At 37.5% G+C, this 57,671-nt stretch carries 54 protein-coding genes and 2 riboswitches (2 of these 56 only partly in view); of the genes, 13 read left to right on the top strand and 41 right to left on the bottom strand.

Going from position 1 to position 57,671, the window contains the following annotated elements; genetic code table 11:
* Positions 1–1,257: the 3' portion of a polyribonucleotide nucleotidyltransferase gene (locus tag F606_RS0106845; RefSeq protein ID WP_019553140.1), read on the top strand. It extends 813 nt beyond the left edge of the window; only the last 1,257 of its 2,070 coding nucleotides appear in the window; its start codon lies off the left edge, out of view; it ends in the stop codon at positions 1,255–1,257.
* 52 nt (positions 1,258–1,309) lie between these two features.
* Here F606_RS0106845 and F606_RS0106840 read toward each other — a convergent pair whose 3' ends face one another.
* Positions 1,310–1,822, bottom strand: a complete 513-nt coding sequence (locus F606_RS0106840; protein WP_019553139.1) for a hypothetical protein — start codon at positions 1,820–1,822, stop codon at positions 1,310–1,312.
* A 229-nt stretch (positions 1,823–2,051) separates the two neighbouring features.
* Between F606_RS0106840 and F606_RS0106835 the strand changes: the two genes are divergently transcribed.
* Positions 2,052–2,471, top strand: a complete 420-nt coding sequence (locus tag F606_RS0106835) for a hypothetical protein (RefSeq protein WP_019553138.1) — start codon at positions 2,052–2,054, stop codon at positions 2,469–2,471.
* A 416-nt stretch (positions 2,472–2,887) separates the two neighbouring features.
* On the opposite strand, the gene F606_RS0106830 is transcribed toward F606_RS0106835, so the two are convergent.
* Both F606_RS0106830 and F606_RS0106825 read right to left on the bottom strand, forming a co-directional pair.
* Positions 2,888–4,030 (bottom strand): tyrosine-type recombinase/integrase, encoded by a 1,143-nt coding sequence (locus F606_RS0106830; RefSeq protein ID WP_019553137.1) that lies wholly within the window; start codon positions 4,028–4,030, stop codon positions 2,888–2,890.
* 439 nt (positions 4,031–4,469) lie between these two features.
* Complete coding sequence (locus F606_RS0106825) at positions 4,470–5,144, bottom strand: hypothetical protein (RefSeq protein ID WP_019553136.1); 675 nt, start codon at positions 5,142–5,144, stop codon at positions 4,470–4,472.
* 235 nt (positions 5,145–5,379) lie between these two features.
* On the opposite strand from F606_RS0106825, the gene F606_RS0106820 reads away from it, so the two are divergent.
* Genes F606_RS0106820 through F606_RS0106810 form a run of 3 tightly spaced genes read left to right on the top strand, consistent with a single transcriptional unit; the run spans position 5,380 to position 9,493 of the window.
* The gene (locus tag F606_RS0106820) at positions 5,380–6,381 is read left to right on the top strand and encodes a nucleoid-associated protein (protein WP_019553135.1); all 1,002 of its coding nucleotides are present in this window, start codon (positions 5,380–5,382) and stop codon (positions 6,379–6,381) included.
* A 56-nt stretch (positions 6,382–6,437) separates the two neighbouring features.
* Entirely contained in the window at positions 6,438–8,249 is a 1,812-nt protein-coding gene (gene hflX / locus F606_RS0106815; protein ID WP_019553134.1) for a GTPase HflX, read from the top strand.
* A 2-nt stretch (positions 8,250–8,251) separates the two neighbouring features.
* Entirely contained in the window at positions 8,252–9,493 is a 1,242-nt protein-coding gene (locus F606_RS0106810) for a methionine gamma-lyase family protein (protein WP_019553133.1), read from the top strand.
* 74 nt (positions 9,494–9,567) lie between these two features.
* On the opposite strand, the gene lexA is transcribed toward F606_RS0106810, so the two are convergent.
* Entirely contained in the window at positions 9,568–10,185 is a 618-nt protein-coding gene (gene lexA / locus F606_RS0106805) for a transcriptional repressor LexA (RefSeq protein ID WP_019553132.1), read from the bottom strand.
* A gap of 197 nt (positions 10,186–10,382) precedes the next feature.
* On the opposite strand from lexA, the gene F606_RS0106800 reads away from it, so the two are divergent.
* The 4 genes from F606_RS0106800 to F606_RS0106780 all read left to right on the top strand — a co-directional run bounded on the left by F606_RS0106800 (position 10,383) and on the right by F606_RS0106780 (position 15,122).
* On the top strand, positions 10,383–11,825 hold the full coding sequence (locus tag F606_RS0106800) for a sodium:solute symporter family protein (RefSeq protein ID WP_019553131.1): 1,443 nt from the start codon (positions 10,383–10,385) through the stop codon (positions 11,823–11,825).
* Positions 11,826–11,995: 170 nt separating this feature from the next.
* Positions 11,996–13,186, top strand: coding sequence for an enoyl-ACP reductase FabV (fabV, locus tag F606_RS0106795; RefSeq protein ID WP_019553130.1), 1,191 nt, complete (start codon positions 11,996–11,998; stop codon positions 13,184–13,186).
* A 391-nt stretch (positions 13,187–13,577) separates the two neighbouring features.
* A complete protein-coding gene (locus F606_RS0106785; protein WP_019553128.1) occupies positions 13,578–14,558 on the top strand; it encodes a site-specific integrase in 981 nt (326 codons plus the stop codon).
* Between the two features lie 30 nt (positions 14,559–14,588).
* Positions 14,589–15,122, top strand: coding sequence for a nitroreductase family protein (locus F606_RS0106780; protein WP_019553127.1), 534 nt, complete (start codon positions 14,589–14,591; stop codon positions 15,120–15,122).
* A 3-nt stretch (positions 15,123–15,125) separates the two neighbouring features.
* On the opposite strand, the gene F606_RS0106775 is transcribed toward F606_RS0106780, so the two are convergent.
* Entirely contained in the window at positions 15,126–15,338 is a 213-nt protein-coding gene (locus F606_RS0106775) for a DUF1653 domain-containing protein (protein WP_019553126.1), read from the bottom strand.
* A 217-nt stretch (positions 15,339–15,555) separates the two neighbouring features.
* Here F606_RS0106775 and F606_RS0106770 point away from each other — a divergent pair, with 217 nt between their 5' ends.
* Positions 15,556–15,984, top strand: a complete 429-nt coding sequence (locus F606_RS0106770; protein WP_019553125.1) for a GNAT family N-acetyltransferase — start codon at positions 15,556–15,558, stop codon at positions 15,982–15,984.
* Positions 15,985–16,068: 84 nt separating this feature from the next.
* Here F606_RS0106770 and F606_RS0106765 read toward each other — a convergent pair whose 3' ends face one another.
* The 6 genes from F606_RS0106765 to F606_RS0106740 form a co-directional block, all read right to left on the bottom strand.
* Entirely contained in the window at positions 16,069–17,157 is a 1,089-nt protein-coding gene (locus F606_RS0106765) for a response regulator (protein WP_026329286.1), read from the bottom strand.
* Positions 17,144–20,506 carry a GAF domain-containing hybrid sensor histidine kinase/response regulator gene (locus tag F606_RS20705; RefSeq protein ID WP_019553123.1) on the bottom strand — a complete coding sequence of 1,121 codons (3,363 nt, stop codon included), beginning with the start codon at positions 20,504–20,506 and terminating at the stop codon, positions 17,144–17,146. The genes F606_RS0106765 and F606_RS20705 overlap by 14 nt, the downstream gene beginning before the upstream one ends.
* 123 nt (positions 20,507–20,629) lie before the next feature.
* Positions 20,630–21,736, bottom strand: coding sequence for a carboxylesterase family protein (locus F606_RS22225; protein ID WP_019553122.1), 1,107 nt, complete (start codon positions 21,734–21,736; stop codon positions 20,630–20,632).
* Positions 21,737–21,814: 78 nt separating this feature from the next.
* Positions 21,815–22,006 (bottom strand): YwbE family protein, encoded by a 192-nt coding sequence (locus tag F606_RS0106750; protein WP_019553121.1) that lies wholly within the window; start codon positions 22,004–22,006, stop codon positions 21,815–21,817.
* Between the two features lie 106 nt (positions 22,007–22,112).
* On the bottom strand, positions 22,113–23,396 hold the full coding sequence (locus F606_RS0106745) for a globin-coupled sensor protein (protein WP_019553120.1): 1,284 nt from the start codon (positions 23,394–23,396) through the stop codon (positions 22,113–22,115).
* A 128-nt stretch (positions 23,397–23,524) separates the two neighbouring features.
* Positions 23,525–25,246, bottom strand: coding sequence for a methyl-accepting chemotaxis protein (locus F606_RS0106740; protein WP_019553119.1), 1,722 nt, complete (start codon positions 25,244–25,246; stop codon positions 23,525–23,527).
* Between the two features lie 305 nt (positions 25,247–25,551).
* Between F606_RS0106740 and F606_RS0106735 the strand changes: the two genes are divergently transcribed.
* A complete protein-coding gene (locus F606_RS0106735) occupies positions 25,552–25,833 on the top strand; it encodes a hypothetical protein (protein ID WP_019553118.1) in 282 nt (93 codons plus the stop codon).
* A 52-nt stretch (positions 25,834–25,885) separates the two neighbouring features.
* On the opposite strand, the gene F606_RS0106730 is transcribed toward F606_RS0106735, so the two are convergent.
* The 4 genes from F606_RS0106730 to recG form a co-directional block, all read right to left on the bottom strand.
* Positions 25,886–27,550 (bottom strand): ribonuclease J, encoded by a 1,665-nt coding sequence (locus F606_RS0106730; RefSeq protein WP_019553117.1) that lies wholly within the window; start codon positions 27,548–27,550, stop codon positions 25,886–25,888.
* A gap of 311 nt (positions 27,551–27,861) precedes the next feature.
* Positions 27,862–28,893, bottom strand: coding sequence for an aspartate-semialdehyde dehydrogenase (locus F606_RS0106725; protein WP_019553116.1), 1,032 nt, complete (start codon positions 28,891–28,893; stop codon positions 27,862–27,864).
* A gap of 25 nt (positions 28,894–28,918) precedes the next feature.
* Positions 28,919–29,710, bottom strand: a complete 792-nt coding sequence (gene dapB, locus F606_RS0106720; RefSeq protein WP_019553115.1) for a 4-hydroxy-tetrahydrodipicolinate reductase — start codon at positions 29,708–29,710, stop codon at positions 28,919–28,921.
* Positions 29,711–29,812: 102 nt separating this feature from the next.
* Positions 29,813–29,981, bottom strand: a riboswitch (Lysine riboswitch).
* A gap of 127 nt (positions 29,982–30,108) precedes the next feature.
* Positions 30,109–32,172, bottom strand: a complete 2,064-nt coding sequence (gene recG / locus F606_RS0106715; RefSeq protein WP_019553114.1) for an ATP-dependent DNA helicase RecG — start codon at positions 32,170–32,172, stop codon at positions 30,109–30,111.
* A gap of 235 nt (positions 32,173–32,407) precedes the next feature.
* Here recG and F606_RS0106710 point away from each other — a divergent pair, with 235 nt between their 5' ends.
* Together F606_RS0106710 and rpmB are read left to right on the top strand one after the other, a co-directional pair.
* A complete protein-coding gene (locus F606_RS0106710; RefSeq protein ID WP_019553113.1) occupies positions 32,408–32,740 on the top strand; it encodes a RidA family protein in 333 nt (110 codons plus the stop codon).
* Between the two features lie 176 nt (positions 32,741–32,916).
* Positions 32,917–33,108 carry a 50S ribosomal protein L28 gene (gene rpmB / locus F606_RS0106705; RefSeq protein WP_019553112.1) on the top strand — a complete coding sequence of 64 codons (192 nt, stop codon included), beginning with the start codon at positions 32,917–32,919 and terminating at the stop codon, positions 33,106–33,108.
* Between the two features lie 98 nt (positions 33,109–33,206).
* Here the strand turns inward: rpmB and hslO are convergent, their stop codons facing one another.
* The 26 genes from hslO to F606_RS0106570 all read right to left on the bottom strand — a co-directional run.
* A complete protein-coding gene (gene hslO / locus F606_RS0106700; protein ID WP_019553111.1) occupies positions 33,207–34,076 on the bottom strand; it encodes an Hsp33 family molecular chaperone HslO in 870 nt (289 codons plus the stop codon).
* A gap of 126 nt (positions 34,077–34,202) precedes the next feature.
* Entirely contained in the window at positions 34,203–34,667 is a 465-nt protein-coding gene (gene ribH, locus F606_RS0106695) for a 6,7-dimethyl-8-ribityllumazine synthase (RefSeq protein ID WP_019553110.1), read from the bottom strand.
* A gap of 12 nt (positions 34,668–34,679) precedes the next feature.
* Positions 34,680–35,879 carry a bifunctional 3,4-dihydroxy-2-butanone-4-phosphate synthase/GTP cyclohydrolase II gene (locus tag F606_RS0106690; RefSeq protein WP_019553109.1) on the bottom strand — a complete coding sequence of 400 codons (1,200 nt, stop codon included), beginning with the start codon at positions 35,877–35,879 and terminating at the stop codon, positions 34,680–34,682.
* 16 nt (positions 35,880–35,895) lie between these two features.
* Positions 35,896–36,549 carry a riboflavin synthase gene (gene ribE / locus F606_RS0106685; protein ID WP_019553108.1) on the bottom strand — a complete coding sequence of 218 codons (654 nt, stop codon included), beginning with the start codon at positions 36,547–36,549 and terminating at the stop codon, positions 35,896–35,898.
* A 15-nt stretch (positions 36,550–36,564) separates the two neighbouring features.
* Entirely contained in the window at positions 36,565–37,653 is a 1,089-nt protein-coding gene (gene ribD / locus F606_RS0106680; protein WP_026329285.1) for a bifunctional diaminohydroxyphosphoribosylaminopyrimidine deaminase/5-amino-6-(5-phosphoribosylamino)uracil reductase RibD, read from the bottom strand.
* Positions 37,654–37,759: 106 nt separating this feature from the next.
* Positions 37,760–37,874: riboswitch (FMN riboswitch) on the bottom strand.
* 625 nt (positions 37,875–38,499) lie between these two features.
* Positions 38,500–39,321 carry an MBL fold metallo-hydrolase gene (locus F606_RS0106675; RefSeq protein WP_019553106.1) on the bottom strand — a complete coding sequence of 274 codons (822 nt, stop codon included), beginning with the start codon at positions 39,319–39,321 and terminating at the stop codon, positions 38,500–38,502.
* A gap of 339 nt (positions 39,322–39,660) precedes the next feature.
* Entirely contained in the window at positions 39,661–41,094 is a 1,434-nt protein-coding gene (locus tag F606_RS0106670) for a glycoside hydrolase family 32 protein (protein WP_019553105.1), read from the bottom strand.
* Positions 41,069–42,088, bottom strand: coding sequence for a LacI family DNA-binding transcriptional regulator (locus F606_RS0106665; protein ID WP_019553104.1), 1,020 nt, complete (start codon positions 42,086–42,088; stop codon positions 41,069–41,071). Before F606_RS0106665 ends, F606_RS0106670 begins: the two co-directional genes overlap by 26 nt.
* Positions 42,089–42,273: 185 nt before the next feature.
* The gene (locus tag F606_RS0106655) at positions 42,274–44,106 is read right to left on the bottom strand and encodes a sucrose-specific PTS transporter subunit IIBC (RefSeq protein WP_019553102.1); all 1,833 of its coding nucleotides are present in this window, start codon (positions 44,104–44,106) and stop codon (positions 42,274–42,276) included.
* Between the two features lie 442 nt (positions 44,107–44,548).
* Positions 44,549–45,634 carry a 3-dehydroquinate synthase gene (gene aroB, locus F606_RS0106650; protein ID WP_019553101.1) on the bottom strand — a complete coding sequence of 362 codons (1,086 nt, stop codon included), beginning with the start codon at positions 45,632–45,634 and terminating at the stop codon, positions 44,549–44,551.
* Positions 45,627–46,157 carry a shikimate kinase gene (locus tag F606_RS0106645; protein ID WP_019553100.1) on the bottom strand — a complete coding sequence of 177 codons (531 nt, stop codon included), beginning with the start codon at positions 46,155–46,157 and terminating at the stop codon, positions 45,627–45,629. Before F606_RS0106645 ends, aroB begins: the two co-directional genes overlap by 8 nt.
* Positions 46,158–46,168: 11 nt before the next feature.
* On the bottom strand, positions 46,169–47,308 hold the full coding sequence (gene aroC, locus F606_RS0106640; RefSeq protein ID WP_019553099.1) for a chorismate synthase: 1,140 nt from the start codon (positions 47,306–47,308) through the stop codon (positions 46,169–46,171).
* A gap of 161 nt (positions 47,309–47,469) precedes the next feature.
* Complete coding sequence (locus F606_RS0106635) at positions 47,470–47,994, bottom strand: type IV pilus inner membrane component PilO (protein ID WP_169558420.1); 525 nt, start codon at positions 47,992–47,994, stop codon at positions 47,470–47,472.
* A 13-nt stretch (positions 47,995–48,007) separates the two neighbouring features.
* The gene (locus tag F606_RS0106630) at positions 48,008–49,234 is read right to left on the bottom strand and encodes a PilN domain-containing protein (protein WP_019553097.1); all 1,227 of its coding nucleotides are present in this window, start codon (positions 49,232–49,234) and stop codon (positions 48,008–48,010) included.
* Positions 49,235–49,261: 27 nt separating this feature from the next.
* Positions 49,262–49,669, bottom strand: coding sequence for a hypothetical protein (locus tag F606_RS0106625; RefSeq protein ID WP_019553096.1), 408 nt, complete (start codon positions 49,667–49,669; stop codon positions 49,262–49,264).
* A gap of 26 nt (positions 49,670–49,695) precedes the next feature.
* The gene (locus F606_RS0106620) at positions 49,696–50,199 is read right to left on the bottom strand and encodes a PilW family protein (protein WP_019553095.1); all 504 of its coding nucleotides are present in this window, start codon (positions 50,197–50,199) and stop codon (positions 49,696–49,698) included.
* Complete coding sequence (locus F606_RS0106615) at positions 50,192–50,587, bottom strand: hypothetical protein (protein ID WP_019553094.1); 396 nt, start codon at positions 50,585–50,587, stop codon at positions 50,192–50,194. The genes F606_RS0106620 and F606_RS0106615 overlap by 8 nt, the downstream gene beginning before the upstream one ends.
* Before the next feature lie 10 nt (positions 50,588–50,597).
* Positions 50,598–51,068, bottom strand: coding sequence for a pilus assembly FimT family protein (locus tag F606_RS0106610; protein WP_019553093.1), 471 nt, complete (start codon positions 51,066–51,068; stop codon positions 50,598–50,600).
* Positions 51,061–51,807 (bottom strand): prepilin peptidase, encoded by a 747-nt coding sequence (locus F606_RS0106605; protein ID WP_019553092.1) that lies wholly within the window; start codon positions 51,805–51,807, stop codon positions 51,061–51,063. Before F606_RS0106605 ends, F606_RS0106610 begins: the two co-directional genes overlap by 8 nt.
* 52 nt (positions 51,808–51,859) lie before the next feature.
* The gene (locus F606_RS0106600) at positions 51,860–52,261 is read right to left on the bottom strand and encodes a type II secretion system protein (protein WP_019553091.1); all 402 of its coding nucleotides are present in this window, start codon (positions 52,259–52,261) and stop codon (positions 51,860–51,862) included.
* 24 nt (positions 52,262–52,285) lie between these two features.
* Entirely contained in the window at positions 52,286–53,494 is a 1,209-nt protein-coding gene (locus F606_RS0106595) for a type II secretion system F family protein (protein ID WP_019553090.1), read from the bottom strand.
* 12 nt (positions 53,495–53,506) lie between these two features.
* Positions 53,507–54,577, bottom strand: coding sequence for a type IV pilus twitching motility protein PilT (locus F606_RS0106590; RefSeq protein WP_019553089.1), 1,071 nt, complete (start codon positions 54,575–54,577; stop codon positions 53,507–53,509).
* The gene (locus F606_RS0106585; RefSeq protein WP_019553088.1) at positions 54,564–55,844 is read right to left on the bottom strand and encodes a GspE/PulE family protein; all 1,281 of its coding nucleotides are present in this window, start codon (positions 55,842–55,844) and stop codon (positions 54,564–54,566) included. Before F606_RS0106585 ends, F606_RS0106590 begins: the two co-directional genes overlap by 14 nt.
* A gap of 80 nt (positions 55,845–55,924) precedes the next feature.
* Positions 55,925–56,782 carry a shikimate dehydrogenase gene (locus F606_RS0106580; RefSeq protein WP_019553087.1) on the bottom strand — a complete coding sequence of 286 codons (858 nt, stop codon included), beginning with the start codon at positions 56,780–56,782 and terminating at the stop codon, positions 55,925–55,927.
* A 123-nt stretch (positions 56,783–56,905) separates the two neighbouring features.
* A complete protein-coding gene (locus tag F606_RS0106575; RefSeq protein ID WP_019553086.1) occupies positions 56,906–57,466 on the bottom strand; it encodes a UbiX family flavin prenyltransferase in 561 nt (186 codons plus the stop codon).
* Between the two features lie 24 nt (positions 57,467–57,490).
* On the bottom strand, positions 57,491–57,671 hold the end of the coding sequence (locus F606_RS0106570; protein WP_019553085.1) for a YraN family protein. 182 nt of this gene lie beyond the right edge of the window; 181 of the gene's 363 nt are visible here — the last part of the coding sequence; the start codon falls outside the window, past its right edge; it ends in the stop codon at positions 57,491–57,493.

Raw genomic sequence — 57,671 nt, 5'->3', positions numbered from 1 at the left:
ACCGATGCGCTGGAATATTTCCTTGAAACGTATCCTGAAAATGCAAAACAGATTCAATATGTACTTCATAAAATTGTTAAAGAAACCGTGCGTAAGATGATTACACATGAAAAAATTCGTCCGGATGGTCGTGAAGTAGATGAAGTTCGTCCTGTAAGCTGTGAAATCGGCATACTGCCACGTACCCATGGTTCTGGTCTTTTCACACGTGGGCAGACACAAATCCTGACAATCAGTACATTAGGATCACTTGGTGATGAACAAATCATTGATGGCATTGGCAGTGATGAATCGAAACACTATATTCATCACTACAACTTCCCAGGTTACAGTGTAGGGGAAGCAAAACCTTCACGTGGTCCTGGCCGTCGTGAAATTGGACATGGCGCCTTAGCTGAGAGAGCTCTCGTGCCTGTTTTACCAACACTTGAAGAATTTCCATATACATTGAGACTTGTATCTGAAGTATTAGAGTCGAATGGTTCCAGCTCAATGGGCAGTGTTTGCGGCAGTACTTTATCTTTGATGAATGCTGGTGTACCAATCAAACGTCCAGTATCTGGTATTGCAATGGGTCTTGTCAAGGATGCTGATCAATATACAATTTTAACCGATATACAAGGCATGGAAGACGCCTTAGGCGATATGGACTTTAAAGTAGCAGGTACAACGGAAGGCGTAACAGCAATTCAAATGGATATAAAAATTGCTGGTATTACTCGCGAAATTCTTGCTTCGGCCTTATCACAAGCAAAACGTGGTCGTGCATTTATCTTAGATAAAATGTTGGAAGTTATCGATAAACCAAGTGAAGAACTTTCACCATATGCACCACGCGTAACAACGATTAAAATTAATCCTGATAAAATCCGTGATGTCATCGGACCAGGCGGAAAAACGATCAAAAAAATTATTGATGAAACAGGCGTACAAATCGATATCCAGGATAGCGGTACAATCTTTATTTCGGCTGTTGATATTGAAAGCTCAAAAAAAGCAGTTGCTATTATTGAAGATATTGTACGTGAAGTTGAAGTTGGTGCCATCTATAAAGGTAAGGTTACTCGCTTGATGAACTTTGGTGCATTTATCGAAGTAATGCCAGGTAAAGAAGGCCTTTGCCATATTTCTCAGCTTGCGAAAGAACGCGTTGAAAAAGTAGAAGATGTCGTTAGTGTTGGCGATGAAATTGATGTAAAAGTTACCGAAATCGATCGACAAGGTCGTGTGAATTTATCACACAAAGCAACTTTATAACAGACAAAAAAGTCCTAGAACTTAAGTTCTTAGGACTTTTTTATTTAAAAATTTACATATTCTGCTGGAGTGAATCGGTATAATTTGATATATAACGTTGTATACCGTTAAAAATCATTTCACTTCTTGTATCAGGGATTATCGGCAGCCACTCAGCATCTGGTGTTTTTTTTATCGTATTTTCAACGGGTGTAGCGTCGGCATGGAATAACTGTGAAAATACGGTTCGAATTTGTCTCTTTTCTAAATCACACTCTACATAAGACATGCGATATGCAACGTTTTTTATATCAGCAAGAACATCTTCATCGAGATCACTATCTTGCAGAATTTTTGTAAGAGATTGCATACCACCTGCCGTAGTTTGCGATTTAACCCAAGTGTAAATCTTACTTTTATCTGAATGCAGGGGGTCATCCATTACAGATTTAATCGTATTCATATCAATGAAAAAATCTACTGAATCGTTTGAAGCAATCCACTGCCAGCGATCTGCCGCAAAAACAACATTAGTCATGACGATAAAGAAAATGCAGAAGAATGTAAGTGTTCTTAATTTATTCAAATAAATTTTCCTCCTTTTATATGTTATCCACATATGGTTTTAATATAGTTAGTCTTGTTTTGTAACTTTATATAACTTGAAATAGATTCATTGATACTATTGTACTACTATTTTACATAAAATAACATCTTTCCCTTTTAGCTTAGTATGAATAAAATATTATTAATTTTTAGCAGGTAATTCAGCAGACTTGTAGAAATTAATATATAGAAAGATGGAGGTGACAATTATGATTAAAAAATTAATTGGAATCGGAATTATCTTATTTTTTTTCTTGCCAACTCCGCAAGCTTCCTGTTCATCTAGTGATAGTATCGATCAACAACTGAATGCTTTTCAAGACAGCATAGATGCTTCATCCGAATCTTTAGCAGGACTTAGTGACAGTACCGAAGATTTGAGCTCACTCAGTCAAATCAAACTACTGGTAACACAATTGAAAACAACCACAACGCAGCTTAATTCACTGAAAAATCAAATGAAAAGTATCACCAAACAAACAAGTGCCTTAACCTCTTTAATGGAAAAAGTTACGCAAACCACAAAAGTATACGAAAAACAAAAAACGGATTTAAAAACTTTAGTAAAAGACAAACAAAGTTCATTTTTAGATTCCCTGTCGCTAGCACTTCTGAGTAAGTTATTATAATAATAAATTTAAATTACTCCAAATTAAAAGACGACACGCTGCATAAACAGCGTCGTCTTTTTTATTTATTAAAAATTAAATATACTGTATAAAAGATTGACTGCCTCAACCACTTTTTAAATAGGCTAAAATAGAGAGATATAATTTTTTCATTACTACCGAGAAAAAAACAGCCTTTCAAAACTCGTTTTAAGACCTATATTTTATGGTACGAATATAAATCTATGCATTTCAATTAAACATATCTTAAAACGAATTACATGCGATTTTTTAACGGTGTTTTTTCAAAGTGGATAGAGTGAAATGGATTACCGATAATTAACTATTATCGAATTTTTATCTAAAAATCCCTTTAAATAGGTCATAAAAGGAATTGTAATGGTAATTTTGCCTACGCTTTGCCAACTGAATTTTAATTATTGATTCACAATCTGCTCTAAAATAGAGACGGTTCGATCCTGCATCTTTTTACGTACATGCGCATAAATATCGGTAGTAGTTGCCAAGTTCTTATGTCCGAGTCGTTTTGATATATCAAGCATATCGGCGCCATTTTCCAGCAACATCGTCGCGTGAGTATGACGCAGCATGTGGAAATTAAAAACTATTCCCAGCTCTTTTTTACACAAAACCGATAAATAACGTATATCGTTATGCGAGAGGGGTTCACCGTTCTCCTTTACACACACTTGGCCGGATTTTATATAAAATTTCCCATATTTAAGTTTACTTTTCACTTGTTTCATTTTTTCTTCTTTTAAAATGGACCGTAACGTGGGCCCGAACGGGATATCACGCACACTTGCCTTGCTTTTTGGTGGTCCGGTACGGCGACTTTCACCACTTTTTGTATCTAGTAAAGTTTCTCTGATTTTTAAAACATTTGCCTCGAAGTCGATTCGGGTCCATTCTAATGCCAAACACTCACCCACACGTACACCAGATAGATAAGCAATCATTATTGGTATGTAGAAAATGCTATTTTTGAAATTATTTTGGATAACAGCGAGTTCTCTGTCTGTCAAAGTTTTCATTTTTCGCTGTATATCTTCTTTTATTTCTATATCGAATTTTGGAATTTTTATATATCTTGTTGGGTCTTCTTTTATATACTGAAGAGGCTGAACTGCGTAAGCGAGCGCGATAGAAAGAACTGCAAAAATCTGTGAAACTGTGCTTTTTTTATAACCATTTATTTTTTTTGAGTTGATGAAATCTTGTAGCACTTCTGGCTGTAAATATTTCAATTTATAAGCTCCTAATGATGGTTTTAAATGATTTTCAATGATTTTTATATAGGTTTTTTGCGTATTATAAGCAAGATTGATTCTATATTGCTTAATCCAGCGATCTAAGAAATCCGCAAATGATATTTCACTTGATGTCCGAAATACACCATTTAAATCCATCTCGTATAATGCTTTGTGCAAGGCTTTTTCTGCATCTTTTTTTGTCATGCCTGCAACACGCTCAACCCGTTTTCTTTTGCCGTCAACCGTTGATAATTCAAATGAATAATACCACTTTTTCCCACGTTTTCTAATATGCCCAAAAGACATTTTAATCAACCCTTTACATCGTAATCATTCTGCAAGAACATCTTTTGTATTCATTTAAATAAATATATTTCATAGCTAATCATTACAAATTATGAATAAACAATATACACGAAAATGAAATAAAGTATATATTATAAAGTTATTTTTGATTGATTATAATTAAAATAAGTATATCTAAAAATTTATATTTTATATGATAAATATAAGTATTGAAAATCATTGAATTTTTACATTTTTCCATACATAAAATAAATATTTTCAAAAAACTTGCACGCTTTATTATTTTCGATTCGAATCGCTGTTTTTCCTCTTCGTTAAAAACCTTTTTTAAAAGACCAAGCTTCAATTTTAAAAGTGGTTGAGGCTGTCGACTAATTATGAAAGCAAAAATTTCCTCAATGAAAAAGAGATATCAATGTTAAAATGATATCTCTTTTCATTATTTTGCATTTGCATTCATAATTGAAAATACAAAACCCGTTTTTTCTATATATTTAAAATGATATTTTTTATCGCCGCGAATCGCATCATTGTCAGCCTGACGAATATCCGCACCTTCGCCAAAACCAAGTTCATTTAAAATTTCGCTGCGTTTATTACGGGGAACATCCGGACTCATGATATCAATTACCACTCCCATGGAAGTCACAAATTTTATTAGATCGTCCTGTGATGATGGCTGCGACATAATCTGCACATGAATTAATTTCCGTGTTGTCTTATCTATTGCGCCGCTTATCATTAAATTTGGATTCAGTGCATATTGGAAAACATCCCCTTTATCATTGACATCACCCAAAGAAAGAGCAAACTTTTTTGTATATTCACTATCGTTGAATTGTTCTTTAAATTTTTTAAACGTCAAGCCTAAATTCGGCGTTGCATTTGCCGCTTGTTTGGCTAATGTTTCATTCGTTTGTTTCTGGGTCATCAAATTGCCACCAAAGGTCGTAAAGACAAAAATAAGTGCAATAATAATAATACCCAACCCAATATACATCGTTCGTTTTTTATGACTTTTTGCAGCCTGCTCCAGATCACCTAAATAACGGCCACAATGGTGGCAAAGGGTCTCTTTTGGGGCAAGATCTGTTCCGCAATACTTACATTTCATAGATCCATCATCCTCGATTACAATTTATTTACATCAAACTGCTTTTTATTATACTAAAAATTACACCATAACGCATCTAGTATTTTGAAAAATAAACAGCTATTATTTTCTCTATCCACGTCATTACAAAAAAGTAATCAAAAAATCGAATTATATATGATATAATTAAGAGTACGTCTGCTTTAAATTGTACAAAAGCATCAGTTCATACTAAAATAAAGAGAGGGGATTTGCGTTGATTATTATCCATAGGGCAATTTTGCATATTTTAGATTTTAATTCTGGTCTTACAGTTTTTTCAGACCAAGAATTATTAATCGAAAATAGCGTTGAAACCTTCTTATTGAAACATATTGAGAAATCGTATGCCGATCAAAATGCCAAGAAAGGAACTTTTTACGAGGATAGTACGTTTAAAGAACAACTTCACTTGTATTTAAAAGAAGAAAGTACGTTTGTTGATTTTTCCAAGTATATTGTCAAAACGGTCTATACCGCAATATCACATTCTGAACAGCTTGATTCCGCCGACATTCTGGTATGTGATATTACAATTGATGATGAGCGCAAAATTGTAGTTTTTAAATGCAATAACCATATGGGCTTTATACACCAGGTGATCCAGACAGATGAAGGTGTGAAAAATGATATTATCAATCATTATGCCATCATGCCTAATTTAGCACAAAAAATTGATGAATTTTCTTTTATTAATACAGCGGATGATGAAATAATTTTTGTTGATAAAAAATACGTAATGGATGGTAATAAAGTCAGTATTTTTCCAGAAGTCCTTCTGGAATGCAGTCAAAGTGTTTCGCCAAAGGAAACAATCAGTCTTGTTAGTAAAATCGTTAAAAAAGTTGCCGATGAATATGGTCAGGATGATATAGCGGCTGCAACAGCTGTAAAATCATTTATTACCGAAACCATACAAGACTCACCGAATGTTGAACCAAAAGAAATAGGGCGCGAAATATTTAAAGCCAATCCATCGATGCAGGCGTCTTATATGGAACAAATCCAAGAGGCTGGGCTACCAGAGCGAGTCGAAGTGGAACAAGAATCTACATTAAAGCGACTGCGAAACCATAAACTAAAAACAGATACAGGTATAGAACTTACGATTCCACTTGATTATTTTAATAATACCGATTTTGTTGAATTCAATAATAATCCGGATGGAACTTTGTCCATTACCTTAAAACGTATTTTAAATGTAACGAATAAATCGTAATACCTTAATCGATGCAAAACATTTACAGAAATAAAATTTAATGAGGAGGTGTTTTTTTGGAAGTACATGGCGATACAAAAGGTATTAAAAAATATATTTTAGATCAATTAAACGCTATTTATGATTTACAGATACCGCTTGGTCAAATATCTACCAATGAAATCAACGAAAAAATGCTTGAAATAACACAAATGATTAATCGTGAAGTGGCAGTTTATATAAACCGCCAGGGAAAAGTCATGCAAGTCGCGATTGGTGATACATCGACCATCAGTCTGCCGGAAATAAAAGAACGGACCTCAACACTACGGCTTTCTGGCATTCGCTGCATTCACACTCATCCAAGCGGTGATACAAGGCTCAGTCAACCTGATTTATCCTCATTGCGGCGTATGCGTTTTGACGCAATGGTAGCCATTGGACAACAGGGGTCTGATATGCTGGCCAGTATTGCTTTTTTCACCGGCGAGTATGACGAAGATGATGTGCCGCAGCTGCAAGGATTAGGTCCAACCAGCCTGACGGAAATACACCAAATTAATCTAACCTATTTGACGATGCTCATTGATAAACAACTTGCTAAACATAATGCTCTAATGACAATAGATGATGAAGAGCGGACTATCTTGGCAGGAATTGATCTTGCAAACTCCAAAAGTACCTGGACAATTGAAGATTCATTAAAAGAACTTGAACAATTAGCTGAAACAGCTGGAGCAAAAATCGTTGCTACCGTTACCCAAAAAAAAGATCGTCCTGATATGGCTTTATTTTTTGGGAAAGGCAAGATTCAGGAAATATCCATGCTGATTCAAGAAACCAATGCGAATATGATTGTATTCGATGATGAATTATCACCATCACAGCAACGAAATATCGAATTGATGCTTGGCATTAAAGTTCTCGACCGAACGGCTTTAATCCTTGACATTTTTGCTCAAAGAGCTAGATCACATGAAGGAAAACTTCAAGTTGAACTGGCCCAGTTACGCTATGCACTGCCACGAATCAGTGGACAGGGGCTTGTTTTATCAAGACTTGGCGGAGGTATCGGCACCAGAGGCCCTGGAGAAACGAAAATGGAAGTCGATCGGCGCCATATTCGTTCAAAGATTAATGATATTGAAAAACAAATTGAAGCGATTAAAAAGCAGCGTCAGCTGCATCGTGAAAATAGAGAGTCTTCCAATATATCCACCGTAGCACTTGTCGGTTATACCAATTCCGGCAAATCAACACTGCTCAATGCCTTGACTGGCTCCGATGTTTTTGCTGAAGATAAGCTTTTTGCGACATTGGACCCAACAACCAGACAGGTGACACTCAGTACAAATCAAAAAGTTCTCATTACAGATACGGTTGGTTTTATTCAGAAACTGCCGCATCATTTAGTTTCTGCGTTTAGAGCTACTTTAGAAGAAGTACAAAGTGCTGATTTATTACTGCATGTCATCGACAGCAGCCAAATCAATTATAAACAGCAAATGGATTCGGTTGTTACTGTACTACGAGAATTAAAAACAGCGGATAAACCAACTCTCAATGTATTTAATAAAATCGATAACCTAACAGATGAAGATACATTAAAAACCATGTTAACAACCCCTGACAGTATCGGCATATCAGCCAAACAAAATATGAATCTCGATTTATTAAAAACAAAAATCGAAGAATATTTTGCTGGAAAAAATGTCGATTTAGAATTGTTAATACCGTATGACGAAGGTAGTGCCATCACCTTATTACATGAAATCGCCATGGTACAATCTACCCAGTATAACGAAGCTGGAACATTGATAAAAGCATCGGTTCCTCGTGAGGAAATCAACAAATTTAAGAAATATATGTTAGAGGAGACTACTATTTAATTATGCCATTTACAAATAAAATCCTTCAAATGAAAGCAGCTGCGCTAAAGGAGTGCGCACCATATTTTAACAAGATAGAAGACATCGCCGAAAAAAACACCTTGAAAGTATTGGAAGCTATGCGTAAAACGAAAGTTTCCGACATTCATTTTAATACAACTTCCGGTTATGCCTATGACGATATCGGCCGAATGAAATTAGAAGAACTTTATGCGGAAATTTTTGGTGCAGAACGAGCTTTAGTGCGTACACAATTCGTCTCAGGAACACATGCACTGGCAACTGTTTTATTTGGTATTTTAAGGCCGGGCGATGAATTGCTTTCCATCACAGGCAAACCATATGATACCATGCAGACCGTAATCGGTTATGAACAACCCAGTTCCGGTTCACTTAAGGAATTCGGAATTCTTTACGATGAAGTACCAATGTTAAATGGAAAAGTTGATTTAGATCTAGTTTGCAGTAAGATTAAACCATCTACTAAGGTCGTTTTGATTCAACGATCCCGTGGCTATAGCATGCGGTCACCACTGACGATTCAGGAAATTAAAGAAATCTGTACTTATGTAAAACAAATAAAAAAAGATTGTATTTGTTTTATTGACAACTGTTATGGTGAATTTGTTGATACGTTGGAACCAACACAAGTCGGAGCAGATATCATGGCCGGATCGCTTATCAAAAATCCAGGTGGCGGCATTGCTCCAACTGGTGGTTATATTGTCGGCAAAGATAATCTGGTAAAACTTGCTTCCTATCGTTTAACGGCACCGGGAATGGGGGATGAGCTAGGTGCATCTTTAGCCAATAACCGTTTGCTGTTCCAAGGCTTGTTTTTAGCACCACATGTTGTGGCACAAGCCGTAAAAGGGGCGATTTTCGCTTCCGTACTCTTTACAAAACTTGGCTATATGACATTGCCACGCCCGCAAGATGATCGTGGCGATATCATTCAGGCCATTGAGCTTGGAACGAAAGAGCGTTTAATTGCTTTTTGTCAGGGCTTACAAAAATACTCCCCTGTAGATTCTTATGTAACGCCTGAGCCTTGGGATATGCCAGGATATGCTGACCAAGTCATCATGGCAGCTGGTACGTTTGTCCAGGGCGCTTCAATTGAGCTGAGTGCGGATGGACCAATGCGAGAACCCTATATCGTTTACCTGCAAGGCGCACTAACATTCGAACATGCTATAATTGGCATCATGGGAGCTGCACAGGCAATTGAAGATTTAAAATAAATGTATAAAAAGAAAAAAGAACGATTGCCTCAGATAGGATGAACTCCAAACTGGGGCAATCGCTCTTTTATAAATCAATTCATTTGCCGATAGACACCGATCACTTTTCCGAGAATAGAAACATTTTTTTCATAAAAAGGTTCCATTGTATCATTTTCCGGTTGAAGACGAATGCAATCTTTTTCCTTGAAAAATCGTTTTACCGTAGCATTCTCATTATCAACTAAGGCCACGACCACATCATTATCATTGGCGGTATCCTGCTCACGAACCATGATATAATCACCATCAAAAATCCCAGCATTAATCATGCTTTCACCTTTTACTCTTAGCATGAACGTTTTATCCTGAGTTCCCAATAATCCTTGTGGAAATGAAAAAACATCTTCAATATTTTCCTCAGCCAAAATAGGAATACCGGCTGTGACCTGACCGACTAATGGTACGGAAATAGTCTTTGACCATGGTTTTGCTTCTAAAATGTCAATTGCACGAGGTTTCGTTGGATCTCTTTTAATAATTCCCATAGCTTCCAATTTTGCCAAGTGACCATGCACCGTTGAACTAGATTTTAATCCTACGGCTTTCCCAATTTCACGCACAGCAGGTGGATACCCTTTTTCTACTAGAAAAGACTTTATAAATTGCAAAATTTTTTGCTGACGGTCGTTTAGCACAACGTCATGATTCATTATAATCACTCCCGATTCATCAAACATACAAGTTAGTATTATTATAGCACAGATCGCTTTGATTGCAAACGTTCGTTCTTAGTTTATGGAAATTTTTTTACAATCATTCATTTTCTATTTTCCTTTACATTTATGAAAAACAAGATTATCATATAGTGATGAAATTTTAATGATATAAAAGGGAGCGTGCAGCTTGAATGAATGGTTATATTATTGTAATTGCACTTTATTCACTCGTTTTAATTTTAATTGGAACAATTATGTCAAAAAAGGTAAAAACTACAGACGATTTTTTTGTCGGTGGCAGAAACTTCGGTTCACTGCTTTTGTTTATCACGCTCATTGCCCCCAATATTGGTGCAGGTTCAACCGTAGGGGTAGCTGGTCTTGGCTTTAAATCAGGAATTTCTGCAGCTTGGTGGATTATTGCATCGGCAATTGGCACGTTTTTTTTAGCATTTATCGTCGGTCCTGCTATTTGGCGTTTAGCTAAAAAGTATAATTTTTATACACTAGGTGATTTTTTAGAATATCGGTACAATCGAAATTTCCGCGGACTTATATCTTTATTTATGGCAATTGGAACCATTGCTATTTTCGCTGGTCAGCTTATGGGCATTGCCTGGATTTTATCCACGGTGGCGGATGTCAGCAAAAATAAAGGTGTTTTAATAGCCGCCATTGTTGTTGTTCTCTATTTTTGTGCAGGAGGATTGCTATCGGCTGCCTATGTAAACATAATCGAAGTGATTGTAAAACTCCTTGGTTTTTGTATTGCCATACCTTTTGTCTTTCAGTTTGTCGGTGGCTGGACTGGTCTGGAAAGCAAAATCGCGGCAAATTTAGGCAGCAGTTTGCAAGAAAATAACTATTTCAGTATGACAGGTTTAGGTTCTAGTACGATTATGGGATTTTTCTTGATGCTTACACCATCCTTTTTTATATCACCAGCACTGATTGGTAAAATTTATGGAGCAAAAAATGAAAAAACCGTTCGCCGCAGTACCTGCTTATGTGGTCTTGCAATGTTGTTGTTTGCTGTAATTCCGGTTATTTTAGGAATGGCCGCTTTCGCAATCAGCCCTGATTTAGCACAACCTGATTTAGCACTACCTTATGTTATGAAAGAATGTATGCCTTTTTGGGCTTCCGCATTTGCCTTGGCCGCTATTTTTTCAGCTGAAATAAGCGCAGCAGATGCCGTACTTTATATGATTACTACGTCTTTTACAAAAGATATTTATAAAAGCTTCATCAATCCCAGTATTTCGGATGAAAAACTTTTAAAGAGCACACGTGTTATTACAGTTATAACCGGTATCATTGGCGTAGGAATGGCTATGATTTTACCGAATGTTATTTCAGCATTGTCTATTTTTTATGCATTGATGTCTGTGTCTTTAACCGGTCCGTTATTGTTTGGGCTTTTCTCTAAAAGAGCGAGTACCACATCTGCTTTTATTGCAGCAATTGGCGGAATTATCGTTACTGTATTTTTACAATTTGGTAATGCTGGGCAGGGGATATGGATCTTAAATGCACAATCGACAGGAATTTTGTTCACGATCTTTATCATGTTTTGTCTATTATATACAGCACCAAAACGTAAAATTATTATATCCGACTCATCAACTAAATAACTTTTTACTATCAACAAGCTGACAGACTGATATATTAAATTTCTTTAATGCATTATATAGTCAAATGCTCTATATTTGTGGTATGATTTAAATATGTACCATAAATTAGCATAAAAAATTAGCATAAAATAAAAATGTAAATTTTTATTTATAGGAAAAGAGAGATATTTGTGATTATTAAACCAAAATTCAAAGGTTTTATCTGTACTACGGCTCATCCTGAAGGTTGTGCTGCCTCGGTAAAAGAACAAATTGATTATGTTAAAAAGCAATCGTCTGTAGACGGTCCCAAACGTGTACTTGTCATCGGCGCATCTACCGGTTATGGTTTAGCTTCAAGAATTGTTTCTACATTTAACTGTGGAGCAGCTACTATTGGTGTATTTTTTGAAAAACCGCCTGCTGGTAATAAAACAGCTACAGCAGGTTGGTATAACAGTGCCGCTTTTGAAGAAAACGCTATCAATGCTGGTTATTATGCAAAAAGCATTAATGGAGATGCTTTTTCAACTGACATTAAAAATCGCGTGATTGATTTAATCAAAAAAGACTGGGGCAGTGTTGATTTAGTAGTGTATAGTCTTGCATCACCTAGACGTACACATCCGATCAGTGGTGAAACCCTTGTTTCTTCTATTAAACCAATCGGAGCACCTTTTACTAGTAAAAATATTGATTTTCATAAAGAACTTGTCTCTGATATTACAGTCGCTCCTGCAACGGATGACGAAGTGCGGCAAGCCGTAGGCGTAATGGGGGGCGAAGATTGGGAAATGTGGGTACAAGCCCTCCAAGCTGGCAACGTTTTAGCGAAAGAAGCTACTGTCATCAGTTATTCCTATATCGGTCCTGAAGTTACGCATCCAATTTATCGTGATGGAACAATCGGTAAAGCCAAAGAAAGCTTAGAAAGTTCTGCTCAAAAAATCAATGGGCTCTTACATAAAGACGGTGGGCGAGCTTTTATTTCTGTCAATAAGGCAGTCGTTACGCAAGCCAGTACAGCAATTCCAGGCATGTCACTTTATATGTCCTTATTATTTAAAGTCATGAAAGAAAAAGGATTACATGAACATTGCATCGAACAAATCTATCGGTTGTTCCATACCCAATTATATGGAACAACACCAACACTCGACTCCAAAGATCGAATCCGACTCGATGACTGGGAAATGAAACCAGAGGTACAACAAACGGTAAAAGAATTGTGGGAACAAACCTCTACTGAAAATTTAAAAGCTATTTCGGCTGTTGATGAATACCGAAATGATTTTTTCCGTTTGTTTGGCTTCGGTTTTGCTGGTGTTGATTATGAAAAGGACATACCTTCATTAAAAAAAATCCCTAGCATCAATGAATAAAGTTACGTGATAAGTAGTAGATAAAAAAGAGGCTCCATGATGAAAAACCTATCCATCATGGAGCCTCACTTTACTGAAACAGTGAATGTTTGTCTTCGATCAAAAAAGAATCTCTACGGCTCAATCGTAGAGATAAAAAAGACAATATTCAATGAATCAATATCTTATATTATAGCACTTTTATGAACAAAATGGGCAAGAAGAAAATAAGCATTTAATTATGATAAATAGCATGGTGTTTACAAGTACGATGAAAATGAATATAATCAGATTATAATTAATTTAATAAATGCTTATTTATAACTAACGATAATTTATAGTTATCACTAGTTAATGCCGAGATTATAAAATTAAGACAAATTTGATTACGAATTTAAGGAGCCCATTTTGCATGAATAAGGATGATAAAAAATTTCTTTTACGTAAAAATAATTTGATTGAAAATAATAGTAAACTTTCGCTAAAGAGTAAAAAACGTTTACAAAAATCGAAAGCGGATAATACGTTACGTGCTTATGAATCGGACTGGCTTGACTTCTATGACTGGTGTGCCCATGCCAAATTACAGGCTTTGCCAGCAGAGCCTGAAACCATCGTCAATTACATTAACGATTTAGCCGATAATGCCAAAGCAAATACTGTATCCCGTCGTTTAAGTGCTATTTCTGAAAATCATAAAGCCGCCAGTTATCTTGATAATAATCCTTGTCGCAGCGGACTTGTCCGCAATGCTCTTGATGCTATAAAGCGAGAAAAAGGAACTATGCAGCGTGGTAAATCACCAGTTCTAATGGAAGATCTAGAAAATATGGTTGCTTTTTTTGATACAACCGATATCGCTGGTATTCGCGATAAAGCTCTTTTATTGACTGGCTTTATGGGAGCCTTTCGTCGTTCAGAACTTGTCGGTATCGATATTGAAGATTTAACCTTCACCAATGAAGGAGTCATCATTTTACTTGCAAAATCTAAAGGAGATCAGGAAGGGCAAGGGCAGTATGTTGCAATCCCCTATAGCACCTCCCCTACGCTCTGTGCCGTAGCTTCTTTAAAATACTGGCTTGAATTTTCTCAATTAAAATCAGGTCCGCTCTTTCGTCCTTTAACTAAGAATAAACAACTACGCAATCAGCGTTTAACGAATCAGTCTGTCGCACTCATCGTAAAAAAATATATTGGCCTGGCCGGTTTAAATGCTGCTGACTTTTCCGGACACAGCTTACGACGTGGTTTTGCAACCAGCGCAGCTCAGCATGATGTTGATGAACGTTCCATCATGCAGCAGACACGCCATAAATCCGAAAAAATGGTACGCCGCTACATTGAGCAAGGCAATATGTTTAAAAATAATGCCCTAAATAAAATGTTTTAATATCATCCGATTTAAAGGGAGGTAATGAATATGAGTCCAATAATGGCTGCTATATTGAATCGAAGAAGTATTCGCTCGTATACTTTGGAAAAAGTGAAGTTGAGTGATGTTGCAAAAATACTGACAGCTGCAAGCTGGGCCCCTTCCGGCAAAAACTTGCAGCCTTGGAGGTTTTCCGTAATAGCGAATAATACAGAGCTGATCCATAAACTAGCAGCATTAACCAGTTGTGACCTTTGGCTTAAACATGCACCCTGCTTGATTGCTGTTTTTTTCGACAGCACTGTCTTGAAAAATCCTGAAAACAGTACCGATAAGGCTTATAGTAAACATATGCAGGCAATCGGTGCAGCTGTACAAAACATGATGCTTGCAGCTCATGAAATTGGTCTTGGAACTTGCTGGGTCAGTGAAATCATAACGCAGGAAGTGAAAGTAAAAGAATTTCTGCATATTGCTGCCGAATTTGATTTACTTGCCCTTATCGCTGTTGGACATCCGAAAAAACAAGAATTGAAATCCCAAAGAAGAGAATTATCAAAAAATATTATAAATTGGTTATAATATTTATGCTTTTATATACTGAAAGCGTGGCATAAGCTGCCCGCCAACATTCACTGATTCCATAAACATTTTTTTGGGTCGTACCCAATACCCACACTCCCCATATAATGCCTGATACACAACCATTTCCTCTACTGTTTCACTATGTTTGGCTATAAATAGAACCCTATATTCCTTACCTTTGTAATGCCTGTAAATTCCTGATTGAATATCCATACAAATACCCTTCTTTTTCTTATTATGCAGTCTGTAAAAATTATTTTTATATAATTCACGTTTTTCTTGTTTTTCTTGCTTATATACTCTATTATATAAGCAACGAATAATTTTATAAGGTATTCATTGTATCACTGTACAAAGTTTTTATCCAGCCTAAACTATGAAACTTTAAATTTTGCTTGGCTAAACTATACTTTATAAAGAAGGTTTGACGATGATCATTGAAAAATTAAATAACCAAGACATTCCTCAATTATTAGAATTATATAAAGAATTGACGCCTTTCGAAAATTCACTTGATAAAGCATCTGAAGTTTATAAGAAAATGGATGAAAATCCCAGCTATTTACTTTTAATAGCTAAAGAAAATAATGAAATAATTGGTTCTGTTTGTGGATTCATTATGGATTCACTTGCTCGCAGCGGCAATCCTATTTTATTTATTGACTCCATTGTCGTAAAAAAAAATTCACAAAGAATGGGTATTGGTAGTAATTTATTTCTTAAATTGGATGAATTTGCTAAAAAAAATCATGCTGCTTGTGCCATTTTGGTATCTGCAGCCTTTCGAATGGCAGCCCATGAATTTTACAAAAGTGTAGGCTTTATCAATGATGTACGCGGTTTCCGCAAAGAATATTAATTCTATAAAAAAACAGCTTCTCATGTTTTATGTATGCATGAAAAGCTGTTTTTTAGTGTGCCTTCATTTATTATAGCATAGTGCTTAATCGGCATATTGATCACTAATTTCTAAAAACCGTTTTTCTATCCGCAAAAAAGATTCTACGACTGTAGGATCAAAATGCGTGCCCATATCTTTGTAAATTAGCTCCACAGCGGCAGCATGAGGCATTGCCTCCTTATAGACCCGCTTACTAATCAAAGCATCATACACATCTGCCACCGCCATCAGACGGCCTGATATCGGTATTGCTTCGCCGGCTAGCCCTTGTGGATAACCACTGCCATTCCATTTTTCATGATGGGAATAGGCAATTTCTTTAGCAAAGCGTAAAAATGTATCAGGCTGTTCTTGCATTTCTTCCGCGCGAATAATTGCATTTCGTCCCAACGTAGTATGTGTTTTCATGATTTCAAATTCTTCAACGGTCAATTTACCAGGTTTAAGTAATATATAATCTGGTATGCCAATTTTTCCAATATCATGCAGCGGCGCAGATTTTACGAGCAATTGGATGTTTTCCATTGAAAGCACGTCTTTTAACAGCTCATGTTGACGCATATCTAAAGCCAATTCATTAATATAATATTGCGTTCGCCTGATATGTCCACCGGTTTCATTATCACGAGTTTCCGCCAATGAGGCCATCGCTGCAATACTTACTTCCTGTATCATATTGATTTCAGTGACCCGTCTTGCGATTTCAGCTTGCAAATAAATATTTTTGTCAATAAGAAAATCTCTAGCTTGTTTCAACATTAAGTGTGTTTTAATTCGAGCTAATAAAATAGGGGGACTGATTGGCTTGAAAATGTAATCAACGGCTCCTAATGAAAAGCCTTTTTCTTCATCATTTACCGTATTTTTGGCTGTCAAAAAAATAATTGGTATATCTTTTAAGTTTTCATCCTTTTTTAAGCGCCGACATGTTTCATATCCATCCAAAACAGGCATCATTACATCTAATAAAATTAAATCAGGTGGATCGATCATTGCAACGGATAGAGCTCTTTCTCCATTAATTGCAACTTTTACTTTGTAGATGTTTCGCAGTAAATCACTAACAATTGCTAAATTTAAGGGTGTATCATCCACAACTAAAATAACTGGTTTTTCATCATTTTTCATCATCTTCACCTTTTGCCTCAAAAATTTTTAATAAATTGAGTGCCGCATCAAAATCAAACATATTCAGTGCTTTATCAAGTGATTTAACTAAATCACGATTATGCTCTTCCAAGAATATTCCTTTAACAGAAGCAAAAAAAGCAATCGCTTCACTATCGGCATCTAGCAAAAAAGTCCGTAACTTTTCATGGCATTCTTGAATAGATAGTACCATTGTCGCTGGTACTGCTTTAACTGTTAGTTGACTTTTCAAATAAGTGTCTATACTCTGTATGACTTCGTCTAAGTTTTTAGAAAATTGGTCTAAAAGATTTTGTATCGTTTCAATTTGCACATCAGGATGTATTAGGCCTTTTTCAATTAGACTTGCTGTGTTTTGCAGAGCCACCGCACCTATATTACCAGCAATCCCTTTTAATGTATGGGCAAGGCTGATAACCAGGTCAGTTTCCCCATTGCCCCAAGCATCGAAAAGCTGCTTGTCCACCGTACGATAACCATTCATAAATTGCCTAAGAATCCGTTGATACAAAGCCTCGTTATAGGATACACGCTGCAAACCGTCCGCTATGTCAATTCCTTGAAGGACAGCTTTTCCAAAATTTCGAATATGTTTTTTTTCTGGAATTTGTAAACTGAAATCTGTATTGATAGGAGGAATAGCATGATGATTTTTCCATATGTTTAATGTCGCAAACAATACCTGTGGGTCAATTGGTTTTGTAATATGTCCATTCATCCCCATAGCCAAACAGCGATCCCGCTGATCGGACATTGCATGTGCAGTGAATGCTAAAAGCGGTAGTTTTTGATCAACTTTACGAATTTCACATGCCGCCTCAAAACCATCCATAACTGGCATTTGTAAATCCAAAAGTACAACATCATATAACTTATGTTCATGCAAAACCTTATCAACGGCTTCTTTCCCATTTTCTGCTACATCGACAAGAACCCCCTGACTTTCCATTAATTCGATAGCAATTTGTTGATTAATCACATTATCTTCGGCTAGGAGAACCTTCATCCCCCATAAACCATAAGATTGTTCTTGTTGTTTGTGTCGACTGCTTCCATCTTTATTCGCTGAAAATAATTGTAGTAATGTATTCAGCAGCATAGAAGGACTAACTGGCTTAATTAAAACACCTGCCAGCCCTGCCTGAGCTGCTTTTTCACGCAATTCCTCTCGATCATATGCTGTAACCATTACAATCGGCGGCGGTATCCCTTTATTGACTTTTAGCTTGATAGATTGTGCCGTCTGAAGTCCATCAGCACCGGGCATCTGCCAATCCATAAAAATAACCCCATATGGTTTGACGTTTAAATTTTCTACGAGCTGAATAGCCTCTTCACCACTCGCAGCAGTATCTACACAAAATGCCATTGCTGTCAAATATTCAAATAAGATATCTCTTGCGGTGGGATTATCATCGACTACTAAAATACGTAAATGGTTAAGCTCTTTTGGCAAACGATTTTGTTGTTTTTGCTTAATCTCAGAAATGCCAAACCAAGCTGTAAAAATAAAGCTGCTCCCAACATCAGGTATACTCATTACTCGTATGTCGCCTTCCATGCGTTCTACGAGTTGTTTTACGATAGAAAGTCCAAGACCTGTTCCACCATATTTACGTGTAGTGGAACCATCCGCTTGGATAAACGGCTGAAATAACTTGTCTACTTCCTGCGATGACAACCCAATCCCTGTATCACGAACGGTAAATTGCAGTTGAATCCTAGTATCTGTTTCCTGCATTTGTTTGACACAGATTGCAACTTCACCTTTTGCCGTAAACTTCAAAGCATTGTTTACCAGATTTGTAATTACTTGTCCTAAGCGCAGTGGATCACCTATTAAGCTAACTGGTAAATCTGGCGGAATATAGTAAAGAAATTCCAGCCCTTTATCGTAAGCTTTTGCACTGGTAACATCCACGACACCTCGTATGACATCATCAAGAAAAAAATCAATTTTTTCTAAAGGCAAATTCTGTGCTTCCATCTTGGAAAAATCCAAAATATCGTTGATAATTTGTAATAGAGAATTACCGGCACGATGAATTTTATCAAGATAATCACGTTGTTTCACGGTAAGATCTGTCTTAAGCGCCAAATAAGCCAAACCAATAATAGCATTCATCGGTGTACGAATTTCATGGCTCATATTTGCCAAAAACATGGACTTGACTGCATTAGCTTTTTCTGCAGCTATTTTTGCTGATTCCAATTCCTGCGTCCGGATATCAATCATTTTTTCAAGATTTTGCCGATGATGTTCCAACTCCTGTGCCGTTTTTACTTTTGTGGTAATATCTTGCACAATAATTAGAACATCGACTGCCTGTCCCATCAAATTATATTCGACTTCGGCACGCTCCTCAACCCATTTGATTTGGCTATCAATTAAAAGTCTATAACGATTGGTATAAACAGCCTGTTCTTCTTGTCTTGCCCGCTGCCAAGTTTGTTCGACCTGTCTCCGGTCCGCTGGATGAACTTGTTCCAATAAGATTTCTGGGGTCAGCAATGCTGAATCTATTATGCCAAAAATCTGGTAAACTTCCGCAGATCCAATAATATTTTCTGTTTCAAATTTAAGATATAAATGCCCTGTCTTCGATACCGCCTGTGCCCGTAATAAAATTTCTTCATTTTTTTTCAAAGCCCGCAAGAGATTAAGCCGTTCTTGGTTGCCTATAGCTAAACCAATATGATCTGCAACCTGAAACGTAAAATTTATTTTTTCATCCGACCAGACATAAGGCTGATATTGACGAGCCAGACAAATAACACCTAACTTTCGTCCACCAGAAAGAATATTGCAAATAAAAATAGAGGTTATGCCACGAGGGACTAAATAAATTTCTTTATATTTTTCTATACGAGAATCCGTCAATACATCATCCACTGCAATATAGCGATTATTTTGCAGTAATTCACGTACAACAGCAAAAAAATCTTCTGAAAAGATTGCCAGCGGATCGTGTTTTCTCTGTTCTGTTTCAAAAAAATCAGCACATTCTAAACGTATACCACTATCTTGATATTGCCAAACTGAAACTCTTTCAATCCCTAAAGTTTCTCCAATCAATTGTGTAATTTCCCGAATCAGAGTGAATGTATCGCTATTATCAATCGATTCAAGCTGAATAATTTCACCTAAAAGACAAGAATAAAGACGAAATCGTTCGGCACGTGCACCTTGTATATTTTCTAACTGCTGTAATTCGGCAGTCCGGCTCTGTACCGCTTTATTGAGTGAACGTGTCCAAAGTAAAAGCAAGGAAATCGCTACTATTACCAAAGCAACTACTACATAAAAATCCGTAAAATCAAAGGGCATCATTTACAGTTCCTCCCTGCTAAGTTCATGGTAAAAACATCATTATATCTAGTATTCTTTATTCCCGTTTAATGTGAAAACTCCTGTTAGCTGAAAAAAAGCCGTATCATTGGATACAGCCTTTTCTTATTTTTTTATTTGTTGAAAGAGCCATTTTCTCATTTTATGATCTTGATAGGCTAATATCCATGAATAATGTGCAATTGGATATATATAGGTATTTTTCGGATATTCTGTATATAAAGGTACCCCACCAGCACCTCGTACAGCCTGAATCATTGCCCGCGAACCTTCTACAGAAACAATAGGATCTGCTTCAGCATGAAACGCCCAAATTGGTTTACCAACTATTTTGTCAGCCTGCGTTGGATCACCTTCACCACAGACTGGAACCATAGCCGCAAACAACGATGGATAAGCTTCATTTAGGCGCCAGACAGCAGATCCACCATCTGATACACCAGTCGCATATAAACGATTTTTATCAATATGATAACTTTCAACAACCCGTTGTAAAACTTTAATCGCCATATCAAGATCAGCTGCCTGATTAGCAGGCGTGAATGCAGGATCGTCGTTCCAAGTATATTGAGCTTGCGGGGCTAAAACAAAGCACGGATTTTTCGCTTGTTCTTCTGGTTTAGCCCAAATTGTTGCTCCTTGATTGGCGATCAATTGTGCTTCATTATCTGTGCCGCATTCACCACTTCCATGTAAGAACAAAACCAGCGGATAAGATTTCAACATACTATAATGATCTGGTTTAAATAAACGATATTCCATCGTGGTCCCAGTTTGCATATCCGTATAGGTATATTTCAAAAATTTATCCACGACCGGTTGTATATTTTCCCGAACAATATGTAGCGAATATTTTTTTTCTATACCCGCTGGATTTGTAACCATTATTTCGAATTCATTCTTCCCTGAATGGAGTTTTGCTGTATACAAGTCACTCGAAACTACCTTCATATGGTTGATTTTCAAATAATCCTCTGTTGATGCGGTAATTGCTCTAATCATAACCGTTGTAACATCACTTTGAACCAAAAGGCTGTATCTTCGGTGGGTACTAGAAAAAGAAGGTTTTAATTGGTTCTGACCCGTAACGAACACTTTCAGATCTGCTAATTGTGCCGTAGTGTCTTTTGCTGCCATAACCGGATATAATGGAAATAAAATTACAATCAAAAATGAAATGAAACTAAATAAAACGTGATATTTATTGCACATCCTAATCTCCCTTATCTATAAAATCTCTACTGTAAAAATAAAAACATCCAATTCGTAAAATTGAATGTTTATTTTTAGTTATTGTATTTTTTGTACTCTACCAACGATACCACCCTCAAGCATCACTTTGATGCCGCGCGGATGCACTTGAGAATTTGTAAGCAGTCGCTGCACCACACCTTCTGTTAATTTGCCCGAGCGCTGGTCTTGTTTTTGTACAACAAGAACCTTAGCACCAATTGCTATCTGTTTCCGTATTGTTCCATCCATATAAATAGTCTTCCCTTCAATTGTTCACTTTCTAGCTATATTGTTATATTACAGGATATTATTGACTCTGTCCAGCAAGAAAAACACCACCTCACCGAAAAGATCATTACGAATGCTGCGCAAACATATCCGCCAAATCCGTAGCTGATTTTGTAACATCTTCTGATGCTTTTTCAATTTCTTGCGCGGTTTGCGATAGATTTTCTAATGAATGATCAATATGATCAATATGTTGATAATTTTTATCCGTCGAAGTCGAAATTTCCATCATCTGCGCGGCACTGATCTTTACCGAGGCTCCAACTTTCCCCATCATGACAATTTGTTCCGTCATACTCGTGACAACCTCACTTGTCGAAGCACTATTTTTTTCAATCAAATCAGCAATTTGATGAGCGGAATTGGCACTTTGTTCTGCTAATTTTCGCACTTCATCCGCAACAACAGCAAACCCTCTACCAACATTACCAGCGCGTGCTGCTTCGATTGCAGCATTTAATGCTAATAAATTTGTTTGTGCTGCAATGGACGTAATAGTTTCAATAATATTAAACACTGACTGTGATGTAACGTTCAACACTTCAATCTTCTTTTGGACATCCGTGGTAGCTGAAGAGAGCAGCTCAAGTTCAGCTACCGTTTGATGAATGGATTTTTCTCCATCGATCGCTGTCAAACGGGTTTGATTGGATTCATTTTTAACTTCCGTAGCAGCTAATTTTATTTTTCCAACCGATTCCGCCATTTGTTCCGTGGAGGCAGTTGTTTCTTCTGCAGCTGCAGCCAGCGTGTGCGAAGAATCCTCGATATTAACTAAAATCGCTTTTTGCTGTTCTAATAATTTTTCTTCAACCTCAATTTTTTCCCTTAAAGCACTTGAATAACGCTGCACAAATTCCTCCATCACGACCGCTTCCATATAGTCAGTAATTTGGTTAAAGGCAATAATAACTTTGTACAAATGAGTTGTATCACTTTTATAAGCTTGAAAAACATAGGGAAGAATCGTTTGTTTTAAAGCCCCAACGCTGAGTATAAACCAACTAACGGGTAACTGTATTCTGTTGTGAACCTGTCCTATTTTATAAATTTTATCCATATGTTCAGGTGTAATATGTATCTCATACAGCAATGGCAAAAAATTACGAAATGTCATTTTTAATTTATCAATCGATGAATATTTATTGATAAATTTCTCGATTTCGCCTACTTTCAACAATTTCGTATAAAAATCGTCGGTAATTGAATCCAAATTTTGATCAATGATCGTTTTCAGTTCTCCTAAATATCCTAAAGATTCATTATCCATTTGCAGCATTTCTTTCGCAATTCGATCTTTTACCGTATAACTTCCTGATGAAACAGTTGTTTTATTTTTCGTAAAAAACATAAGGATCCCCCCATATTATTGTAAGTATAAACATTTTATACAAGTTAAATTAAAAATTATAAACAGGACTGAGACTATCGATTCTTGCGGCTAGCCTCAGCTAGGTCTGTTTATAAAACAAATACCATCTAGATCTTGAACTTTTGTATTTCATTTTGCAAATCCACGGCAAGTTTTGCTAAATGGGTACTGGCGGAAGCAATTTCTTCCATGGATGCTGATTGCTGCTCTGTAGCCGCCGAAATCGTTTCCGTTGCTTCGGCGGCTTTTTTTGTTTCGTTGCTGCTATTCTCCGTAGCAGTAACAACATCTTCAGTTCCACTCGTCAGTTCTTCAGTCGCTGCGGATATTTCATTAATTTCATCGGCCACAACCTTAATCATTGTCAATATTTCATTGAAATTTTTACCAGCTAAATCAACAAGTTCCGATCCCATTTTGACTTCACGTTTACTTTCATTCATAAAATCAACTGCTGTTTTTGTTTTGGCTTGTACATCAACAATGAGCTCCGTGATATCTTTTGTCGCATGAGCTGATTGTTCAGCCAGTTTCCTAACTTCTTCCGCAACGACTGAAAAACCTCTGCCAGCATCTCCGGCTCTAGCTGCTTCGATCGCCGCATTTAAAGCTAATAAATTCGTTTGCGCTGCAATATTTGAAATCAGTCCGACAATCGTATCGATTTGTTTTGATTTATCCTCTAGCTCACCGATTACATCCGCTGTATCATCGGTTCGTTTTTCAATCGTTCCCATCTGTAAAACGGTCTTTTCAATCGCTTTACCGCCTTCGATAGCAGCGTTTGATGTCTTATCGGTTGATCTAGCGACTTCACTGGTATTTTCCGTAACTTGGTGAATCCCTTTTGCCATCTCTTCGACAATATGATTTGTCGCAATAGCCATTTCCAATTGTTTTTCCGCGCCTTTGGCGACTTCGCCAATGGACTCGGCAACTTGATTTGATGCCTGCGCTGATTGTTCTGCACTGGCGGTTAATTCTTCCGATGCTGCCGCCACCTGTTCGGATGTATTTAAAAGCTGCTTAATTAAGGCCCGAATATTTCGATTCATTCGATCAACCGACTGTGACAGCGCTCCAAATTCGCTTTGATCTTTCATACTGTGCTCTGCCACATCCTGCGAAAAATCTCCTGATGCAATATCCCCTAAAAATTTTACAGAATCACTCAAGCGTTTCGTAATTTGTTTGATAATCAAAATGCCGACTACCACTCCCAGGAGTAAAGCAATCACGGTAATAGCAATCGCTGTCATACTAGAACGGGCAACATCTTCTCTTGCCGTTTGATTCAACTGCTCTGAACTTTTATTAGCTTCACTAGAAATCGCCCTGAATTTATCAAAAAGCTGCTCTGCTAATGGTGCTGCTTTTGCTTGAAATAATTTATAGGCTTCTTCATTTTTGTTTTGCAGCGCCAAAGCAAGAACTTCGGCGTTCGCCGCGCGATACTGCGCCACTATAGTCTTTACAACTTCAAGCTCAGCTTTCTGCTGCTGGGTCAGTGGCAACTGTTCATATTGCACAATATTATTATCAAAGCGCTCCCTTGACTGAACAATATCAGCTGATAATCTTTTGTTTTCAGTATCCTCTGTTGTAACCATTAAAGCAAATAAATCAGCCTGAATTCTTCGCTGTGCCAACCGACAATCATCCGTCAATTCAATTGCTTTAACATTGACCGCATACAAAATTTCCATACTTTGACTGCTTTTTTTCAAATTCACATGACCTAAAACCCCGATTCCAATGATTGCTATACTGAAAATTGCGATCAAAAAATATAATTTTTGTTTAACCTTTAAATTGTTAAACCAATTCATTTTACATCTCTCCTTGTATAATTTTTATGAAAAAACTTTCATACTATAAAAACAAAAGTTGTAGAAGCGTCTTTTATTCAACAACAGTCTTACAGTTACAATTACAACAAGATTCAATATAAGATGAAGCTTTAGGGGACATGTAAAAAGCCTACGAGCCTATCTTTGTTAATTAAGAAATCTTCTAGATTACTCTTCAAAAACCTTCTTTCTTTTACAATAATACAGAAAATAATTTATGAGTGCATATTGACTTTCAATTAAACCGTGCAGTATTATGATATCTATATAAGTGAGGTGATACCATGCCCATCAAAATAACTGGCTATTATAAACTCCCGAATTCACTTGAACCGCAGCTTGTCGATTTTAATGAAATATTTCATACTTCATTTATGCGTAAATTTACTCGCTATAAATCCTTTGAAAAGTTTTTAAATGGGGGAAAGTTTACAATTAAATGCCAGCAAGACTTTGAAGCTCTTCCTGAATCTGAAATGGATAAACACGTTCTCCAATCGACAAAATTTAAATCATGGCAGGAAATGCTTGATTATGCAACGGACAAATATATATTAAAACAATAAAAAAATGAAAAAAGCAGAAACTCTTTTGTCAAAAAGAAGTTTCTGCTTTTCTTTAGATTTCCATAATGATTGGTAAAATCATCGGTCTTCTACGAGTTTTTTCATATAAATATCTACCAAGAGCATCACGAATATTAGCTTTGATGGTCGCCCATTCGGTAATATTATTTTCTTCACATTTTTCAAGTGCTGTTTTAACTTTTTCCTTCGCTTCATCCATTAATGCTTCGGATTCACGCACATACACAAATCCTCGAGAAACAATATCTGGACCTGCGGCTACACAGCCTTGGTCTTTATCCATAGTAACAACAATAATCAAGATACCATCTTGGGATAGCTGGCGGCGGTCACGCAATACAATATTGCCAACATCACCAACACCCAGTCCATCAATAAGCACGTTACCAGCGGTAACCTTGCCAGCCACAGTGCCTTTATCTCTGGTAAATTCTAAAATCTGTCCATTATCACTAATAAAAATATTGTGTTTTGGCATGCCGAGATCCTGAACTAGTTTGGCATGTTTAATCAAATGACGATATTCTCCATGCACAGGCATAAAGAATCTTGGATGAATCAAATTATACATCAATTTCAATTCTTCCTGACTGGCATGCCCAGATACATGAATGCCTTTTGATTTCTCATAAATTACTTCGGCACCCTGCTTCAAAAGATTATCAATCGTTCGCGAAACGAGTTTTTCATTACCAGGAATCGGCGTAGCCGAAATAATAACGGTATCACCAGGAACAATGCCCACCTTGCGATGATCCGACATTGACATTCTAGTCAGTGCTGACAACGGTTCGCCTTGACTCCCCGTTGTCACAATAACAACCTGAGACATTGGATAATTGTTGATTTCATCAATATCAATTAAGACACCTTCAGGAATCGTCAAATAGCCCAACTCTAAAGATATATTCACAACATTAATCATGCTGCGACCTAAAACAGCAACTTTACGTTTATACTGACAAGCCGTATCAATTGCCTGTTGAATACGATGCACATTCGAAGAAAACGTAGCAATAATAATACGATTTTTTGCATTATGAAAAACTTTATCAAACGCAACCCCTACTGTTCTTTCACTAGGAGTATGTCCTGGTCTTTCTGCATTCGTACTATCCGACATTAATAGCAATACGCCACGATTACCTAATTCGGAAAATCTTCGAAAGTCCGTCATTTTTCCATCAACTGGCGTATAATCCATCTTAAAATCGCCTGTATGGACAATCGTTCCAACTGGTGTTTTAATAGACAAACCAACCGCATCAGGAATACTATGACTTACACGAATAAATCCGACACTAAAGCAGCCAAGATTAATAATGTCACCTGGTTTAACTGGAATCAAACCACTCGCATCGACATTTTTTTCTTTTAGTCTGCCTTCTAATATTCCCAGTGTCAATTTCGTTCCATATACTGGTACATTGAGTTGTTTCAACACATACGGTAAGGCACCAATATGATCTTCATGACCATGGGTAAGAACAATCGCCTTTATCATATCGCGATTTTCTAATAAATAAGATATATCAGGAATAACCAAATCGATTCCCAACATATCATCATCAGGAAACATTAATCCAGCATCAATAACCAGTATTTCATCATCTACACGAACTACTGTCATATTCTTGCCGATTTCCCCGAGTCCACCTAGTGGAATGATTTGAAGTTTTTGTGGTACTTTAGCCAAAAATTACACCTCCGACGTTAATTTTATCTACTTATTTTGAATCTATCTTTAACTCTTAGTAGTTAAGTCCTGAATGGTAAGTCCGAACTGTACAATTAAAAAAATATATAAATCGACCGTTCTTCTTATTTCTTCTATTATATATCTTACAGCCGCCTATTGTAAAGCTTAATACAATGTATTCACATTGGTTTCCTTGCCAAAAGACAACATCCGTAGCTTCGATGCTCTATTTTGACAATGAATGCAAACCTAAGAATGCCAAAATCCAGTTATTTACACTGAATTTTGGCATTTTATCAGTTAAACGCTTAAAACATTTTATGCTCAATCATATATTCAGCGATCTGCAATGCATTCAAGGCAGCACCCTTACGAATTTGATCACCAACAACCCATAAATTCAAACCATTCTTAATTGAATAATCTTTACGGATACGACCTACTGCTACATCATTTTTACCGGATGTATTAAGCGGCATTGGATAAATCATTTCAGCTGGATCATCTTCGACAATAACCCCAGGGAATTTTGCTAACGCATTTTTGGCCTCTTGAACGCTGAATTCGCCGTCCAATTCGATATTAACCGATTCGGCATGACTGCGATATACAGGTACGCGGATCGTCGTAGCTGTAATACCCATATCATAGTCATTCATAATCTTATGAGTTTCATCAATCATTTTCATTTCTTCTTTTGTATATAAATTATCTTTAAATACATCAATCTGCGGGATTAAATTAAAGGCAATCTGATAATGTTTCGGCAAACTTGCACCAGGTAAGATGTTCGCTACAACTTCCTGACCGTTCGCAATGGACTTCACTTGATTTTCAAGTTCCGCCATCGCTTCTTTTCCGCCACCAGATACAGCTTGATAAGTTGATACAACAACACGTTTGATCTTAACCTGATCATAAATTGGTTTGAGTGCCATAACCATGATAATCGTAGAACAGTTCGGATTGGCAATAATACCTTTGTGAGTTTTAATCATTTCGGGATTGACTTCAGGAACAATCAGTGGAACTTGTGGGTCCATCCGAAAAGTACTTGAATTATCAATAACAACGGCCCCTGCTTCAACAGCAGCTGGAGCGAATTCCTTACTCGCTGCACCACCGGCAAACAAAGCAATGTGGATATCTTTAAAAGAATCTTTTGTTGCTTCTTCAACCGTATAATCTTTACCCATAAAATGAATAATTTGTCCAGCTGAGCGTTTTGATGCTAATAGTTTTAATTGAGCAAAAGGAAACTTGCGTTCTTCAATTAAATCCAAAAACTCTTGCCCAACGGCTCCAGTTGCCCCCAATATTGCTACATTATATTTTTCCATAGTTATGAATCCCCCTCAGTTTTCATCAATCTAATAAATTTTCTAAACCTATAACCAGTCCCTGTAAACCTTTGACTTTTTTACACGCAAGAACAACTCCCGGCATAAAAGAATCACGATTAATCGAATCATGACGAATGGTCAACGTTTGACCAAGCCCGCCAAAAATCACTTCCTGATGCGCCACGTAGCCAGGCAAGCGAACACTATGGATATGAATTCCATCGACATTCGCCCCACGAGCCCCCGCAACTTTTTCGAATTCATCTGGGTTTCCCTGCTGCATACTTTTACGCACTTCACGAATCATCTCAACCGTACCAAGAGCCGTGCCGGATGGTGCATCTAATTTATTATCATGATGCAATTCGATGATTTCTACATGAGGCATATATTTCGCAGCTTCTTTCGCCATTTTCATCATTAAGATGGCTCCAATCGCAAAATTAGGAGCTATAAAAGCGGCAGTATCATTTTTCTCTGCTAAATTTTTGATTTCAGCTTTATGTTCATCCGACAAACCTGTCGTACCAATAACTGGAGAAACTCTATGTTTTAAGGCAATACAAGCATTGCTAAAAACAACACTTGGTTTTGTAAAATCAACTAATACATCTGGTTTTGCCGAGACAATTGCTTCTACTAAATCTGCCTGTACGGTAATTCCCGTCTTAGGTATACCAATCAAATCTCCAATATCGCTGCCTGCATTTAAATCAACAGCTCCAACCAGTTCTAATTGTGGATCTTGCTGTACTGCATTTAAAACAGATCGTCCCATTTTTCCGCAAGCCCCGCTTACCATTACTCTAACCAAAATATGCACCTCCAAAATTTATGCTAATAAAAAAGCCAATGAGAAAATCTCTCATCAGCTGTTTATAACACATCAGCCCTTAGGAAAAATAAAAATTTTTCCAGATGAGATAGCTCTCCATCAAAATGATGACAGACAAATACCTATTCGATATTCATCCAGTCCTGATATTGGGGCAATATCAAAACTTCGGCGAAAAACCCTTTCTCTTTAGTTCATTGCTGCCAGTCTCCCTAAAGATACTTTTGTTTTCCGCGCCTCTATTTCATCCTATACAGGATCTATATTTGATTTATGTATATTGTATATCAAGTCTATCCCAAAAATCAATATGTTTTTTTAGGATTTACAAAGTATTGGTCAGTTTTTCAAATAAGTGCACAATCTATTGCTATTTTTTAATTATCCGTAATCTTCATAAACTGATCTTTATACTGCACGGATAAAATCTCTAAAATATAACGTAAATCATCCACACTCGCCAGTGTCTTCAATGCGGCTTCTCTAGCTTTTAATAAAATGTCTAGATCATTCAAGACATCGGCTATTTTCAAATCTGCCAAACCATGCTGCATCGAGCCAAAAAACTGACCTGGCCCACGCAACTTTAAGTCTTCTTCGGCCAGCGCAAATCCACTATTCGTCTTTTCCATAATGCCAAGCCGTTCTTTTGCCACAGCAGATTTCCCTTGGGCAATTAAAATACAATAGGACTGATATTGACCACGCCCGATTCGTCCACGCAGCTGATGAAGCTGTGCCAGACCAAAACGATCGGCTCCTTCAATCACCATAATACTAGCATTTGGCACATTGACACCAACTTCTATCACCGTTGTTGCAATGAGTAGTTTTATGTTTCCCGCATGAAAGTCCAACATGATCTTCTCTTTTTCTTTGGAAGAAAGCTTCCCATGAACAAGTCCACAAGTTATATCCCGAAATATTCCACTTGTAAGTTCCTCATAAACCTCAGTCGCGGATTGTACATTTAGCGTCTCTGACATTTCAATCAAAGGACAAACGACATACGCTTGCCGACCTTTGGTAATTTCTGCTTTAACAAACTGATAAATGAGGTCTCGCTTATTGCTTGTTCGGACAAACGTCCGTATCGGTTTACGTCCCGGCGGCAGTTGTTTAATAACAGATACATCCAAATCACCATAAACAGTAAGTGTCATGGTTCGTGGAATCGGCGTTGCCGTCATTACTAAAACATCCGGCACAAGCTGACCTTTTTCTTCTAACAAGGCCCGCTGACGGATTCCAAATCGATGCTGCTCATCCGTCACAACCAGTCCAAGATTTTTAAATTGAACCGCTTCTTGAATGAGTGCATGTGTACCAATCACAAGATCTACTTCTCCAGCAGCAATTTTTCCCAGTGTTAATTCACGATTTTTTTTCGTAAGTTTACCGCTTAAAAAACCAATTCGAATGCCACAAGAATTGAGTAAATTTGTAAAGCTGGCAAGATGCTGTTCTGCCAAAATTTCAGTTGGCGCCATTAACGCTCCCTGGTAGCCATTTTCAATCGTTTTTACTAACGCCAGAACCGATACAATGGTCTTACCTGAACCAACGTCCCCCTGAACTAAGCGCCGCATTGGCAGGTTAGATTCCATATCATGATAAATTTCTTCCAGAACCAACTTTTGATCCGTTGTCAATTGAAACGGAATTTTATGCAGCACTTTGTTTAATAAAGTACTATTCATTAAATGTCGAATCCCTTTTTGTTTATCACGGCTTTGTTTTTTCAAAACCAAAAGACCACACTGAATCAAATAAAGTTCTTCGAATGCTAACCGATAACGAGCCTTTGTCATTTCCTCCATTGTCGTAGGAAAGTGAATTTTGTATATAGCTTCTTTTCGATCCATCAATTGATATTCGAGTTGCAAATGTTTTGGTAAATTTTCCGAAATCGTGATAGACTCCTCTAAAACCTGCTCGATAAGTTTACGTAAAAATTTTTGTGGCAAGGCATCTGTTGCCATATAAACTGGTAAGATCTTATGTCTATCTTCAGGCTGTTCATCGGCAATCTCATAGTCAATAATATGATTCATCTCAAATTGACCTTGTCCACCATAGGCGTAATTCATTTTTCCTGTGGCAAAGATTCGCCGACCAATTTTTAGATTTTTCTTAATAAAAGGCTGGTTGAACCAAGTCATTTGCAAAAAGCCTGAACCATCATTAACCACGGCTTTCAACATTTTCAATCCACGCCGGGGATTATGCTCCGTCACATTTACTAAAATACCGCTGATCGTCTCGGTCTCGCCGACCTTAGCTTCGGAAAGTTTAGTAATAACACTACGATCTTCATACCGTCGCGGATAATGCGTGAGCAAATCATATACAGTCGTAATGCCTAGATTTACTAAGGCTTTACTTTTTACCGGACCTACACCTTTTAAATATTGTACTTTTTTCTCAAGATCTGTATTCATTATTCTGCTCCAAATTATTTATCATAAAATAAGAACTTACATTCGTATTCTTCATTTTAACAAATATGGGCTCAATCTACAACTAAAGCTCTTTGTATTCGTGTATACTTTTTACAATCCGACAAAATCCGACAAAATACTATTTACTATACTCTGAAAAATAGTTACTATAGAATTATATTATTTGACAACGAAAGTCTACGGTATGTTGTCAACATGGAAATGAGGAGTTTTTATGCGCCTGAATCAAGATGAGCCGGTCGTCCATAGCGACGTAATCTATATATCCAATCAAATGAGTACCTTTAGTCCAAATCTAGGTGAACAAACGTATAAAACATTAAAACAAATGGAAATTAAACTCGACCGACATCACAGCAATAAATATAATATCATCAAAGTAAATATTTATGTGCCAAATCTCGACTATTGGTATTCCATGAAAGATTGTTATCAGAATTTTTTTGGCAGTGCTCAGCCTAATAATTCAATCATACCAACATATGATGAACAAGCGCCAATTTCATTTGAAATGGTCGCCAAAAAGATGACCTACGCGAACTGCTGATCATTGGCAAAAATTTAGTTTACCTTCCCGCTGAAATGTGTTACCATAGATTGGTATTCGTCTCCAATCTATGGTAGTATTTATAAAACTTCTTGCAATCAATGCCAATTTTGTGATAGAATACTTGTATTACGTATGAGGATAGCTCTGTCCTTTACTTAAAGGAGGTGGACTACATGGCAAATGTTTGTGAAATTTGCGCAAAAGGTGAAGTAGCTGGTATGAACGTCAGCCATTCTCACTTAAAAACAAAACGGACTTGGAAACCTAATATCCAACGTGTTCGTGCTGTAGTTAGTGGTGAAGTTAAACGAATTAATGTTTGTACTCGTTGCTTACGTTCTGGTAAAGTTGCACGTGCGATTTAATCCGTGCTATTAATATCGAATGATATATCATAAAAATAAGCGACCTAATTTTGATTAGGTCGCTTATTTTTATGTTTTTTTATCGAGTTGCTGCAATGTCACCCCATTTGGCTGACATTAAACAAAGCAGTAAGTTCTTCTTTGTTAAATTGATATTTCTCCCCGCAGAAATGGCAGCAAACTTCCGCTTTGCCATCATCAACCAAGGAAGCAAGATCGTTTTTGCCAAGACTCATTAAAACTTCTTCAATTCGGCGTTTTGAACATTGGCATTTAAAAGTTAAATCTGTCGTCTCAAAATACGTAATATCCATTCCCGCAAAAATAGCTCCAATAATTTGTTTTGCATCAAAGCCATCATGCACCATGGTTGAAACAGGTCGCAGCGTCTTTAAGTTTTCTTCAAGCTTATCAAGCATCGCTTCTTCGACATCTGGCAGAGCTTGAATGAAAAATCCACCGGCAGCAATAACTTTTAGATCAGGACTCACTAAAACGCCTAAACCAATACTACTAGGGGTTTGTTCTGACGTATAAAGATATTGGGTAAAGTCTTCGGCAATTTCACCAGTCAAAATCTCAGAACTTCCCGTCACGGCTTCTTTAAGACCGGTAAAACGCGTAACGGATACAATACCATGTCCTACTGCTTCCCCGACGGCCAGCTTACCATTATTGAGCGGTAAGTCCACATGCGGTTGATCCACATAACCACGCACAAATCCTTCTGAACTTGCATCAGCAACAACATTGCCCAGCGGACCATCCCCCGCAAATTTAACAGTCAGGCATTCCTTGTTTTTCAAATTTGCCGCGAGTAAAAGCCCCCCCGTCATTGTCCGTCCTAAAGCTGCGGCAGCAATCGGATAACAGTCATGACGAGTTGCAGCTTCTGCGACAAGCTCTGTAGTGACTGCTGCATAAGCTCTAATACCATTGGCTGTTGCTTTTATTAAATGATCTTTCATAAAATCCTCCTAAATAAAAGTAAGTTGATATGCAAATGACATATCAACTTACTTTTTTCTTATTTCAGTTTCAATGCGATAATCGTTTGATTTACCGTCATTTTGTCGCCCCTATATCTTGAAAAATTAAAGATTTCTGAACAAGTTGGCCATTTCAATTGCTGAAACAGCTGCATCTGTACCTTTATTACCAGCTTTTGTACCAGCACGTTCAATTGCCTGTTCAATATTTTCTGTTGTTACCACGCCGAAAATCGTCGGAACGCCCGTTGATAAACCAACGGTTGCAACACCTTTCGAAACTTCGCTGCAAACATAGTCATAATGAGACGTCGACCCACGAATGACTGCACCAAGGCAAATCACAGCATGATATTTTGTGCTTTCCGCCATTTTTTTTGCGGCAAGCGGAATTTCAAAGGCTCCGGGAACCCAAGCAACATCCACATCTATATCTTTAGCACCATGACGTTTTAACGCATCAAGAGCACCTGATAATAATTTACTCGTAATAAATTCATTGAATCTAGACACCACAATCCCAAATTTCAATCCCTCTGCAAGCAGTTTTCCTTCAATTACATTTGCCATACTAAAATCCTCCTACTCATCTTTTAAAATATGCCCCATTTTCACTTTTTTGATATTCAAATATTTCTTATTGAATTTATTGGATTTTATTTCTAATGGTACTCTTTCGACAATTTCCAGTCCATATCCTTCCAGTCCAGCTCTTTTTGCTGGATTATTTGTCAATAACCGAATACTGGTGAGTCCAAGATCCACTAAAATTTGTGCTCCGATCCCATAATCCCGCAAGTCTGGTGCAAAACCTAAAAGCAAATTCGCTTCCACTGTATCTTTGCCTTGATCTTGGAGTGCATAGGCACGAATTTTATTAGCCAAACCGATTCCGCGGCCTTCTTGACGCATATAAAGCACAACTCCCGTGCCTTCTGCTTCAATACGCTTTAAAGCCATTGCCAATTGATCACCACAATCGCAGCGCATGGAGCCGAGTGCATCTCCCGTCAAACATTCCGAATGAACACGGACTAAAACATTTTCTTTCCCTTTAATATCGCCCTTAACAATTGCAATATGGCATTTATTATCTAAATCATTTTCGTACGCAATCAATTTAAACTGACCATATTTACTCGGAAATTTTGTTTCTGCTACTTTATGAATGAAATTTTCCGTACTTTTGCGATATTTAATTAAATCTGTAATCGTAATTAATTTCAAATCATGTTTCTCAACAAATTTCATCAAATCCGGTATACGCGCCATATGTCCATCATCATTCATAATTTCGCAGATTACCCCGGCAGGAGAAAATCCTGCCAATGTTGCCATGTCGACAGCCGCTTCTGTATGACCGGTTCGTCTTAACACACCACCGTCAACAGAGCGTAACGGAAATACATGGCCTGGACGACGCAGCCCTGTCGGTTTTGTCGCTGGGTCTAAAACAGCTTTGACAGTCTGTGCCCTTTCATAAGCAGAAATTCCCGTTTCGGTATCATAGGCATCGACAGAAACAGTAAAGGCTGTTTCATGATTATCGGTATTATTGGCAACCATTGGACCAACATCCAGAGCATCTAAACGTTCCCCATCGATCGGCATACAAATCAAGCCACGCGCATAAGTTGCCATAAAGTTAATTGCTTCCGGTGTTACTTTATCCGCAGCAATAATGACATCCCCTTCATTTTCTCGATCTTCATCATCTACTACAACAATCATTTTCCCCTGTCTGATATCTTCAATTGCATCTTCTATTTTACTAAATCCCATAACTGAACTCTCCTCTTTAAAACCCGTATTTTTGTAAAAAATCCGTTGTTATTTTTGTTTCTGGCGACGATTTTGTATCTTCGTGATATGTTAAAAATCGTTCAATATATTTTCCAACCATATCTGTTTCAATATTTACAATATCACCGATTTTTTTCACACCAAATGCTGTAACTTCAGCAGTATGAGGTATTAACGATACCTTAAAGCAATGCGAAGTACAATCAACAACCGTGAGGCTTATGCCATCGATCGCCACTGACCCTTTTTTAACAATATATTTAGCAATATCTGCCTTAACATCAATCGTAAATACAATGGCATTCTCATCTTTTTCAATGCCGATAATAGTTCCCAACCCATCAACATGTCCACTCACCATATGCCCGCCCAAACGACTCGTCAGCATAAGTGCTGGTTCCAGATTCACGACACTGCCATTTTTAAGTTGAGAAAGCACGGTTGACTTTACTGTCTCTGGCATTACATCTGCCGTAAAGTTATGCTGCGTAAAACTCACAACCGTCAAGCAAGTTCCATTGACAGAAATACTGTCACCAATCTTTAACCCGACTAGTACTTTTTTTGCTTCGATTGTAATCTTAACAGACTTCGCAGCGAAATCCATTGCCTTTATTTTTCCAAGTTCTTCTGCTATTCCGGTAAACATAGAATTCCTCACTTTCTATTTAGCATAACCGCTAATTAAAATGTCACCATCTATCAGTTCCGTCTGCATCTTTTTAAGTAAAAATGCATCCTGTAAATTCTCAATTCCACTACCTTCAAAAGCTGTTACTGCATCTTTACCACCAACCAGTTTAGGAGCAATAAAGACATGGATTTTATCAACAAGATGTTCAGAAATCAATGAATAATTGATGGTTGCACCACCTTCAACGAAAATACTGCTGATAGCACGTTCACCCAATTTACGGAACAAAATCTTCAAATCAACCTGCGTGCCATCATTAACAACTAAAACTTCTACTCCTGACTGCCTGAGTGCTTCAACTCGAATTTGCGGTGCTTCTTGTGTCACAGCAATGATTGTTTGCGCCGCATGATCCGTCACCACCTGAGCTGTAAGCGGTGTGCGCGCTTTACTATCAACGATAATCCGAATTGGGTTTTCCCCTTTTATGCCTGGCAGTCTTGTCGTTAGACTTGGGTTATCTGCCAAAACCGTTCCAATGCCAACAAGAATACCATCATATAAATCTCGCATTTTATGTACACGCTCACGCGATTTTTCATTTGTAATCCACTGAGAATTTCCCGTGCAGGTTGCAATTTTGCCATCTAAAGTCATTGCTGTTTTCAAGATAATAAATGGCTGTTTTGTCATAATCCATTTCAAGAAGACCTCATTCAGCTCAATGGCTTCTTGTTTTAAAATTCCATCTATCACTTCTATCCCAGCATCACGAAGCATCTGTATGCCGCGTCCCGCCACCAGAGGATTTGGATCTTTCATGGCAATTACCACCCGCCCAATACCAGCTTCAATCAACGCTTTGCTACAGGGCGGTGTGCGCCCGTAATGGGAACATGGTTCCAGTGTTACATAAATCGTTGCGCCTTTGGCTGCTGCACCAGCTTGTGCCAAAGCATGGATCTCTGCATGCGGTGTACCTGCTTTTTTATGCCAGCCCTGGCCTACAATACGTCCTTCTTTTACAATCACGGCACCAACTAAAGGATTCGGACTCGTCCGCCCCTCAGCATAGCGAGCTAACATCAGTGCCTGTCTCATATAATCTTCATGCTGCATTTCATCGCCCCACTTTTCCACTAAAAAAGCTGCCAAAAAGATTTCTCTTTTTAACAGCCTCCAAAACGCATATACAAAAAAACTACATCACAAATGCATTCTAAATTTTTGTCTTTTCTCATCCAGACTATACTGTCGGCTCCGGAATCAAACCGGATCTTGCCTTTCGGCTTGCGGGCTATACCGCCGGTAGGGAATCACACCCCGCCTCAAAGACTGTTTTATATTAACTTTACGAATTCATATTAACACTTTACCAATTCATTGTCAAATTTCAGGGAAAATTCGTTATATAAGCGTTATCTTTTGCATGAAAGCAGACTAGAAAATGTATTATTTATTGATTCAATACTTTGATGCCACCCGAAATGGTAGCTGCCACCCGATTTGGTGGTTATATTCTTTTCCAACCGGATCTTGCCTTTCGGCTTACAGGCTATACCGCTGAATACTTTTTTGTATCTTCATCCATATTATGTTGTTATGTTTCAAGGTACTACATTATACGGTAGGCGGTCAATATTACCCCAAAATCGGGGTGATGCCCACAAGAAGAAATAAACGTAACTTTGTTACTCTTTTTTCTTCTTGTGGTACTAGTAAATTCATGCTTTAAATGAAAAAATTAATAATTTATCAACTATTATTTTATATTATTTGTATGTTATAATGGACTTGCATTTCTCATTTGTACCAAGCAAGTCGAAAGTGCAAAAGCCTGCCCTCAGTTCTGCGGCTAATGGGTAGGCTCTTTTTATGCAAAAAATCCAGTCTACAATGTAGGCACTACCGCTAAAAACAAATAAAAAAAGACCGTTTTATATGCTAACTTCGCAACTTAATATTTTATTCATAGTATAACTCTACACCTACGCCTGCCTCTTTTACTGATGTCACAGCTGAAAGTGCTATTTTAGCATTAAGGTCCGTACAATGTGCTGCATAAACTTCAACAGGTTGTAACGCTCTAAAATAATCACATGTTCTTTGCATGCGCTCAGGTGCTGTATGTAAAAGATGAAAACCTCCGATAACATTAATCACGCGTTCTTCCTGACAAACTTTTTTCGCCTGTTCAATGATATTGCATATTCCAGAATGCGAACAGCCCGCTATGATAACCAAACCATTTTTAGCTCGATACACTAGAGCACTATCATCCATAACATAATCAGGGATATTTTTAAGATCTTCTTGAAACGTCCCCACTGGATTTTTTGCTTCAAAATCATTTAACCGTTCAATTTCGCCTAAGAAAACCAGGCGATCCGTAAGCCAAAGTGGCTTGCGGCTTAAATTAAACGAAAAATATTTTTCTAATACACTTTTTTTAATTGGGCAGCCAATCTCGGCACCATTTTCAGACCTTGTCAAAAATACTTCTGGATGGGCAATTAAACTTGGCTTCGCTAACATGTTTTGAAACTTCTGTTTGACTAAATATGTTAAACCTCTAGTATGATCATTATGTCCATGTGATAAAATGACGCCTGAAAGATCATCAAGCGAAATATTCATGGCCTCTGCATTTTGTAAAAAGACATCAGAGTAACCTGCATCAAATAAATATTTATGCCCGGATTCTTCAATAAAATAAGATACCGCAGGTTCTCCTACATAATATGAATCTATAATCGTGTTATTATCCACTAACATTGTAATTTTCATAATAACCTCGCTTTACATATGGATTTTATTCCAGTATATCACTCCAAGGCAAAATAAAAAAGGCGACCATTTATGATCACCAATTTTATCTGTTATTTAATAAACTGATCCTACTTTTTGTATGATACATTCTTGAATATCAAGAGGAAGCTTTATATTGTGCAGTTAATTTAAAATTCATAAAATATTCATATTTTCTTCATAAAATCATCACAAATATGCTCTATTATAAATCTTGAGATTGATACTTCTCCATATATTAATCTCGATTTTCAAAGTATTGAAGTTGTAAGTTTAATTCCTTTTTTCATCGCACAGATTCTTTCTCTGTGCGATTTTTTATTTATATTCAATACATCCCATATGCCAAATCGATCCCTGAACGGATGTTATGATATCATCCGCCTGAATTACTAGCTGGCAACTGCAATCGTCTTCCGGAAAATACATTAAGGTAGCTGTTTTTTCTCCGTCTTGGCAAAATAGTTCAATTACTGTACGATCAATAAAGAAATGTAAGCGTAAATTAGCTTCTGCCGCCAATTTGAATTTCCGTATGCCTTTTCCCCCAAGCTTCATTTTATTACGATCAATACAGAATAGTTTTTTTTGCCGATCATACGAAAAAGTGATTTTTTCCAATGCAAAATAGAACTCTAGCTTAATCTGCTTAGCTTCACCAAGTACTAGATCCAATAAAATCTCTGAGCCGCGTGGCAACTCACCTTGATATTTGGTAAATTCCCGTCTGGAAATTTCTATTTTATCGCCTCGTAACTTTTCAATTTCATGGATAGGCTGTTGATAAAGCCGCCCATTTTTCATAGTAAGCTCCCGCATCATCGTTAAAGCAAACATCCAGCCTTTATTGCTTGTTGGATAGTCCTCACTACAATCTGGCATTCCAATCCAGCCAAGCATTAAATGGCGACCGTTCGCTTCAAAGACTTGAGGTGCATAAAAATCAAACCCCATATCAACCTCCTCAAAGTTTCCATGTTTAAACTCTATAGTCGACAAATTCAAATTCCCAGCTATATAGCCGGTCTGATAGAGATTCTGCCACTTGGTCTCCTTTGCTGGAAGTCCTTGCGGCGAAAAAAGCAGTACATCAACATCGGCAAAACGCAGCATATTCGGACATTCCCACATATACCCAAAATCACCTAAGCTTGTCTTGATTTCACCGAAAAATTCCCAACACCCTGCTTTTTTATGATATAAAACCACACGACCTTTCAGCGCTTCAGTTTGAATACCAAGAACCATGTATTGTTCGCCCGCACGATAAAATATATAAGGGTCACGAAAATGGGCTGTATATCCACTGGGCTGCTTTGCAATAAGGACACCCTCTTTTTTGATCGTACCATCTACTTGCAGGCTGCCCAGACATTGATAAGATTCACGCTCATTTTTATCATTTTTCACATTACCAGTATACACAAATTGTAATTTATCTTCATCCACAAACCCACAGCCCGTATAACAGCCATCCTTATCAAAAGATTCACCAGGTACTAAAGCCAGACCTGGAATCGTATAATGCACAAAATCAGTTGTCTTTATATAACCCCAACTTTTATGTTTATGTTCACAGCTATAAGGATTCCATTGATAAAAAATATGATATTCTCCCTGATAAAAACTCAAGCCATTTGGATCGTTGATCAAGCCAAATGGCATTTCTATATGAAATCGATTATGCCAAAAGTGTTTCATTGGCAAAGCAGCTATGATTTTTTCTTTATATTCTGTCTTTGTCCATACCATCTCTTTGCCTCCCGCAAACGCTTTCTCTCTCTATAAATGACAACGGTAAATTACTTTGTGATTCCATTTTTTTACCTGCGATAAGATCCAACAGCCCTTGAGCCGTTTTCATACCTACAAGTTCATAGTCAAAGGCTACCGTCGTAAGTGCCGGATAAGACACAACCCCTACTGCATAGCCCCCAAAACCAGCTACTGATATTTCCTGTGGTACTTTAATTTTTTGTTCATGCAAATATCGCAGAACACCCAACCCTATATTATCAGTAGCACAAATCACCGCCGTTGGTTTAAAGGCGAGAATTTCACTACCACTTGCATAGGCTGATTCAAAACTAAAACCGGTTTTGACAAAATCAACTTTTGCTTTTGGATGATTTTCCATAAATGCATCAATAAATCCCTGTTTGCGTTCAATGCCAACCGCACGATCCATATTTGTTACTCCGGCAAACACTACATGATGATGTCCTTTTTGTCGTACATAAGATCCCATAAGACGACCAGCTCCCTCATCATCAATTTTGACGTAATGAACCGCAGTGTGCTGCTGTCCCGTAAAAACAACTGGAATATCAAATGTCTTCAGCAACTGCAAATGCCCGCGGGTAATACCTAAAGAATCAATAATAATACCATCAACACCCTGTTGTTGTAGATTGCTTATATTGCAAATTTCTTTTTGCTTTTTTAAGTCACTTACAAGAATGAGTCCTTGGTACCCTTCCGGTTCCAGGATACGATTCACTCCTTCCAGAAGTTTTCCAACCGTTACAGAATCCATACGTGGCAAAATTATGCCAATTAGCTTGCTTTGCTTCATTTTCAGACGTTTAGCAAAAAAATTCGATTGAAAGCCCGTTTCTTGAATAACTTCTTTTATTTTATCCATTTTCTCTTGGCTTATATATCCCTGATTTAAATAACGTGATACGGTACTTTTAGAAACCTTTGCCATATCTGCTATATCTTGAATCGTATACTTACTATCCATGAAAATCCTCCTGTGCTTTTCCAAAAATCTGATAATATTCTTTATTACAAATATTCGTCAAAAAAAAGGAAAGCCCTGCCACACAAAATTGTTCTGCATGCATTTAAAATGGAAGAATTAAGTTATTACTGGCTTCATCAAGCTTTTATATGGAACCGGTTTACTAAAAAATAAAGCAACACCATTCATTCACTCTGCTTAAACAGCATGAACGTAAGCGTAAATGCTACACCAAAACCGATTGCATTAACAAAAAGGTACTCGAGTAAATGATTCATGTATAAAAGTGTTCCCGGAATAACAGTAATGCCCATTCCAGTGCCGGCAAGATGCATGAGACTTGCAGCCATACCAGCAGCAGCGCCGCCTATTAATGCATAAATAAAAGGTTTGACAAAACGGAGATTAATCCCAAAGATAGCTGGTTCCGTAATACCAAGAAAGGCTGGAATGACAGATGAAATATATAAGGAACGTTTTTTAGGATTTTTTGTTTTCAAAGCGACTGCTAAAGCTGCCCCGCCTTGTGCCACAATCGCACCAGTAATAATTGCATTAAAAGCATCTTGTCCAGTCGTAGCCAAAAGTTCTATTTCGAGTGCATTGAATACATGATGTACACCAGTTACAACAATTACCTGATGTAAGCCGCCAACAACAAGACCGCCAAGGCCAAACGGTAAATCCAAGAATGCCTTAACTGCACTAAATATATTAGACTCAACGGAATGCATAATTGGACCAACAACAAGAATGCCAATAAGCATTGAAATGAATAATGTCATAAATGGAGTTATAATAAGATCAAGTACATCTGGCACAAAAGATTTAAACCATTTCTGCAATTTTGCCGCAAGAATTCCGAGTACCAGGGCGGGTAAAACAGACCCTTGATAACCTACAACCGGAACGGTAAGACCAAAAATACTCATTGAAATAACCTGTGCATCCCCACTTGCTACCGCATATGCATTCGGTAATTGTGGCGCAACCAGCATAAGACCAAGCACAATCCCAATAACAGGTGTACCACCAAATTTTTTCATTGTAGACCACGTAACGAGCGCCGGTAAAAAAGCAAAAGCCGTATCGGTAAGAATTTGTGACATTCGTAAAAAATTTTCACTGAACTGTATTCCTAAACTCTGCGCCATTCCACGCAATCCCATAAAAATACCAGTAGCTACAAGTACTGGTATGATTGGTACGAAAACATCGCCCAGTGTTCTTGAAATTTTTTGCAGCATTGTCATCTCTTGGTAAGCTGTTTCATTATTACTGCTGCCAGCTAAGCTTTCCGAATCACGGACAATAACCGCATAGACTTTATCAACAAAGCCTGTTCCTAAAATAATCTGGAACTGTGCTGCCGCAAAAAATTGTCCTTTTACCCCATCAATATTTTCAATAGACTTTTCATTGATCTGACTCTTATCTTTCAAAATAAGACGCAATCTGGTGGCACAATGTTCTACAGAACGAATATTTGACTTACCACCGATATATTTCAATATTTCGGCGGCAACGTATTCTTCCTTTGCCATGTTGTCTGGTATACTGTCCTTCACGTTAGTTTCCCCTCCTATTGATTTTATGATCGTATCACCTAATAGCAGTGTAATCATAGCATACTCCGATGAATTGGTTACAACGATGGCAGTTGTTGTATCATAACCTGCATTTTCAATCGCTGCCAGATCAAATTCAACCAGCATTTGTCCTTTGCTTATCTTGTCACCTTGTTTCACATGTGCTGTGAAATACTGACCCGCGAGTTTCACTGTATCAAAACCGATGTGAATTAGTATATCTATACCGGTCATCGATTTTAATCCAATCGCATGCATCGTTGGAAACAGGACTTCTACAACACCATCAAAAGGTGCATATACTTTACCATCAATTGGCTTTACAGCAGCACCTCTTCCCATAGCACCGTTCGAAAATCCGGCATCCTTTACCTGGGACAACTCAATCAGCTCACCGGCAAGTGGGCTTTCAATACAAATATCCTGCATAGTATAAATCCTCCTTTATGAAATCGGTTCCATATTTGATATGATATCAGTTCCATATATTTTTGTCAATTAAAAGTTAGAAAATTTAATTTATTCAACACTATAGATAATGCATTAAAGAAATGCCGCCTATCCGCTTGTCAGGAATGGGATATAAAATATTTATTCGCTTGTTAAAAGAAACACTATAAAATTTATGATTCGTTATAGATTCCAGTGTTCTAACACACAAAAAAGCAAGGCTACAGCAATAGCCCTGCTTTTTTGTGTGTTATATTTTTATGATACGGGTAGTTGTAAAGTGTTACCTTACAATTTTGATTATACTTGTAAAATCTTGGATTTTCCTTTGAAAATTAAAAATATTTTATAAAAAAGTATTTTTAGTTTAACTTAACTAAAAGCCAGTATAAACATATGTTCTATCGATTTATTGTCTGCCTTATAAGATGATTTCAACCATAACTTCTTTTACTAGAGCATCCGCAATATCGGTCATGGTCCTGACTTTTCCAATTGATTCCATCAACACCCATTTTACTTTACCATTAACTGCTTTTTTATCATGGAATATACTCTTAAATAAACCATCTACTGTACATTGTTGTGCTTTGATTGGTAAATGAAATTTTTGCAGCATGTTCTTTACCCGATCTACATCTGTTGATTGGATCAAACCTAATTTATAGCTGAGGCGTGCCGCCCCATACATACCAATAGCGACTGCTTCACCATGATTATATACTTCATAGTTTGTTTCACTCTCAATAGCATGTGCCAGTGTATGACCAAAGTTTAAAATAATCCGCAAACCGGATTCTTTCTCGTCTTGACTTACCACCTTTGCTTTTATCTCACAAGAACGATGGATAATATGAGATAGAACCGTTGGTTCCAAAGCAAGGATTTTTTTCGCGTGCTGGTCAAGATAAGAAAAAAAATCTTGATCATAAATAATACCATATTTTATAATTTCAGCTAAGCCAGTATAAATTTCACGATTTGGCAGCGTTTTCAGCATATCTAAGTCCATAAAGACTGCACTTGGCTGATAGAATGCACCAATTAAATTTTTGCCAAGCCGATGATTGACGGCAACCTTGCCGCCCACGCTAGAATCTACCTGTGCTAGTAAACTTGTCGGGACCTGAATGAAGGGCACACCCCGCATATATGTTGCCGCCACAAAACCCGCAAGATCACCAACAACACCACCGCCCAAAGCCACAATCGGTGATTTGCGATCAAGTCCAAGTTCAATTGCTTTCGTATAGATTCCATCAGCCACCGTCAGCGATTTTGAACTTTCACCTGGAACCACAAAAATGATTTCTGCTTGAAACCCTGCTTGTTTTAGTAAGTCTAATAAGGCATTGCCATACAACGGCCCAACATTATTATCCGAAATGACCAAAACTGTTTTAGAAAAATTCGCTTGCGAAACAAATGTTCTAATATTTTCTGTTAGTTTGGTACCAATAAGGATCTCATAACTTTCTGCGTTAAGATCAACCATTACCTTACACATGAGCACCAACCTCCTTCCGCAGAAATAGTAAAATCTGCTCCACCACTTGTAACGGCGATAAATTACTTGTATCAATACTAAGATTAGCTTTTTGATAAAGATCTTTTCTACTATCCAATAAATTTACAATCATTTCTCGGCGTTGCGTTACGTCTTCAAGTGCAAGTAAGGGACGTGATGATTTTCTACCGGTTCGATCTAGAATAACATCGATCTCCGCGGTTAAGGAAATAACAATGCCGCTTTCTTGTAAGATTTGCAAATTAGCAGGATTTAAAACGGCACCGCCACCAGTCGATATGACAACATTACGATACTTTGCAACTTTTTGAATCGTTTCAGCTTCTTTTTTGCGAAAATGTGCTTCTCCGTATTTTGCAAACATAGCTTTTATAGTTATTTTATGATCCACTTCAATTTTATGATCCGTATCGATAAAAGAGTAACCCAAGCGACTTGCCAGTAATCGCCCCGTACTCGTCTTCCCTGTTCCCATAAACCCAATCAAAATAATATTTTTCATCCGTACGTACCTTAAATCCGTTTTTGGTAATGTGCAATTGCTGCTTTTAAATCACCAATGGAATCCCCGCCAAATTTTTCTAAAAGTGCCTGCGCCACTACAATCGCGGTCATCGCTTCGCCAACGACCGATGCTGCGGATACTGCACAAACATCACTGCGTTCTTTGCAAGCTAGGACGGCTTCTTTCGACTTAATATCGATTGAACGCAGTGGTTTCATTAATGTTGGTATCGGCTTCATTACCGCTCGTACAACAATTGCTTCACCGTTGCTCATACCGCCTTCAATTCCACCCGCATGATTCGTTTTTCGATATACATGCTGCGATTCATCTAAAAATATTTCATCGTGAGCCAAACTTCCTGGTAGATTTGCATATTCAAATCCAGCACCAATTTCTACCCCCTTAATGGCTTGAATCGACATTAAGGCGCCGCTTAGTCTTGCATCCAAACGTCGATCCCATTGGATATGACTGCCTAATCCTGGCATAACCCCTAAAACGGCAATTTCAAAAATTCCCCCTAATGTATCACCATCGGTTTTTGCCTGTCTTATTTTCTCTTTCATTTTTTCTTCTATAGCATCATCATAACAATTTAAATCGGATGGATTGTTTCCCCACGTATCATATGCGGTGTTTGCCCCATCAATCTGAATTCCACCAATATTCGTAACTTGTGACACAATTTTCATTCCACATGCTTTTAAAAGTTGTTTTGCCAAACCACCAACAGCCACTCTGGCTGCGGTTTCTCGGGCGCTGGAACGTTCTAATATATCACGAATATCGTTGCGATCATACTTTTTGATACCAGTTAAATCCGCATGACCAGGACGTGCCGCTGTTACAACAGGTCCTTCTGGTTTACCTGAAACTGACATTCGCCCCGTCCAATTTTCCCAATCTTTATTGGCAATTTTAACTGTAACTGGATCTCCCATTGTTTCGCCAAAACGCACACCTGAAAGAATTTCCATTTTATCTGTCTCAATTAACATACGTCCGCCTCTGCCGTAGCCTTGTTGGCGGCGTGCCATATCTTTATTGATTTCATCAACATCAATTGTCAGTCCCGCTGGCATACCTTCTACAATTGCTGTTAAGCACTGTCCGTGAGACTCTCCAGCCGTCAAAAAACGAAACATAGTAACGCACCTCATCCATAAATTATTAAATATGTAAATCAACAGTTCAATTATACATATTTAATAGTTTATTCTATCAAGCAGTACAAATCAAGTGTATGGTAAAGAAAAAATTGTCTCATTGTAGTGGATTATACGATAAGTTCCTACTCCATCTCAATTTACAATGAATAAATACTAAGAACTAGTTTACAAACTAAAACACCATCTTGCGTCTGGATACTTAAATGGCTTCCTTTATTAAAGCGCCGTGCAGCCTCTATTTGTCGCAAAAAATGAAGTATCTGAAAATAATTACCCTGAAACTCAAGTAGAATGGGAATTTCTTGATAGTTATCTTTTGAAATCAGTTTATTCGGTTTTATCTGTAATAAAGTAACTTGGCTGGCGGCGGCCATTTTCTCAACTTCGCTTAAAAAGCTGCTTAATTCCATATTATTGGGTAACATTTGTGACAAAAAATCGTTTTTTTCCCGAAGTTCTTGCTCATAAGCAGGCATATCAGGATGTTCATTCATAAAATTCTCAATTGAAATTATACTTGTTTCTTTTTCTGTAACAGCTGCTGTCAAATCCAATAGTTCTTGCTGGCGAGGTACATAAACAAACGTGTACACCGTAACACTCAAAAAAATCACACCAAACAGAAAAGAAATCAGCTGATATATCAGTTTTTTAGACTTCATGATATCACCACATTTATTTAAATTTTGCTGTAATTTCAAATACTGTAATATCTTTGTTAAAAGCTTCATCGTGCATATTTTTTGAATTGATTAATGCCGCCTCAGAAAACAATGTATCTTTTTCAAATTTTTTTACAAAAGATGCCAAAGCTTGATAATCTAAACTTTTACCTTGCAGACTCAACTCATTTTTATCACTTAGATATACTTCCGTAAGCCATACATCATCAACAACTAAATTACCTAAATGGACCATCATAGCATACCAAGAAATTTTTTGATTCGATAAATTGATTAAAATAGAATTTTTATCATCAATTTCCTGTTTGGTTTCAGCCAATTTTACTCGGCGGCTGACACTCTCATCAAGTAATTGTAAGGCGGCATCATTTTTTGCCAGCTGCTGTTCCACATTATAGATTTTTACACAAGTATAAGCATACCAACTACTAAAACAACAGATCAGTAAAATTAAAACGCCAGCGAATAATCGATACAAGACAAATTCATCGGCACGCTGCGCAAACGGCAACAGATTAATTTGTTCTCGGTCAATGTTTTTATAAAATATCGTCTCTACGGCTGGCAAAATTTTATCAGGCTGCGATAGAATTGACTGGCTATCGAGCGCAGATGAAATAGCTATGGTTTGCTCTACCGCGGCATGAGATTGCCAAACGAAGCCCATTTCATTTGCTTCAATAAACTCACCCTGCAATGCATTTGCTTCTAAAATACCTAGCAGCGGCATTGAATTTACCTGAAAAACGGTCGCTGCCGTGTCTAACAAGACTTTGTCCATCGCCGCAATACGCACGGTGATCTTCAGTTCTTTTTTTTCAACAATTTTGAAATCATAATGATATTCACCTTCTAAAAATGGAATATATTTTTCTACATCCCATTTTATTGCTTCGCGTAAAGCCGCCCCTTCTAAAACAGGAAAATCTGCCAGACAAGAAAAAATGTTTTTTGCCGAAAAAGCAACCACAGCTGCACATTGAGCTAAGCCTTCAACGTCAATTGTTTTTTGCAGCAAAGCTTTATACAGCAGCGCCAATGAATCCTCTTCATATATTTTCGGAATTTCAATCTCTATACTTCGTAATAAAAGCGGAATTTTGCCTCTACAATCCAGTTTTACAATCTGTATTGTATGTTCGCCGATAACAATGCCCAAAACAACTTCATATGTTTTAACGAAAATTTTTTCCTGCCAAAATTTTATATTTTTATGCATTCCTCTGAAGCTCCCCATTAAACCATATTATTCACAACGTACAATCTCAAATTCATCATTTTTAAATTGTAAATAAACAACAATCTGAGCTTTTATCTTGCCCACATGTCCAATAGACATTACTAGCAATTGGTTATCCGCATTCGTCATATAAACTTCATAGGTGCCTTCTCTAAAAGCGTCTGTACGCGATTTCAATATCGAATCATTATCCAGTAACCCATTTTGGGCTCGGTAAAATAAGTCTGAATTATTTTTTAAAAAACACAGACCATCCTGCACTCCTGCTTCCGCTAAATTTTGAGCTTGCATGCCCGCCACAAAATCATTTGCCATGCGCTGTTCATTCTGACTAATAAGAAAGAGCCCTGTTCCTAAAAGTAAAAGAACAACCATAATACATAATCCCAGAATTGAGCCAAAACCTTTTTGCATCCTTTCACCTTACTTCTCTTAAACACTTATGATCCATCCACCATCTTAGCAACGGCTGTTTCTAGTGAAATTTTTTTATTCGTATTTTCATTTACCCCTTCGATTTCAATATTGATAATATGATGCTTGATTTTTTTGCAATTGAATTTTGTAATAGAAATAGCAGCAACTCTACTTTCTCCCGTCAACGGTTGATTATCTTTCATTAAACGATTGATCGTGGGTCCCGTATTTAATTCATAAAGAATCTGTTTTTCTTGCTCAAAATGACGTTCTGTCGTAATTTCCAGTTTATCCGCGCTTATTTCAACTATCTTTGCCGCTGCAATATCTCGCGTCATACTAAGTAGTGCAAATCGCATCTGTTGCTGTAATTCTAAATCACCTAGATAGCTACTATAAAATTTCATCAATAAAAGAAACGCCGTTCCAATTGTAAGCAATAAAAAGCATAGCAGAGGCATAGCCACTAACATCTCAACCAGTGACGCGCCCTTTTTATTATGTATGACCTGTCGCAGTTTATCCATGGCAGGAAACCAGTGTTGCCATGCTGACTTGTTTATTTATATGATTTTCTTCCCATGAAACCACCACAACTACTTTTTTCAATGCCTCATTATTTGGCACAGCCGCTACTGTAGTATTTACAACATAAGATACTCCATTTTTTTTGACAGGCACAGGATCATCAGTATCTTGCCAGGGAATTATGCCATTTTGATACGTTTGCAATACTGCTGTATCACCTTTAATATACGCTAATTGCTTTTGCGCTAAGAAACCAGCGGTAATTTGAATTGTTGTATGTTCCATTACTTTTCCACTAATGGTATATAAACTAAACAATGCCGCAATCGCAAAAGCAATAGCCGATAGTACCATTACCTCCACTAAAAAAAATCCATTTTCATGCATAAATATAACCTCACTTAAAGAAACTTCCTGGCTTTTCTATCCGAATCCGTCCTGCCACATCAATTATTACCGCCAGCCGTTCATGCCCTTCATATAAATAAATGGTCCGGGGCGGATTCATACGTCCATCAATTGTAAAACGTACATTCACATAATTAGTGGGAATTGTAATTGGTTTCGTAAAAGTATGTTGTTTTACGATATTTGGACCTTTAAAAATAACATAACCAGACTCTGGATTCTGATCCATCACTAGCTTTGGCATGGTGTCAAACTCAATTCGATTGAATTTTTCATTCCCATTCATTCGATAAATCGACTGTTCCTGCATCCAACGTAAATCAGAAACCAGATATCTTGCCTCATAATCCAAACTGATTTTGTCCATCATGGTAAGTTTTGGTAAAATTATGGCAGCCAGTATATTTACAATCAATAAGACACACAATAACTCAATATAGGACGTTCCCTGCTCATCCATAAGCAATTACCTGATAAACAGATAGAATAATGTTTCCATATAAATAAATGAAAAATGCAGCAAATGCTAAAAATGGTCCGAACGGCACAAAGTCTTTCCGTGTTTTTTTGCCTGTTGCTAAAAGTACAATTCCCGCCAGACCGCCTAAAACAAACGCGATCCATAAAATCAATAAAATATCCTGCCAGCCAAACCAAATACCTAGTGCTGCGGCAAATTTAACATCTCCGCCACCCATACCACCATGGCTCAAAATCATAAAAAGAAGCAAACAGCCACCGCCCGTCAAAAAGCCTAAGAGCATATTCAGATAAGAAGTCTGTCCTAAAAATATTTGAACAGCACCTCCACAAAAAGCAAAACTAAGCAAAACTTTATCAAAAATCAAATGCCAGTCATAATCGATAAAAGCGATACTAATCAAAAATCCTATTAGTAAGATTCCCGCAAAAAAAGCTGCACTTCCGTTTACATTTTTGTAAACAATCACGCTTGTAAGACTTGTTAACACTTCAATCACTGCATAGCGGCAGGAGATAGGCGCTTGACAATAATAACAGTGACCATGAAGGAAAATCCAACTAAAAAATGGCACTAAATCTATGCTACGAATTTGCCTGCCGCAACTTGTACAATAAGAACGAGGCCATATAATAGACTGATGACGTGGTATTCGATAAATACACGTATTCAAAAAGCTCCCTAAGCTCAAGCCAATCATACCAATCCAGATGTCCATAAAACTATCTCCTATCGCTTTATTTGATCCGTGCCAAGCACCTGTTTGTTTTTTAGGTATTGCCAAATTCGTTTGCCATTTTACCTTGGCACAAAGCATGGTCACCATCAGCATTTAACTCATAGGCCGTATTTTCAATTTTAACTTTTCCATCCGCACCACCATTCTTAACAAAACAGAACCCCTTAGGGGCTTTTAGTGTATCAGCTCCCGTAATAAAAGAATTTAAATCCGTATCAATATTACTGGGATATTTACCATTTTGTGCCTGATACATTACAATGGCTGTATCAATTGTCTGTAGGTCAGATTGTATTCGAGCTGTATTCGCTTGGGCAATTGCATCATTAAATTTAGGAATGGCGATCAGCGATAAAATGCTAATGATGGCAATTACGATCATTAATTCTAATAAAGTAAAACCATTTTGATTCTTTTTAATATATTTAAACATGCGAAGCGCTCCCCTTGCTTAATTTTATTGGTTGATATATGTAAGCGAATCAAACATTGGCCAGGCAATTGACAACACAATAATGCCTATGATAATTCCTAAAATAATAATCATCAGAGGTTCGAGTAAAGTTCCCATTCGTTCAGAAATACGATCCACGTCATTTTCATAATACTGGGCTGCTTTTTGCAAAATCTGATCCAATTCTCCTGTCGTTTCACCTACCACCAGCATTTGTAAAAACATAGGTTCAAACACAGTCTGATCTTGTAGAGATTTCGATAAAGAAACACCTTTTTGTAAGTCGCTTTTTGCAATTGAAAAAATTTTTGTTAAATACAAATTACCAATAATCTTTGTTACAATACCCACCGCCTTATCGATAGGAACACCACCTTTAAGAAGAGCTGCTAATGTTGAACTAAACCTCGCAATTGCCATTTTAGTAAAAAATTCACCTAGAAACGGTATTTTTAACAAAATTTGATCTAGACGCTCCCGACAGGACGGTCTTTGATAAACCAAATACCCTATTACGCCGACTAGACTAAAACATAAGATAAGTGTCCAACCATAATTCACCATAAAATAACTTCCTGCTAATAAAAGACGCGTTACGAGAGGAAGCTGTACGTTTGCATTATCAAATAGTGTCACAAAAAGCGGCATAATAAATACTAAAATAAAAACCAATACAATGGTAGACAATGACATAAGTAACAATGGATATAACATCGCTGATTTCAATTTTTCACTCATTTGATAATCTTTTTCCAAATAAACAGACAAACGATTCAGTACTATATCCAAAACTCCGCCACGCTCTCCCGCAGCAATCATATAAACCATAACCGATGGAAAAACCGATGCATACGAAGCTAATGCATTCGACAACGTTTGTCCTTCTTGCAACTGCATATAAATCACACGCAAAATATCTCTTAATGTCCCGGTCCCGGTCTGATTCATCAGAATTCCCAGACTATCAGCTAATGGAATACCAGCTGTCACCATAATGGCCAATTGTCGGCATAAAAGAACGATTTCTTTGTCTTTAACGCCATTTCCCATAGCAACTATGTTTTTAATTGTTGTAATTTTTTTGATTTTCGTAATGTAATAGCCATCTTCCCTAATTAAATGCACCGCCTCCTGCTTTGATTCGGCTCGAATTTCACCTACCATTACACTTCCTGCTATATTCCGTATTTCATACCCATAGCGATCCAGCAAAATCACCCCCGTTCAAAATGCATCACCTCGTTGACATGAAGCAGCCACCTCTTGCGTGATGATATCTTTTTCCAACAATTCTTGCAATGCCATAGCCATCGTATTCATCCCAAATTTTCTACCCGTTTGCAATTGTGAAAAAATCTGCTGTATTTTTCCCTCGCGAATCAAATTACGAATAGCTGCGGTAACAACCAGAATTTCCATGGCACATACCCTCCCCTTTCCATCTTTACGTAAAATAAGCTGCTGCGCAATAATTCCTTGCAAAGTCATTGCCATCTGCATACGGATCTGACCTTGTTGGTGAGCTGGAAACATACTAATAATACGATTGATTGCCTCGATGGTGTCAAATGTATGTAAAGTTCCTAAAACAAGATGTCCTGTTTCTGCGGCTGTAATCGCCGTGAGCATGGTCTCCGCATCGCGCAGTTCACCCACCATAATCACGTCGGGGTCTTCACGTAAAGCAGCTCGCAGTGCTTCATGAAAGGAAAAAAAATCCAGCCCGTATTCTCGCTGATTCACCAAACTTTTTTGATGCGGATAAATATATTCAATAGGATCTTCTAATGTAACGATATGGTAGGCTTGGGTTTGATTCAGCCAATCCACCATTGCGGCTAAAGTCGTCGATTTTCCTGATCCAGTGCTCCCTGTCAATAAAATAAGACCATGTTTTTTGAGCAACATATTCTGTAAAATACTTGTTTGATTCAGCATCGCCAAGCTGCGGATCGTCTTTTCGACAATGCGTATCGCCATTGCAATACAGCTTCGCTGTCGAAAAGCATGAACCCGGAAACGCCCCACTTGGGGAAACTCATAGATAAAATCCAATTCTGCTTTTTGGTCTAATTTTATTTGCTGGTCCGGATTTGTCATAAAACAAAAAATAGCGTCTAACTCTGTTTTTTCTAACGCTTGTTGTTTTTGGAAATATAAACGACCATTTTTACGAAAAGCGGGCGGTGCCCCCACTGTCAAATGAATATCCGATGCTTTTTGTTCAACACCTTCCTTTAATATAGTATAAACAAAATTTTCTGCTAATTTAAATGCTTTTTTACAAATTTCCATATGTAACTCTCACAACCTCTGCTAAGGATGTATCACCTGCTAATGCTTTTTGAATGCCATCTTGATAAATCGGCACCATATTTGCTTGAGAAACACTATGTTTTATGAGAGAAATCGATATTCCATTTTGAAAAGACGCGCGAACTGCATCATTCATCACCAAAACTTCCTGAATAGCCATACGACCTTTATAACCCGTTCCACCACAAGCCCCACACCCTCTGCCACGGTAAAGGACGGTCCCCGCTTGATAGAAATCTTCTAAATATTTACGTTCCGGAGAATTTTCTTTTACAATGTAGGCCTCTTTGCAAAGTGGGCAAATTTTACGAACTAAACGCTGGGCCAAAACACCTAAAAGAGAGGATGCAATTAAAAAAGGTTCAATTCCCATATCAAACAAACGGACAATCGCCCCAATCGCATTATTCGTATGCAGCGTACTAAAGACAAGATGTCCTGTCAAAGCAGCTCGCACAGCAATTTCAGCTGTTTCGTTATCACGAATTTCACCAACCATGATGATGTTCGGGTCTTGCCGCAAAATTGACCGCAGGCCAACCGAAAAGCTGAGACCCTTTTTAGGATTCACCTGAATCTGGCTAATTCCATCCAAACAATACTCCACTGGATCTTCTATGGTAATGATATTTTTACTAGGTGTATTGATTGCGTTTAAGGCTGCATATAAAGTTGTAGTTTTACCTGAGTTAACTGGACCGGTATTTAATATCATCCCATATGAACGGTGGCAAAGATCTGTAAAAAGCTTAAAATTTGCGGGTGAAAATCCCAATTCACTCGTCTGCAGCAAGGATGCCGATTTATCTAAAATACGAATTACCACTTTTTCACCATACATAACCGGCATTGTTGATATCCGCAAATCAATTTTTTTCTGCGCATATTCATAATGTATGCGACCATCTTGCGGCATACGTGTTTCTGTTGTATCTAAAGAGCTCATAATTTTGAGGCGCGAAACAAAAAACGCATGAACTGAGATCGGCAGTTCATGCGTTTCGCAAAGCTGTCCATCAATACGAAACCGTATGCGAACTATCTCAGCTGTTGGTTCAATATGAATATCACTCGCATTGACGTCAATTGCTTGTTGGATAATTTTATCAACAAGCATAATAACTGGCGCATCATTTGGAGCTTTTGGCTGAGGCGGCTTATAAAGACTTGTCTCCACCTCAATGCTATGCAGCATTTTATGTATGAGCATTTCCATTGTATAATGATTTTCCAGCATTGTTGGCATGGTATCACCCCATCTACTCAAAATAAAAATTTACAAAAACATATATATAAGTTACATTTAGCCTATTAGTCTGCCAGGATTTAACCGAGGGCTTTTTGTAATTGTTCGGTCATAATCTGTGTATCAGGTCTTTGTTTCGTCCATAATTCAAATGCGGCGGCTCCTTGTTCTACTAACATCTGTTCACCATTTAGCGTCGGATTGCCGTGTTTTTTAGCCGCAGCTAAAAACTTGGTTTCCTGAGGCGTATAAATAATGTCATAAACAAATGTATCATTTTTTATATACTGCCAATTGACGGTCGGACTTTCATCTATTTTAGGATGCATACCCAAAGGCGTCGTATTAATCAATAAATCAACTGAATCTAATTTTTTCTGAAACACCGGATCTTCCCAGTGGAATAATTCAATATCGATAAATTTCTTAAATTCTTCAACTAGAGGTTTTACTTTTTCGATATTGCGAACACCAATGACAATTTGCTGAATTTTATTGGAAATCAAACCCCAAATAATGGCCCGAGCTGCACCACCAGCACCCAAAAGAGCAGCTTTTTTATGCTCAATCACAAAATTTTGTTTTTCTAATGCAACAATAAATCCGATGGAATCTGTATTATACCCAGCTAATTTCCCCTGCTCAATCACCACAGTATTGACAGCACCAATCATTCTGGCATTTTCATCGATTGTATCCAAAAGCGACATAATTTTGACTTTATGAGGAATCGTAACATTAAAGCCGCGAAACCCTAACGCAACAATTCCCGCAACTGCATTTGGTAAACATTCTGGCTGCACGGGCATAGCAATATAAGCATAATCCAGTCCAGCCTTCAATAATGCTGCATTTTGCATGACCGGGGAAAGGGAATGTTCTACTGGACAACCAATGAGTCCCAAATTTTTTGTCTTACCTGTATATAACAAATTCATCATCCTTACCTTTTTAGATACATTTACCTATGTGAACTACATATTTTTTTAATTGTCCTATAATAATAAAAACTTCGCTGCACAATTTTCAATTCCTGCACGAAATAAGCACATTTTTTATCTTTATTTTGCTCCTGTCCATCGTTCAAAAAGTGTATGTTCTATTCCCATAGAATCACAAATTTTTCCTACTAGCATATCAATAATATCCTCAAGGGTCTGCGGACGATGATAAAATCCCGGACAAGCTGGAATAATCCGAACGCCTAAACGTGACAATTTCAACATATTCTCCAAATGAATCGCATTAACAGGGGTTTCGCGGGGCACAATAATCAGCGGGCGGCTTTCTTTTAACGTAACATCTGCCGCTCGAGTCAATAAATTATCCGCTATACCATGTGCAATACTTCCCAACGTCTTCATTGAGCAAGGAACAATAACCATCGCATCATTTTTAAAAGATCCACTGGCGATTGATGCACCAATATTATCGACTTCATGTAATGCATCTACTTTTTTCGCAAAATCCACCTTAGAAATACCGCATTCATATTCCATGACTTGCAAGCCGCTTTTTGTCACAACAGCATGCACTTCGCAGTTTTTTTCTTTTAACACTTCAATGAGTCTAACTCCATAAATAGAGCCGCTTGCTCCCGTTATACCAACAATAACACGCATTTTAGACCTCGCTCACTTTCTGTTTCAACACACTTCAAATGCATTTTTTATCTGATGCACCCGATAATTTTCTGTATTTTCATAATAAACTTCAACCACATCAAATCGACAAGGTTGATCCAACATATTTTCTTGCTGCAAATACCACTGCGCCACTTTAATGATTTTTCTCTGCTTATAATAATTGACAGCTTCCGCTGCATTA

The sequence above is a fragment of the Propionispira raffinosivorans DSM 20765 genome, assembly GCF_000381065.1.
GTDB lineage: Bacteria > Bacillota > Negativicutes > Selenomonadales > Selenomonadaceae > Propionispira > Propionispira raffinosivorans.
Note: the sequence above shows the minus strand (reverse complement) of the source record. Positions and strands in the feature narration are given on the sequence as shown.

Coding starts and splice junctions, on each gene's coding strand:
- F606_RS0106835 (WP_019553138.1), top strand. CDS start 2,052: ATGATTAAAAAATTAATTGGAATCGGAATTATCTTATTTTTTTTCTTG.
- F606_RS0106830 (WP_019553137.1), bottom strand. CDS start 4,030: ATGTCTTTTGGGCATATTAGAAAACGTGGGAAAAAGTGGTATTATTCA.
- F606_RS0106825 (WP_019553136.1), bottom strand. CDS start 5,144: ATGAAATGTAAGTATTGCGGAACAGATCTTGCCCCAAAAGAGACCCTT.
- F606_RS0106810 (WP_019553133.1), top strand. CDS start 8,252: ATGCCATTTACAAATAAAATCCTTCAAATGAAAGCAGCTGCGCTAAAG.
- lexA (WP_019553132.1), bottom strand. CDS start 10,185: ATGAATCATGACGTTGTGCTAAACGACCGTCAGCAAAAAATTTTGCAA.
- F606_RS0106800 (WP_019553131.1), top strand. CDS start 10,383: ATGAATGGTTATATTATTGTAATTGCACTTTATTCACTCGTTTTAATT.
- F606_RS0106785 (WP_019553128.1), top strand. CDS start 13,578: ATGAATAAGGATGATAAAAAATTTCTTTTACGTAAAAATAATTTGATT.
- F606_RS0106780 (WP_019553127.1), top strand. CDS start 14,589: ATGAGTCCAATAATGGCTGCTATATTGAATCGAAGAAGTATTCGCTCG.
- F606_RS0106775 (WP_019553126.1), bottom strand. CDS start 15,338: ATGGATATTCAATCAGGAATTTACAGGCATTACAAAGGTAAGGAATAT.
- F606_RS0106770 (WP_019553125.1), top strand. CDS start 15,556: ATGATCATTGAAAAATTAAATAACCAAGACATTCCTCAATTATTAGAA.
- F606_RS0106765 (WP_026329286.1), bottom strand. CDS start 17,157: ATGATGAAAAATGATGAAAAACCAGTTATTTTAGTTGTGGATGATACA.
- F606_RS20705 (WP_019553123.1), bottom strand. CDS start 20,506: ATGATGCCCTTTGATTTTACGGATTTTTATGTAGTAGTTGCTTTGGTA.
- F606_RS22225 (WP_019553122.1), bottom strand. CDS start 21,736: ATGTGCAATAAATATCACGTTTTATTTAGTTTCATTTCATTTTTGATT.
- F606_RS0106750 (WP_019553121.1), bottom strand. CDS start 22,006: ATGGATGGAACAATACGGAAACAGATAGCAATTGGTGCTAAGGTTCTT.
- F606_RS0106745 (WP_019553120.1), bottom strand. CDS start 23,396: ATGTTTTTTACGAAAAATAAAACAACTGTTTCATCAGGAAGTTATACG.
- F606_RS0106740 (WP_019553119.1), bottom strand. CDS start 25,246: ATGAATTGGTTTAACAATTTAAAGGTTAAACAAAAATTATATTTTTTG.
- F606_RS0106735 (WP_019553118.1), top strand. CDS start 25,552: ATGCCCATCAAAATAACTGGCTATTATAAACTCCCGAATTCACTTGAA.
- F606_RS0106725 (WP_019553116.1), bottom strand. CDS start 28,893: ATGGAAAAATATAATGTAGCAATATTGGGGGCAACTGGAGCCGTTGGG.
- recG (WP_019553114.1), bottom strand. CDS start 32,172: ATGAATACAGATCTTGAGAAAAAAGTACAATATTTAAAAGGTGTAGGT.
- F606_RS0106710 (WP_019553113.1), top strand. CDS start 32,408: ATGCGCCTGAATCAAGATGAGCCGGTCGTCCATAGCGACGTAATCTAT.
- rpmB (WP_019553112.1), top strand. CDS start 32,917: ATGGCAAATGTTTGTGAAATTTGCGCAAAAGGTGAAGTAGCTGGTATG.
- hslO (WP_019553111.1), bottom strand. CDS start 34,076: ATGAAAGATCATTTAATAAAAGCAACAGCCAATGGTATTAGAGCTTAT.
- ribH (WP_019553110.1), bottom strand. CDS start 34,667: ATGGCAAATGTAATTGAAGGAAAACTGCTTGCAGAGGGATTGAAATTT.
- F606_RS0106690 (WP_019553109.1), bottom strand. CDS start 35,879: ATGGGATTTAGTAAAATAGAAGATGCAATTGAAGATATCAGACAGGGG.
- ribE (WP_019553108.1), bottom strand. CDS start 36,549: ATGTTTACCGGAATAGCAGAAGAACTTGGAAAAATAAAGGCAATGGAT.
- ribD (WP_026329285.1), bottom strand. CDS start 37,653: ATGCAGCATGAAGATTATATGAGACAGGCACTGATGTTAGCTCGCTAT.
- F606_RS0106675 (WP_019553106.1), bottom strand. CDS start 39,321: ATGAAAATTACAATGTTAGTGGATAATAACACGATTATAGATTCATAT.
- F606_RS0106670 (WP_019553105.1), bottom strand. CDS start 41,094: ATGGTATGGACAAAGACAGAATATAAAGAAAAAATCATAGCTGCTTTG.
- F606_RS0106665 (WP_019553104.1), bottom strand. CDS start 42,088: ATGGATAGTAAGTATACGATTCAAGATATAGCAGATATGGCAAAGGTT.
- F606_RS0106655 (WP_019553102.1), bottom strand. CDS start 44,106: ATGCAGGATATTTGTATTGAAAGCCCACTTGCCGGTGAGCTGATTGAG.
- aroB (WP_019553101.1), bottom strand. CDS start 45,634: ATGTGTAAGGTAATGGTTGATCTTAACGCAGAAAGTTATGAGATCCTT.
- F606_RS0106645 (WP_019553100.1), bottom strand. CDS start 46,157: ATGAAAAATATTATTTTGATTGGGTTTATGGGAACAGGGAAGACGAGT.
- aroC (WP_019553099.1), bottom strand. CDS start 47,308: ATGTTTCGTTTTTTGACGGCTGGAGAGTCTCACGGACAGTGCTTAACA.
- F606_RS0106635 (WP_169558420.1), bottom strand. CDS start 47,994: ATGAAGTCTAAAAAACTGATATATCAGCTGATTTCTTTTCTGTTTGGT.
- F606_RS0106630 (WP_019553097.1), bottom strand. CDS start 49,234: ATGCATAAAAATATAAAATTTTGGCAGGAAAAAATTTTCGTTAAAACA.
- F606_RS0106625 (WP_019553096.1), bottom strand. CDS start 49,669: ATGCAAAAAGGTTTTGGCTCAATTCTGGGATTATGTATTATGGTTGTT.
- F606_RS0106620 (WP_019553095.1), bottom strand. CDS start 50,199: ATGGATAAACTGCGACAGGTCATACATAATAAAAAGGGCGCGTCACTG.
- F606_RS0106615 (WP_019553094.1), bottom strand. CDS start 50,587: ATGCATGAAAATGGATTTTTTTTAGTGGAGGTAATGGTACTATCGGCT.
- F606_RS0106610 (WP_019553093.1), bottom strand. CDS start 51,068: ATGGATGAGCAGGGAACGTCCTATATTGAGTTATTGTGTGTCTTATTG.
- F606_RS0106605 (WP_019553092.1), bottom strand. CDS start 51,807: ATGGACATCTGGATTGGTATGATTGGCTTGAGCTTAGGGAGCTTTTTG.
- F606_RS0106600 (WP_019553091.1), bottom strand. CDS start 52,261: ATGTTTAAATATATTAAAAAGAATCAAAATGGTTTTACTTTATTAGAA.
- F606_RS0106590 (WP_019553089.1), bottom strand. CDS start 54,577: ATGGAAATTTGTAAAAAAGCATTTAAATTAGCAGAAAATTTTGTTTAT.
- F606_RS0106585 (WP_019553088.1), bottom strand. CDS start 55,844: ATGCCAACAATGCTGGAAAATCATTATACAATGGAAATGCTCATACAT.
- F606_RS0106580 (WP_019553087.1), bottom strand. CDS start 56,782: ATGAATTTGTTATATACAGGTAAGACAAAAAATTTGGGACTCATTGGT.
- F606_RS0106575 (WP_019553086.1), bottom strand. CDS start 57,466: ATGCGTGTTATTGTTGGTATAACGGGAGCAAGCGGCTCTATTTATGGA.